Origin of the sequence: Actinomadura sp. NPDC000929 (assembly GCF_040492065.1) — a bacterium.
GTDB lineage: Bacteria > Actinomycetota > Actinomycetes > Streptosporangiales > Streptosporangiaceae > Spirillospora > Spirillospora verrucosospora.
On sequence record NZ_JBEUPA010000002.1, the window covers coordinates 1 to 57210 of the forward strand.

The following is a 57210-nucleotide window of genomic DNA, read 5'->3' on the forward strand; positions in this document are numbered from 1 at the left end:
CGCGCGCAGGCCGTCCGGGCGGCCGAGGGCGGCGGACTCGGGCAGCACGGCGACGCCGAGGCCGTGCGCGGCGATCTCCGCGAGCACCGGCGGCTCGCCCGCCTCGAACGCCACGCGGGGGCGCAGTCCGGCGTCCGCGAAGGCCGCGTCCAGGACGGACCGCAGCCCGGTGCCCTTCGGCAGGCAGATCAGGCTCTCCTCGGCGAGCGCCCGCAGGGTGATCGTGGACCTGCGCGCCAGCGGGTGGGTGCGGGCGACGGCGGCGACGAGGTCCTGCTCGATGACGACCCGCGTCGCGACGCCCTCGGGCGGGCCGGCGCCGAGGCTGAGGTACGCCAGGTCGATCCGTCCGGTGCGGAGCCCCTCGGTCAGCGCGGCGGAGTCCTCCTGGACGACGGTGATCTCGATGTCCGGGTGGTCGCGGTGGAATTCGGCCAGCATGCCCGGAAGGTCCAGCGACCGGATCCAGTCGATCGTGCCGATCGTGACGTGCCCGCGGAGCAGGCCCGTCAGCTCGTCCACGGCCAGCCGGGCGCCCTCGACCGCCGCGAGCGCGGCCCGCGCGTAGGGCAGGACGGCGGCGCCGACCTCGGTCAGGCGGACCGTGCGGCCGGAGCGGTCGAACAGCGGCTGCCCCAGCTCCCGCTCCAGCTGCCGGATCTGGGCGCTCACGCCCGGCTGGGCCACGTGCAGCCTTGCCGCGGCCTTGGTGAAGCCGGCCTCTTCCGTGACCGCCACAAAGTACTCAAGCTGGCGCAGCTCCATAACCGGACATGCTAGTCGCGGCGCTTCCCAGTGCCCGGGCTTCTGGGTGACCGGTCGGTCCGGCAACCATTTCTTTTGCCGGTCTTGGCCGCATCGCTGCTGTTCAGAGGACTGATCCGGGCGTGTGCGGTGATTACCTCACCTGCGGGAGGTCGGGTGTTCGAACGGCGCACATGGTCCATACGGGTGCGGATGACCGTTATTGCCGGGACGGTCACCGCCGTGATCTGCGCCATCGTGACGACGCTGATCCTCGTGGAGGCGCGGGGATCGGAGACCGACTCCGCCCGCGGCGAGGCGACCGCGGCCGCGCTCCGGCTGTCGTACGCGTTGCGGCGCGAGCCCGTGGAGGGGCGGATCGACGGGGTGCCGGGCGTCCTGCTGCAGGTCATGGACGAGAGGCGGACGGTGATCGCGGGGTCGCCGGGCCGGGCGCTGGCCCGCCGGCCGCTCGCCCGCTTCGTCCCGTCGCAGGAGCGCGTCTACACCTCGCGGAAGGTGTGCTCGCCGGTGCGGCGGCACCGGTGCCTGTGGGTGATCGGCTTCCGCGTCTTCAAGCCCGGCGGCGACTGGCTGATCTACGCCGCCGTCCCGATCGTCCCCTGGTACGTGAGCCCCGGCCTGATCATGTTCCTGGCCAGCGTCTCGCTGCTGGTGATCCTGCTGGGCTGCCTGCGCGCCTGGGCGACGGTGGACCAGACCCTCGCGCCGGTGGAGGCGATCCGGGCCGAGCTGGCGGAGATCACCGCGCACCGGTCGGGCCGCCGGGTGACGGTGCCGGAGGGCCGGGACGAGATCAGGCGGCTCGCGGAGGCCGCGAACGCGACCCTGGACCGGCTGGACAGCGCCCTCGAACGGCAGCGCAGCTTCACCTCCGACGCGTCCCACGACCTGCGCAGCCCCATCGCGGCCGCGCGCACCCAGATCGAGGAGGCGCTGCTGTTCCCCGACGACGTCGACTGGCCGCGGACGGCGCGCGGCGTCCTGCAGAGCCTGGAGCGGCTCCAGGCGATCGTGACGGACCTGCTGCAGCTCGCCCGGCTGGACGCCGCCGCCTGGCAGGAGGTCGAGACGATCGACCTCGGCGCGCTGGTCACCATCGAGGTGGCGAGGTCGGAGCGGACGAAGCGGATCGTCCCGCACCTCCAGGAGGGCGTGACGGTGCGCGGGGACCGGCTCCGGCTCGTCCGCCTGCTGACGAACCTGCTGGACAACGCCGAGCGGCACGCCGAGTCGCGCGTCGACATCACGGTGGCGCGGGAGGACGGCACGGCCGTGCTGGAGGTCGTCGACGACGGCGCGGGCGTCGCCGAGAAGGACCGGGACCTCGTGTTCCAGCGCTTCGCCCGCCTGGAGGACAGCAAGGCCCGCGACCCCGGGGGCACCGGTCTCGGCCTGCCGATCGCCCGGGAGATCGCGCAGTTGCACGGCGGCACCCTCACCATCGAGGACAGCGAGCGCGGCGCCCGGTTCGTCCTGCGGTTACCGCGCAACCACGACGGGAGGCCGGCCGGCTAGCGGGGGGGCGGGAAGCGGAGAACCCCGCGGCGCGGTGCGCGCGGGGTCGTGGCGGGCCGGGGCGGCCCGTGCGGGGGACGGGCCGGCGGGCGGCCGGTCAGGCCGCCGGATGGGCGGCCAGGCCGCGCAGGTGGATCCAGCCTTCGAGGTGCGACTCCTTCACCCGGCAGGTGATCCGCTCGTACTCGGCGGCGGTCACGTGGCCGGGGCTCGGGACGATCACGGAGTCGTAGACGAAGCGGGACGCGATGACGCCGAGGTCGGCGCCGGTGGCGGCGAGCCGGTCCTTGAGCGGGCCGGCGTCGAGGAGCCGGGCCGTCGTGATGATGGACGAGCCGGACACGCCGGGCGGGTCGGGCATCACGGGGCCGACGTTCACGGCGACCCTGAGCTGGACGCGGACGGCCCCGGTCGCGCGGTGGTTGTGGCGGCGCAGCCGCCGGCCGAGCGAGACCAGCATGGGGTCGATCACGGTGGCCGTCGGGACCTGCGGCGGGATGACGATGAGCGCGCCGTCGCCGCGGTCCTCGACGTGGCAGGCGTCCCAGGGGACGCCCGACTCCTCGAACGCCTCGCGGAGGGCCCGGTACATGGCGCGGCGCACGCCGATCCGGTCGGCGTCGTTGCGGTCGGGCGAGCTGAACCCGGCCACGTCGGTGTACACGATGGTGCAGTTCTGGCCGGCCCAGGACGGGGCGCCGACGTCCGGGAGGACCATGGGCTGCGTCGGCCGTTCCCAGGACGTCTCGACGGCGGCCTCCAGGACCGGCTGGACGGAGCGGGCGGGCGGCAGCGAGTTGGCGGGCGGCAGGGAGTTGGCGGGCAGGGAGTTGGCGGGCAGGGAGTTGGCGGGGACGGTGCGGCACGGGACGGTCGGGGCCGCCCCGGACGCGGCGCCCGCGCCGTTGATCGCGGCTGCGGGCTCCACGACGCAGGTCGCGCCGCCCGCCCGCGGGTCGGGCGCGGCGTAGGGGGCCGCCACCACGAACGGCCCGGCCATCGCGTACGGGTAGTTCGGGACCACCGGCATCTGCGCCACGGCGTACGGCTGCGGCGCCCCGTACTGCGCCGCGGGTCCGTACGGGTGGGCCGCGCCGCCGGGGTGGTGCGCGCGCCGCGGCGGCCGGCCCGGGCCCTGCTCGGTCATCCGGTCGTACATCTCGCGTTCGAGGACGGCGACCACGTGCGGGTGGTCGCTCAGGTAGGCGACGAACTCCTGCGTGGTCAGGCAAAGGACGTGGAGCGCGTCCATGGCGACGACGGTCGCCGAGCGGCGGCGCAGCAGGAGGGCGGCGCGCTCGCCGATGATGTCGCCGGGCCCGCGGAAGGCGACGAAGCGCTCGCGGCCGTCCCGCTCCACGGAGATCCGCACCGAGCCGGACTTGATCACGAGGGTGTGGTCGGCGTCCTGGCCCTCGGTCCACAGGACGGCGCCGACCGGGTGGACGACCTCCCGCGCCTGCGCCAGGAACGCGGCGCGCTCGGCGGTGGTGAGCCCGTGCCAGAACCCGGGCCGCCGGACGGTCTCGGCCCGCCGCTGGACGGTCCGCTGCCGCGGGACGAGCTCGTTGGGGACAAGCTCGTCGGGGACGTGCTTGTCCGGGTCGTGGTGGCGGGCGTGCTCGTTCATCGGCTCACCCGCCCGACGCCCGGCCGGGCGGGCGGCGACGAGCCCGCCGGACTCGTGGGGTGGACGGCGGAGGTGGGGGACGGTACGTGCTGTCTGGACATGTCAGGGACCCCATGCCTCGAATCGCGGCTCCGGAATCTGCGCGGGCGCCGGGTAGGTCCGGTATGGCCCGCGGGTGACCGGAGTCACATCACCTATGGTCCGCACCGCGTGGTCGCGGTTAGACTAGATGAGTCCGCAGAGACGTTTTGGCAGGTCAGCGCGGATCTTTCTGCGTCTTCGCAGAGGATGGGCGCGGTCGGCCGATCGTCTCGTGCGGCCCCGGGAGTCGCTCTCCGCTCTCCCTCCGATCGTCGTGGCTGCCAAACCGTTGATCGGCGGGAAGCGGCGGGCGACTCTGTTGCCTTCGCTGGCAGTGCCTTCTCGTGTTCCTCGCCCGGTGCCGCCCTCAGGCGTCGCCGGAGTCTCCTGTCCCCTTGCGGCCTCCCCGTGTGGCGCGTTCGGCCCTCTTCGTCGTACCCCGCTCGCGGCCGGCCCGTCTCCGCCTGCGGTCGGTCCCGGCCCGGCTGCGCCGTTCCCCGCCGGGACCTCACCCTGTGTTCAACCTCATCCGCGCTCGGATGCGGCATCCCGTCTTGTTGCATGACGTCGTCTGCTAATCTGCTATGTAGCACATTACAACAGAGTCCGACGGTATGCAGCACTCTGGAAGCTACCGACGCGAGTTTTGGGCGATATGGCGGGGTCTGGTGGGCGGAGCGAAGATCAGATGTCTGGGACATGTAGCGTCGTGTCGGGGAGTGGGATGCCAGGTCCCCGATTGCCATGTAGCATCCAGTTGGGTGGCATGCACTACTCAGAGTGAGCGAACCAATGGTCAGTGACCAGGGCCCCGTAGTCCAGAGTGCGCTGCTGCGCACCGAGCTCGTCCGCCTGCGCAAAGAGAAGAAGCTGACGCAGGAGCAGGTGGCGCGGCAGCTGGAGTGGTCTCCGTCCAAGCTCATCCGGGTGGAGGGCGGCAAGAACGCCATCACCCGCACCGATCTGCAGGCATTGCTCGCGGTTTACGACGTCACCTCGGAGGGGCGCCAGGAGCGGTTGCAGGCGCTCGCCCGCGGCGCGCGGGAACCCGCCTGGTGGAACGCCTACCGCGGAGATCTGGACCCGAGCTTCCTCTCCTATGTCGGGTACTCCGCCGGCGCCGCGTTCATCCGGCAGTTCCACGGGACCGTCATCCCGGGGCTGATCCAGACGGCCGAGTACGCCGAGGTGCTGTCCACCGGCAAGATCTCCGAGCAGGCGCGGGTGCTGGCGGCGAAGTTGCGCATCCAGCGCCAGCAGGAGTTCGCCAAGCGGCAGAACCCGCCGCGCCAGCACTACATCATCGACGAGGCCGTCATCCGCCGGCACGTCGGCATCAAGAGCGACCCGGCGATCATGCCCGCCCAGCTCAACCACATCGCGGACGCGTGCGAGCGCGACGACCTGCTCACCGTGCGGATCATCCCGTTCAAGGCGGGCGCGCACCTCGGGCTCGACGGGCCGTTCAGCCTCCTGGAGTTCGACGGCGACCTCGACGACGTCCTCTGGCTGGAGGCGCGGCCGGGCGCCAGCGTGATGATCACCGGCGAGGACGAACGGATCACCGAGTACCGCGACACCTTCGAACTCCTGCTGGAGCAGGCGCTGTCGGCGGACGAGTCGATCGCGCTGCTGCGGCAGGCCGCCGAAGACCTCATGGCCTGATTCCCCGACCGCAACCCGAACCACGCGACGGAGGTGACAGCCGCATCGGACACCGACAAGGCGAGTGGCCGTCATAACACGCAGGGTGATCTTGTGTTCCCTTGTAGGCGGGATAACTAGAACCGTTTACACTCGTGATCGGGAAATTTTCCACAAGGTCGTGGTTTGTCGTGCCCTGCTGGCGCTCGCCTGGCGGGTGTTCTTGTCCGATCGGTTGGCGAGACGGCACCCGCCGGCAATGGATGGAGGGTTGCTGGATGGTGTACCGGTCGGATCGGGGAGCGGCGGTGAGCTGGCGGAAGAGCAGCGCCAGCGGCGGCGGTCAGGAGTGCGTCGAGGTGGCGGCGGCCGGCCCCGCCGTGCTGGTCCGAGATTCGCGAGACACCTCCGCCGGCTTCCTCACGCTCCACCACGCCCAGTGGAAAGCCCTCCTGGCCGCCATCCGGAACGGAGAGCTCGAAGGGCGCTGAGTCACACGACTCGTTTTCTGCCTCTTGAATTGTCGATTAGTGCGGTTTCTGTTGGTATTTAAGGGCGATTTCTGACAACGAGCGGAGCGCTTGCGCCGGACCGGCCCGGACCCTGAGTGGACCCTGAAACCACCCTGAATCGCCCCTGATCACCCTGTTCCGGTGCGGGGGACCGCCCTAGCTTGTTCGTCAGCGGTCCCCGGTCACGGCCGGGCCGGGGACCGTCGCCCGCCTCCGAGGACGCGGGCCTCTGACGTCCCCCACCGGAAGGACCTTCATGCTGCGCGGAAACAGGCTCGCCCTCCTGGGCGCGGCCGCGGCAGGAGCCGTGGCGTTGACCGGCGTCGCGGCGCCCGCCACCGCTTCGCCCTCCTCGCCCGCGCCGGCCGCGCCGCGCTCGCCGTCGGCCGTCGACTGGCGCGCCTGCGGCGACGACGGCAAGGCCGAGTGCGCGACCCTGCGCCTGCCGATCGACTGGTCCCGGCCGGACGGCCCCGCGTTCGGCCTCGCCATCGCGCGCCGGAAGGCCCTCGACCCGGACGCGCGCGTCGGCACGCTCGTGTTCGGTCCCGGCGGTCCCGGCGACTCCGGCGTCCAGCGCGTCACCAGGCTCACGGGCGGGATCGACCGGTTCAGCGACGAACTGCGCCGGCGCTTCGACATCGTCAGCTTCGACCCGCGCGGCATCGGCGCCAGCCATCCGGTGACGTGCTCGGCCGACCTGCTCCGGGCCGCCCCCTCTCCGGTCATCGAAAACGCGGCGCAGTTCCGGGCGACCCTCGACCACAACGCGCGCCTGCGGGCCGACTGCCGCGCCCGCACCGGCCCGCTGTACGACCACGCCGACACGCTCAGCACCGTCCGGGACGTGGACGCGATCCGCGCCGCCCTGGGCGAGCCGAAGCTGACCTTCCACGGCAGCTCCTACGGCACGCTGCTGGGCGAGATGTACGCCGAGACGTTCCCGCGGCGCGTCCGGGCGATGGTGCTGGAGAGCGTGGACGACCACAGCGTCCCCGACGCCCGGCGCTTCCTGACGTCCGAACTGGCCGCCGCCCAAGACTCCTTCGACCAGTTCGCCGCCTGGTGCGAGGGCAGCCAGGACTGCGCCCTGCACGGCAAGGACGTCCGGGCCGTCTGGCGTGACCTGCGCGCCCGCGCCGCCCGCGGGGAACTGCCCGACCCCTCGTCCCCGGGCGCCGCGCTGCCGGAGTTCGGCCTCGTGCTGATGGCCTACAAGAGCTTCTACGGCCCCGACTGGGCGGAACTGGCGTCGAAGCTGGCCGCGCTGGACGCGGCCCCGCCTCTCAGGGCCGGTTCCCGTCCGGCGGCCGCGCCGAAGGCGGAGGAGACCGCCACCGACCCCTTCACCGCGCAGTTCTGCTCCGACTGGAGCCTGCCCGTCCGCGACTACGGCGAGTACGCGAGGCTCATGCGGCGCACGGAGAAGGTCGCCCCCGACATGACGTTCGCGCGTCCCGTCATGGCGATCTCCGCCTGCCTCGGCTGGCCGCAGCCCGTCCGCAACCCGCAGCACCGCCTGCGCGTCCGCGGCAGCGCGCCGATCCTGCTGGCCAACGCCGTCCACGACCCCGCCACGCCCTACTCCTGGGCCCAGAACGTCGCGCGGCAGCTCGGCCCCGCAGGACGCCTGCTCACCTACGCGGGCGCGGGCCACGGCAGCTACGGCCGCGGCCCCTGCATGCGGAGCACGATCGACGCCTACCTGACCACCCTCACCCTCCCCCCGCCCGGCACCACTTGCCCGGCGCAGTAGAGGCCGGGATCAGGCGAAGGCGGTGGCGTGCGCCTCGGCCCATCGGCGGAAGGGCCGGGGCGGGACGCTACAGGGTGATGTCCTCGGGGAGGAGGGTGGCGAGTTGTTCGGTGGTGAGTTCGATCCCGTTGTTGGCGAGTTGTTCGGTGCGGCGGGCGTGCGCGGTGATGGCCGACCGGACGAGTTTGTCGACTTCGCGGCCGTTGCCTTCGCGGAACCGGTCCCGGTGGGTGTTCAGGTAGACGGCGAGTGCTTGGCGGGTGGGTTCGGGGACGCGGTAGTCGGCGCCTTCGGCCTTTTTGACGAAGATGGAGGCCAGGCCGTCGACGGGGTAGGGCTGGAAGGTCAGCGTGCGCGCGAACCGGGACGCCAGGCCGGGGTTGGTGGCCAGGAACCCTTCCATTTCGTCGGTGTATCCGGCGGCGATCACGATGACCTCGTCGCGGTGGTCCTCCATCAGCTTGACCAGGGTGTCGATGGCCTCCTGCCCGAAGTCGTGACCCGACCCTCCCGGGCGGGACAGGGTGTAGGCCTCGTCGATGAACAGGACCCCGCCGCGGGCGCGCTGGAACACCTCGGTGGTCTTTTGGGCGGTGTGCCCGACGTACTGCCCGACCAGGTCGACGCGTGCCGCCTCCACCACCTGCCCTTGGGCAAGGACGCCCAGAGCGGTGAGGAGTTCGCCGTACAGGCGTGCGACGGTCGTCTTGCCCGTGCCCGGCGGACCGGCGAAGATCAGATGCCCGGTGAACGGCTCGGCCTCCAGTCCGGCGGCGCGGCGTCGCCGCGCCGAGGCGAGCAGGTCGAGCAGGTCCTTGATCTCCCGCTTGACCTCCTCCAGGCCGGTCATCGCCGCCAACCGGGCGAGGACATCGGTGACCTGACCGGCGTCGCGCGCTTCGCCGAACCGGGCGGCCAGACCTGTGTCGACGTCGAGATCTTCGGCGACGAGCAGGCTCAGTTCCTCGCCGGAGGGGAGTTCGGGCAGGTCGGCGAGGCGTTGCGCCTGGCGTTCGACTGCGGCCTCGAACACCTGCCGTGCCGCTCGCCCGTTCCCGAAGGTCGCGTCGCGGCGCTGCCCCGCGAAGTGCGCCAGGATTGCCGCGCGCGCGTCGTCGGCCAGCCGGTACCCGTCCCTGGTCGCGTGCGATTCGGCGATCTGGACGAGTTCGGCGGGGCTGTAGTTCTCGAACTCCACCGTGCGGGAGAACCGCGACTTCAGGCCCGGGTTGGCGGCCAGGAAGTCGCGCATCTCCGCCGAGTATCCGGCGGCGATCACCACGACCTCGTCGCGGTGGTCCTCCATCAGCTTCACCAGGGTGTCGATGGCCTCCTGCCCGAAATCGGTCCCCGTCGCCTTACGCGACAGCGTGTAGGCCTCATCGATGAACAACACCCCGCCCAGCGCCCGCTGGAACACCTCCGACGTCTGCAACGCCGTCCCGCCGACGTTCTCCGACACCAGATCGGCCCGGCTGACCTCCACCACCTGGCCCTTCTCCACCACACCCAGCGCCGCGAGAATCCCGCCGTAAAGCCGCGCAACCGTCGTCTTGCCCGTCCCCGGCGGACCCGCGAACACCATGTGCCGAACGATCGCCGGACCGGGCGGCAAGCCCGCAAGCCGCCGCTGCTCGGCCATCTTCTGCAGATTCGTCACCTTCCGGATCTCACGCTTCACCCCCGCGAGACCCACCATCGCCTCCAACCGGCCCAACAGCACGTCGGCGGACGGCCCGCCGGCTCCTTCTCCGGTCGTCGGCGCGGTCGCGGGTTCCTGCTTCGGCTGGGGCTCGTCGGCCACCGCCGGCTCGACGACCTGCGCGGTCGTCGTGCCGTTCGCGTTCGGGTCGAGCCTGTCCGGCTTCTGGTTGCGCTCGCTGGTGAGGCCGCTCACGTCCAGGTGCGCGCCCCGGTCGGCGACCACGCCCGCGCCGCGGGTGTCCACCACCGTGCAGTCGCGGAGGGTGAGCCGGCCGCCCGAGTCCACGCTCACACCGGCGAGCCCGCTGCCGCTGATCGTCATCCCGTCCAGTACGGCGCGCGCGCCGGAGCCGAGCCCCGCGCCGACCTTCCCCGCGCCGGTGATCCGGCCCCGGACGACCGTGACGTCCGCGTGCGCGACGAACGACAGGCCGTTGGTGCTCGCCCCCGTGACCTCGCAGTCCTCCAGCAGCGCGACGCCCTTCTCGACGACCACGCCGGTCCGCCGCGGCGACTCCATCTTGATCCGCCGCGCGGTGAGCGAGCCGCCGGTCGCCACCCACAGCCCGTCCAGGTGCGGGTCCTCGATCAGGCAGTCCTCCGCGACCGCCTTGCCCTTCTCCAGGACGATCAGGGACGACCCGCGCGAGCCGTGGAACGCGCAGTTGCGGACCGCCGCGTCCGCGTGGTCGTCCACCCGGATCCCGGCGCCCTCCGGCCCGCTGATCGTGCACTGCTCGATCAGCGGGCGCGACCCCTCGGTCACCCAGATGCCGTGCCCGCCCGCCTCGTTGACCTGGCACGACCGCAGGGTCACCGTGCTGCCGCTGCGGATCGCCACCGCGTTGCCCTCGGTCCCGCTGACGCTGGTGCTCTCCATGACCCCGGACGCGGCGGCGTACACGACCGCGCCGTCCAGCACCCGGCACCCCATCAGCGCCATCTGCGCGCCGCTGGCCGCGCGCACGGCCACGTCGGAACGGGTCATGAACTCGCAGTGCTCCGCCAGGACGCTGCCTTCCGCGGCGTCCAGCGCGAGGCCGTCGTCGCTCCAGTTGCGGACGGTCAGCCCCTGGAGGGTCACCCTTCCGGTGACCTCGACCGTCGCGTTCGTGGCGCCGTCCAGCGTGACCGAGCCCGGGCCGCCCACGGCCGTCATGACGAAATCGTCGGGACAGTGGAACCCGGTGTTGGGATAGGCCCCCGGCTCGATCAGGATGTGCCGTCCGGCGCCGTACGGCAGCGGCGCCTGCAACGCCTCCAGCACTGTCCGATACGCCCGGGGGGAGGAGTGTGACACGACCAGACGCTGCAACGGGCCTCCTCACGAATCACCGTTCATGGTGCCATGAGGCGATCCGTGCTCGCCTCGCTCAGCGGACCCCGCGCGGACGGAACTGGACGCTGATCCGGGGGCCCGTCACGCGGGCGCTCTTCGGGATCGCGTGCTCCCACGTCCGCTGGCAGCTCCCGCCCATGACGATGAGGTCGCCGTGGCCCAGGTCGCGGCGGATCGCCGGCCCGCCGCCGCGCGGACGGAGCAGCAGGCTCCTCGGGGTGCCGACCGACAGGATCGCCACCATCGTGTCGTGCGTGGCGCCGCGCCCGATGGTGTCGCCGTGCCAGGCCACGCTGTCGCGCCCGTCGCGGTAGAGGCAGAGACCGGCCGTCCGGAACGGCTCGCCGAGTTCCCCGGCGTAATGCTCGTCGAGCGCCGCCTTCGCCTCGTCCAGAACGGGATCGGGCAGTTCCGCGTTCTCGTCGTAGAACGCCAGGAGGCGCGGGACGTCCACCACCCTGTCGTACATGCGCCGCCGCTCGGCCCGCCACGGGACGGACGTGAGCAACCGCTCGAACAGCGCGTCGGCGTTGGGGATCCATCCGGGCAGGACGTCGACCCAGGCGCCGTGCTCCAGCGGCGTCCGCCGCACGGCGTCCAGAGACCGCGGACCGCTCTCGTCCGTGCTGTCCAGCAACGACCCTTGGAACATTCCTCCACTGTACCCGTCCTGGTCAAACACATGTTCGATCAGCGGCGGAAGATCACCGCCAGGACGCGCAGGGAGAGGACCGAGCAGATGACCAGGCCGCAGTAGCCGAAGAACTGGAAGAGGGTCACGTCGCGGGTCATCGCGGGGCCGTCGCGCAGGCCCAGCAGCATGACCGCCATCACGCCGGCGGTCGACGCCAGGATGGTGAGCAGCACCTGCTGGAGGAGGCCGGTGACCGTGCGGCGGTCGGACTCGTCGGAGAACAGGCGGACGTTCACGCTCAGGCGGCCCGCCTCCGCCGCGGCGGTGATGCGGTCCAGACGGCGGGGGAGGCGGCGCAGCATCGGCAGCAGGCTGAGCAGTTCGTCGTTCGCGGCCTCGCGCAGCGAGCCGGGCCGGAGCCGTTCCCGCAGGTAGGACTCGCCGAACGTGTAGGCCTCGGTGACGATCGCGAACCCGGGGGCGAGCTCGCTCAGACCGCCCTCCAGCGTCGCGAGCGCCCGGAAGACCGCCGCGATCTCGGCCGGGACCGCGAGGTCGAACCGTGCGACCAGCCGGAACAGGTCGGTGAACATGGCCATGTCCGGGCTGGTCCCCGGGCCGAGGTGGCGGGCCATGAAGGCGCCGAGCGCGCGGGCGAGGGCCTGCTCGTCCAGCTCGTCCGGACGGGCCACGACCTCCAGGAACGCGTCCGTCACCGCGACCGCGTCGCCCCGGTTCAGGGCGATGAGCATGCGCTGGAGGCAGCCGCGCAGCTCGGTGTCGAGCCGTCCGACCGAGCCGAAGTCGATCAGGCCGAGGCGGCCGTCGTCGAGCAGCAGGATGTTGCCGGGGTGCGGGTCGGCGTGGAAGACGCCGTCCAGGACGATCTGGCGCAGCACCGTGTCGAGGAGGGTACGCGCGAGGGCGGTCCGGTCGAGCCCGGCGGAGTCGACGCGCGGGCCGGCCTTGCTGAGCGCGACCCCGTCCAGGCGCTGCATGACGAGGACGCGGCCCGTGCAGAAATCGTCGTGGGGACGGGGGACGACGACGTCGCCGCTGCGGGCGGTCGCCGCGACCGAGGCCATGTTGCGGGCCTCGACGCGGAAGTCGAGTTCCTCGCGCAGCGCGGTCGCGAAGCCGTCCGCGAGGTCGACGACGCCGAACGACCTGGCCCATCCGGCGCGCTCGTGGAGCGTCCGGGCGAGGCGTCCGACGATGTCGAGGTCGCGTTCGACCACCGCGCGGACGCCCGGCCGCTGGATCTTGACGACGACCTCCTCGCCGGACCGGAGCGTGGCCCGGTGCACCTGCGCGATGGACGCGGCGGCGAGCGGGGTCCGGTCGAAGGAGGCGAAGACGTCGCGCGTGTCGCCGAGCTCCTCGTGGAGGACGCGTTCGATCTGCGGCCACGGGACCGGTGTGGCGCAGTCCTGCAGCCGCCCCAGTTCCCGGACGAACTCCGGCGGCAGCACGTCCCGCCGGGTAGACAGGACCTGGCCGAGCTTGACGAACACGACGCCGCCCTGTTCGAGGGCGTGCGTGAACGAGCGCGCGGTGCGGGCGCTCGGGCGCGCGCGTCCGCGCAGGTACGGACCGAGGCCGTGGCGCAGGAAGATGAACGAGATGCGCCGGTACCGGCGGGTCCGCGCGATCCGCGACCGGACGGCGCCGAACCAGTGGAGCGGCGACGGCACCGTCCCGGTCGGGACGAACGCCTCCCACAGGACCAGGATCGTCATCGAGACGAGGAGCGCGCACGCGAAGCCGAGGCAGGCGAGCCAGGTCAGGGCCGCGGGCTCCCGGTCCGCGCGCAGGTCGCCGATCAGCGCGCTGATGATCGGGCTGGCGACCGCCTGCCCGACCGCGCCCGCCACGAGCGTCCGGAACAGGGGGAACCGGGTCTCGAGCAGGCTCCTCGCCCCGTACGCCATGACCCAGGTGTTGATCGCCGTTCCGATGAGGAACGCGATGATCGTCGCTGAACTGTCCATTCCCGCCGCCCGCCGGATCGTCTTCCACGTCACGGGGGACGCTAGTGAGCGCGGGGGCGGCGCCCCTCCCGCCGGAGGGGGAGCCGCTCGTCCCGACGGGGGATCAGAGCTCGTCGAGCAGGTCCCTGAGGAAGGTCGTGGTGCGGGCGGGGCGGGCGGCGCGGATGCCCAGCAGATCGATGATCTTCTGGTAGCGGACGGCCTCCTGGCCCTCCGGGTAGCGGGCGCCGGTCAGCTGCTCCAGGTAGACCACGTCGTCCAGGTCGTACTCGGCGAACCGCACGATGGTGATCGGGCCGCCCAGCGCCAGGTGCCCGCCCGCCGCGAACGGCAGGACCTGCACCTTCACGTTGGGCATGCCCTCCGACACCGCGATCAGGTGCTCGATCTGGCCGCGCATCGTCCGCGGCCCGCCGATCGGCCTCCGCAGCGCCGCCTCGTCGATCACCGCCCAGAGCGTGGTCGCGCCGGTCGGGCGGTGCAGGATCTCCTGCCGCCGCATCCGGAGGGACAGGCGCCGTTCGAGGCCCCCGTAGGCCGCGTCATGGTGCTCCAGGCCGATGACGGCCCGCGCGTAGTCGCGCGTTTGGAGAAGGCCAGGAACGTATTGCACCTCGTAAGTGCGAATCGTCGCCGCCGACTGTTCCAGGCCGAGATACTGCTCGAACCAGCTCGGCACGATATCGCCGTAGCCCTGCCACCAGCCGGGCTTCCTGGCCTCCCGGACGAGTTGCACGAAGCCATTCCGCTCGTCCTCGTCCTCGACGCCGTAGAGGGTGAGCAGGTCGAGCACGTCGCGGATCTTGAAGCCGTGCCGTCCGAGCTCCAGCCTGCTCATCTTGGACGCCGAGCCGCGGATCGCCTCGCCCGCCTCCACCCGGCTGAGACCGCGCTCCTCGCGCATCCGCCGTAACCGCGCCCCGAGCTGCATGCGCAGCGCGGTGGGACTCGCCAGCCGATTGTCAAGCACCAGGTCTCCAGCGTTCCGTACGTTGGTCCGGCAACACTCTCGGAGGGTCTCACAGGCAATCGTGAACGCGCAGGAGACCTCTCGACAGAGATACGTATCCGGCGCAGCCGCTTTACCAATCACGCCATTGTGTTGAGCGCGGGCCGGAGCGTTCCAGAAGGGGTCACCGGCGCGGGACGAGCAGGTCCAGATCGGCGCGGGTGACCCGGGCGTCCCCGGCGATCCGGTCACGATCCGTGCCGGCGCCCTCCACGACCTCCAGCGCGCGGGTCAGCATCGTCGGCTGCTCCAGCGGGCGGGCCGGGCCGGGCTCCTGGCGCCGCCAGCCGCGCGAGCTCAGCGTGCTCATCGCGTCGCGGTACACCGGCTCCTTCATGATCCCGAGCGTGCGGGCCCGGTAGAGCAGCGCCGCCATGCTGACGCCCCAGGACGCCTTCAGCCGCGCGAGCCGGTCCCAGTCGGGGCCCGCGGGCAGGTCGCCGGCGATGTCGGCCTCCGGCATGAGGAACTCCGCCGCGAACCGGTGCGCCTGGTCCTCGACGATCTTCTCGCCGGGCTCGGCGTCGGCGTGCATCACCAGGTGGCCCAGCTCGTGGGCCGCGTCGAACCGGTTGCGCCAGTAGTCGCCCTTGGCCGGGTTGAAGAACACCATCGGCCTCGGGTGGACGCCGACGCTGAACGCGTCCACGCGCTCGGCCGCCCGCGGCAGCACGAGGACGATCACGCCGTGGGACTCCAGCAGCCGGACGACGTGCGGCACCGGCCCGGCCCGCTCGACCAGCGCCTTCCTGGTCAGCCTGGCGGCCTCGGCGGGCCCCGGGCCGGCGATCTCCTCCGGCGAGACCGGGTACTCGGGAAGGTCGACCTCGGGAAGGTCGACGAGCCTTTCGAGGACGGCGACGACGTCGGTGGCGATCCGCCCGTAGGCGAGCGCCTGGTCGCGCTCGATCTGCGTCGTCGACCGGAGCGACCGGAAGTGGGCCCCGTCCATGGAGACCGGGCTGCGGCCGCTCTGGAAGAACTCGACGGGCACGCCCAGCGCGATCGCCAGCCGCCGCACCGTCGTCTCCTCGGGCCTCTGCACGCCCGCCTCGTACTGCCCGATCGCCTTCGGCGTCGTCCCCACGGCCTGCGCGAGCTGGTTCTTGCGCAGGCCCCTGAGCCGCCGGGCGAGCGTCAGCCGCTCGCAGTCGAACAGCACCCCGCGCCACCTTCTGCTAGGCCGTCTTCGTCTCCCCGCGGAGCCGCATCGGGACGTCCTCTTCCCGGTCGTCCCACAGCGGCATCGTCCGCTCGACGAGCTTACGACGTGGATCGGCCCCGATGGTGTCGTCCAGGGGCCTGACCCAGTGCCAGGCGGTGCCGCCGTCGGCGTTCCACCGGGGGCGGCCCAGGAAGAGCTCCATCTCCAGCGGCGCCTCGGTGGCGCTGTGCGCGAGCACCAGCGTCACGACCCCGGGCGTGTCGCGCGGCCCGACGCCCAGCGGGAGGGCGAGCTGCGGGTCCTCGACGTAGGTCTGCCGCGCCACGGCCTGCTTGGTGGGGCTGGCGCGGTCCCACCGGATGCCCCTGACGTTCCCGAACTCGTGCCGCTTGAGCAGCACGCGGTACGGCCCGTACCGCCAGCCGGGCGAGCCGTTCAGATCGTCGCGGACGACCTGCGGCTCGGCCTCGAAGACCCGGTCGATCTGCGACGCCAGCGCGTCGAAGGCGCCGACCCCGTACGTCCGCTCCGTGAACCCGGCCGCCCGGCTCAGCCCGCCGAAGACGGCCAGCGTCGCCTCGCGGTGGGCCTCCCGCAGGGCGTGCAGGAAGCCCGCTGCCAAGAGCTCGTCCCAAGCGTCCCTGTCCTCAGCCACGTCTCGACCATAGCCAGGGGCGCCGACATTACGAGCAGCCCTCGAACTCGGGGACCTCGCGGACGAGCGTGAGCCCGCTCCTGCCGAACCACTTGTCCAGCAGGCGGCCCGCCGTCCCGTCCTGGTACATCGTCGTGATGGCCCGGTTCACCGCCTCGCAGCCGTCCGCGTCGTCCTTGCGCATCCCGACCCCGTACCGCTCGTCGGTGAAAGGGGCGTTGACGATCCTCAGGTCGGGGGCCGCGAACCCGGCGAGCACCAGGTCGCCGGTGGAGATGGCGTCCACGGCCCCGGACCGCAGCTTCGCCACGCAGTCGCTGTAGGACGAGCCCGGGACGAGCCGGGCGGGGATGCTCAGACCGACCACCACCCGCTCGGTCGAGACCGAGCCGCTGGCCTGGCACATCCTCCGCCCGGCCAGATCGCGCACGCTGCGGACGCGGGTCTCGCCCCGCCGGACCATGACGTCCTGGTGGGCGACGTAGTAGGGGCCGCCGAAGGCGACGAGCCTGGCCCGGTCCGGCGTGATCGAGTAGGACGCGAGCACCAGGTCGACGGCGCGCCGGTTCAGCAGCCGCTCCCGGTCGTCGGACCTGACCTCGCGGAACGTCACCCGGGACGCCCCGAGGCGGCGGGCGATGTCGGCGCCCACGTCGACCTCGAACCCCTGGAACACCCCGTTTTTCCTCAGCCCGAGCCCGGGCTGGTCCGCCTTGACCCCGATCACGATGACGTCCTGGCGGTGGATCGAGGCCCTGGCGGTCGCGCATCCCACGAGCGCGAGTGCGAGAGTCAGAAGCACGAGAATGGCGCGCACGGACCATGACTAGCGACAGGAAAAGGCCGCCGGATGAACGCGGGACGACCGTGCAATGCCGGCGGATGAACCTGTGGCGGCCAGACCCGGGCGCCGATTGCGAAGAAGTGGCCGGCAGCGCGCAGAAGTCGCCGACAGCCCGATGGCCGCCGAGGCGGTGTGCCTTCGGCGGCCATCGGGCCTGCTCGCGGAATTCAGCCGCGAACTCTGTGCGTCCCCGGCGCCAGGCGCCCGGCGGCGCCTCGCTCACTGCGGAGGGCGACGACGCCCATCATCAGCAGCCAGTAGCTGAGGATGGCGCCCAGCGAAGCGGTGGTGCCCCAGCCGTTGGCGGCGTAGAAGAACGCCGGCTTGTTGCCGAAGAAGAGCGAGGGGATGAAGGCGATGTTGATCGCGGCCAGCACGTAGGCGGACATGCCGGTCCAGGCCGGCAGCGCGCCGGTCTTCCGCACCGCGTATCCCAGCGCGACCAGGAAGAACGCCAGCAGCATGCGCCCGATGGACCCGTACAGGATGTACGTCCCGCTGACGGAGATGGTCGGGTCGATCGGACGGTCCGCGGCGATGACGGCTCCGCCCTCCAGCCCGCTGGAGACGAGGGTGACGACGACGTAGGCGATCCCGGCGGCGAAGGCGAAGTTCCCCGCCCATTCGTAACGCGGGTCGACGCTCTTCACCAGTTCCCGGAAACCCGTCACGAAGAGGAGCAGGAATCCGAGGGCCAGGATCTGCAGGAGGAGGCGGGACAGGACGTTGGAGTCCGGCGGCGAGCCCGAGTAGACGAAGTACAGCGGGACCCCGACGATGAGGGCGGCGGCGGAGGCGAGGCCGGTCCATCCGGTGAAGCGCCGGGCGAGAACTGTGTCCACGAGACTGCCTTTCTCAGGGGCGAGGAGGAATCTGCATCTGCGGAACACTTTGCCGGGCGCGCCACGGCCTGTCCGTGGGCGTGCCTCCCGCTTCGCGGTAGAGCTATGCCTACCTTCCGGGCGCCCGTTTCACTTCGCCTCGCGGCGCGCCCGTTTCATTTGGCCGGGCGACGCCGCCGCTCCCGGCTGCTCTTCACGGGCGCGGCCTTTCCGTCGGCGACGAGGCGCTCGTGCTGCTGCCATCCCTGGAGCCACTTCCACCCGGATCCGAGCGCCGCGGTCGACGCGGCCACCATGAACGTGGTCACCTGCGTCTCGTCGAGGTGGGCTCCGGGCACGAGCTGCGCCACGGCACCGGCGAGCCACCCCGCCGCCACGGCGAACACGGGCGTGAACAACGCGACGCCGCGTCCGAGCCAGGACGCCTCCCCTTCCGGCGTCTCGGCGATCTCAGCCGTTTCGGACGGGACGTTCTCAAGCGAGCCGTCGACCACAGGACCACTCTCCAGGACAGGCGCTTCCATCTCGACGGCCTCAGAGTGCCGCGCCCGAAGTGCTCCCGTCCCCGGAATTCGCCAACCGTCCCCGAAAACCGTCGATAACCGTCATAGCGGCTCAGAGGGACAGGTACTCGTGGATCGAGCGGACGGCCGTGGCGCCCTCGCCCACCGCCGAGGCGACCCGCTTGATCGAGCCCTTGCGCACGTCTCCCGCGGCGAAGACCCCGGGCATGCTCGTCTCCAGCGGCATCGGGTCCCGGTCGAGGGCCCGGCGCGGCGGGGCCCCGTCGTCGATCTCGCGGCCCGTGAGCAGGTAGCCCTGCTCGTCGCAGGCGATGCAGTCCGGGAGCCACCGCGTGTGCGGCTCGCCGCCGATCATGATGAAGAGCGCGGCGGCCGGGACGTGCTCGGTGGCGCCCGCCGCCCGGTCGGCGAGCGTGAGGGACCGCAGACGGTCGCCTCCGCCGCATCCGGTCACCTCGGTCCGCCGGCGGACGACGATGTTCGGCGTCGACTCGATGGCGCGCAGCAGGTAGGTCGACGCCGACTTCGCCAGGCCGTCGCCCCGGACGACGAGCGTGACCGTGCGGGCGTGCTTGGCCAGGTGCAGCGCGCCCTGGCACGCCGAGTTCCCGGCGCCGACGATGAAGACGTCCTGGCCCCGCATCGCGCGGCTCTCGCCCACGGCCATGCCGTAGAACACGCCGGAGCCGACGAGGGCCTCCAGGCCGGGGACGCCGAGCCGCCGCCAGTCGACGCCCGTGGCGATCAGCACCGCGCGTGCGCTGACCTCGGAGCCGTCCGCCATGCGGACCACCCGCCGGTCGCCGCGGCTCTCCAGGCCGACGACCTGCTGGGCGAAGACGATGTGCGCGCCCATCAGCCACGCCTGCTCGCAGGTGCGCTCCATCAGGTAGCCCCCGGCGATGCCGTGCGGGAACCCGGGGTAGTTCCTGATCATCGGGCTGGTCCCGGCCTGGCCGCCCGAGAAGGCCCGTTCCAGCAGCACGGTGTCGAGCCCCTCGGACGCCGCGTACACGGCCGCCGTGAGCCCGGCCGACCCGGCGCCGACGATGGCGACGTCGCAGACCTCCAGGTCGTTCTCGACGCTGACGCCCATCGCGCACGCGAGGTCGGAGACCTGCGGGTCCACGTACGCCCGGCCGTCGTAGCGGACCACCACCGGCAGCCGCGACGCGTCGGCGCCGGCCTCCTCCAGCAGCCGCCGCCCGGTCTCCCCGCCGGGCGGGTGGACGACGAAGGGCAGGTTGAAGCGCGCCATCACGTCGCGCAGCCGCAGCATCCGGGGGTCGTCCATCTCGGCGACGACGCGGAACAGCTCGAACGCCGGTTCCTGCTCCTCCGTCCACGAGGACAGGAACTCGCTCACCGCCCGGTGCATCGTCTCGTCGTTCGTCCACGGCCGGACGAGGTGGTAGTCGGCGGACCCGAGCGCGATCGCCTGGACGGCCGGACTGGTCGAGGTGTAGTCGCGGTCCACCATCAGCACGCGCCTGGCGTTCGGATACAGCTCGTGCGCCGGCGGAAGGACGTCGGCGCAGGCGTCGTCCACCATCAGCAGCGCGACGGATTCCCCGGCCCGCGCCATCTCCCGCAGCGCGTCGCACCCCTCGCCGGGCGAACTCGCGCCCTTCACGGTGAACGCCTCGCCCAGCCGTCGCGTGAGGTCGGCGAGGAGGACCCGCCGCGAGCCCGCGTCGTGATCTACCACGAGTATGACCGGTGCCATCACCTCTACCAGCGTAATCCCGGCCGGCGGGCCGGAACGGCGACCGCGGACGGCCGATCTTCTCAAGAGCGCGGAGGCGTTTCCACGGCCGCCATCGCGCGCTTCCCTTGCCGGGCACCGGAATCCGGGCGCGGCGGAGTTGGTGGATCTCGCAAGTCCCCTTGGCCTCGGCGCGGCGGGCGCCGATCAGCCGATGCCGACCTTTTGCCGGATCTTTGGTCCGGCCGGAGCGGCGCACCTCCTTCCGCGGGCCCGGCCCGATGGGTAGAACGTGTTCTTGTGTTTTGCCGGAGGAGCTAGGAGGCTGGGGCGCATGGATCTGGTTGCGCTGGAAGAGATTCGGCGGCTCAAGTACCGGTACCTGCGGTGCGTCGACCTCAAGCTGTGGGACGAGTTCGCCGGGGTGTTCACCGAGGACGCGGTGGCGGAGTACGACACGCCGGTGCTGGGCGAGACGCTCAGGCTGGAGGGGCGGGACGCGATCGTCGAGTACATGCGGTCCAATCTCGGGCCGGACAAGATCAGCACCCACACGGCCGGCTGCCCGGAGATCGACCTCGACGGGGACCGGGCGACCGGGATCTGGTCGCTGGACGACACGATCATCCTCCCGGCGGACCGGCTGCTCATCCGGGGCGCCGCCTTCTACCACGACGTCTACCGGCGGGACGGCGGCGCATGGCGGGTCGAGAAGACCGGGCACCGGCGGACCTACGAGTACATGGTGTCGCTGGACGACGCGCCGAGCCTGAAGTTCACGACCTCCCATTGAGCGGGACCCGGCCTTTGCCCGCTGCTTAGAACGCGTTCTAGTCTCCCTCCCGCCAGAGCACGGCCTCGCGCCCGCGACCCGAGGAGAGCCCGGTGGCCACCGATCCAGCCGAAGGCAGCACCGACCGCCCGGACGCCGCGACGCGCTCGTTCGCCGACGCGGTCGTGGAGGCGGAGCGGATCATCCGCGCCGCGCCGCACGTCAAGACCGACCAGGACCTGGCCGAGGGCCTCGACTACCTGGCCGGCAGCATCAAGGCGTCACTGCACATGGTGGGCGCCTACCAGCGGGACTATCCGTTCTTCGCGTCGTCGACCGGGCCGTACACCAAGCTCGGGCTCGACAATCCCGACACGCTGTACTTCCACGCCTACATCCGGGACGACGCCGAATACGTCGTGACCGGGCGCCGGGGGACGACCGCCGACCTCAGTTTCCAGGTCATGAACGGCGACTACTCGCCGGCCAAGTCGCCCGACAGCCTCACCGCCTTCGACGACCGCGAGCTGGACATCGCCGAGGACGGGACGTTCCGGCTGCGATTCGGCCCTCCGAGGGAGGACGCCGGGCCCGGCTACGTCGCGCTCGCCCCCGGCTCCGCGATGCTCATCGTGCGGGAGGTCTTCAGCGACTGGGAGAACGAGAGGCCGGGCGAGATCCGCATCCACCGGGCCGACACGCTCGGGACCTCCCCGCTGCCGGTCCCGTCCGACCGGATGGCCCGCCGGTACGAGATCGCGGGCAAGATGCTGGTGTCGCGGATCCGTACCTTCCTGGCCTTCCCGGAATGGCACTACCTGCAGTTGCCGGTCAACACGCTGACCGAGCCGCGGCCCACGCCCGGCGGTCTGGCGACGCAGTTCTCGTCCGTCGGCCACTACGACCTGGACGACGACGAGGTGATGGTCGTCACCTGCCCTGCCGCCGATCGTGAGGTGGCGCCCTACCAGGGCTTCCAGCTCGGCAGCATGTGGTACGTCTCGCTCGACTACATCAACCACCAGACGAGCCTCACCGCGGACCAGGCCCGCGTGGACGAGGACGGCATGATCAGGTACGTCGTCAGCGAGCGCGATCCGGGGCTCGCCAACTGGATCGAGCGGACCGGGCACCGCCGCGGCTACCTGCAGTTCCGCTGGCAGAGGCTCGCCCGCGACCTCACACCCGAGGACGGGCCGCGCGTCGAGGTCGTCCCGTTCGCGGACCTCCCGCGCGCCCTGCCCTTCCACGAGAGCCAGCGCGTCGGGAGGCGGGAGTGGGCGGAGCGGATCGCCGCCCGCCAGACCGCCGTGGCGAAGAGGATGCTGGGCTGATGGGCGCCGGACTGCTGGAGGGCAAGGTCGTCGTCGTCTCCGGCGTGGGCCCGGGGCTCGGCCGGGGGCTCGCGCTCCAGTGCGCGAAGGCCGGGGCCGACGTCGTGCTCGCCGCGCGCAACGAGGAGCGGCTCGCCGAGGTCGCCAAGGAGGTCGAGGACCTCGGGCGGCGGACCGCGACCGTCCCGACCGACATCCGGGACGCGGCGGCCTGCGAGCGGCTGGCCGCGGCCGCGCGGGAGGCGTTCGGCCGGGTGGACGGCCTGGTCAACAACGCCTTCGCCACCCCGCCGCTGACCGACCTGACGAAGGTCGACCTCGACGCGGTGCGGGCGGGCTTCGAGACCAACGTCCTCGCCGCGCTCCACCTGACCCGGCTGTTCGTCCCGGCGCTGGAGGACTCCCGCGGCTCCGTCGTCATGATCAACTCGGCGGTGCTGCGGCACTCCCGCCGGACGTTCGGCGCCTACAAGATGGCCAAGGCGGCGCTGCTGGCGATGGCGCAGAACCTGGCCACCGAGCTCGGGCCGCGCGGGATCCGCGTCAACACGATCGCGCCCGGCTACATCTGGGCGCCCAACCTCAAGTGGTACTTCCACCACCTCGCGGAGAAGCGCGGCGTGACGGCGCAGCAGGTCTACGACGAGAACGCCGCGACGACCGACCTGCGCAAGCTGCCCGAGCCCGACGAGGTCGCCGACGCCGCCGTGTTCATGCTGTCGCCGCTGGCCCGCGCCGTCACCGGCCAGTGCCTGGACGTCAACTCCGGCGAGTGGCACCACTAGGAAGGGACGGACCGATGACGAACGGTCGCGACAGCGTGGGGACCGTCGAGGACCTGCACGCCTCGGCCGCCAGGATCACCGGCTCGGACGACTTCGGCGGCGACGAGTACCTCGACGGGCTGAAGGTGCTGCTGGAGTCGCTGGCCGGGGAGGCCGGGCTCACCCCGCTCGGCAACAGGGCGCAGCGCGCGATGCTGCGCGGCGCCCTGGTCGCCCGGCAGTACTCCGAGGCGGCCTGGCGGCGGCACCCCGGCCACGCGGACGTCCCCGTCGAACGGCCGATCTTCGTGACCGGCCTGCCCCGCACCGGGACCACGGCCCTGCACCGGCTGCTCACCGCCGACCCCGCGCACCAGGGCCTCGACCTGTGGCTGGCCGAGGTGCCGCAGCCGCGCCCGCCGCGCGAGACCTGGGCCGGCGACCCGGTCTTCCAGGCGATCGACGCCGGGTACCGGCGGCACCACGTGGAGAACCCTGAGTTCATGGGCGTCCACTACATCTCGGCGGACTCCGTCGAGGAGTGCTGGCAGCTGCTCCGCCAGAGCATGCTGTCGATCTCGTTCGAGTGCCTGGCGCACCTGCCGGGCTACTCGTCCTGGCTCGCCGGGCAGGACTGGACGGACGCCTACCGCAGGCACCGGCGCAACCTCCAGCTCATCGGCCTGAACGATCCCGGACGGCGCTGGGTGCTGAAGAACCCCAGCCACCTGTTCGCGCTGGACGCGCTGCTGGAGGTCTATCCCGACGCGCTGATCGTCCAGACGCACCGCACGCCGCGCACCGCGATGGCGTCGATGTGCAGCCTGGCCGCGCACGCCACCGCCGGATGGTCGGACGTGTTCACCGGCCCCGTGATCGGCCGCGACCAGCTCGACCTGTGGGGCCGGGGCCTCGACCTGTTCCGCGCCGAACGGGCGCGCCACGACCCCGCGCGGTTCGCGGACGTCCACTACGACGACTTCGTCCGCGACCCGATCGGCACGGTCGAGTCCGTCTACGCGCGGTTCGGGCTGCCGTTCACCGGCGACGCCCGCGCCGCCATGACGAGGCTCCACGGCGAGAGCTCCACCGGCGCCGCGAAACCCGCCCACCGGTACTCGCTCGCGGACTTCGGCCTCACCCCGGAGCAGGTCGACGAGCGCTTCGCCGACTACGCCGCCGGACTCCGGTGATCCGCCGACCCGCCGACGGCACGGCTTCTCCACGCTTCAGCGGGTCGGCTCGGGCGCGCGTCGCGGAACCGGCGGCGCCGGGAGGGGCCGGGCCGTCCGGTCGGGTCCGGGCAGGAACAGGGCGGCGACCGCACCTGCCAGCGACAGCGCGCCCGTGAGGGTGAGGGCGGGCCCGAAGCCGTCGGAGAAGGTCCCCGCGGTCCCGTAGCCGCCCTCGGCGGTGAACACCGCGGCGGCGACCGCCACGCCCAGCACCGCGGCGAGCTGCCGCAGGGCGTTGAACACGCCGGACGCCTTGCCGATCTCCCGCGCGGCGACGGAGTTGATGACCGCGGTCTGCGCGGCGGGCATCGCCATGCTGATCCCGGCCCCCGCGACGACCATGGGCGCGATCAGCTCCGGATAGGCGGTCGAGGGCCCGGCGGTGAGGCCGATCCACCCCATCCCGATCGCCTGCAGGGTCAGTCCGGCCGCGGTGAGGGGACGGGCCCCGACCCGGTTCACCAGCGCCCCCGCGGCAGGCGCGATCACGGTCACGGTCGCCGTCCACGGGACGAGCTGGAGCCCGGCGGCCATCGGCCCGGCCCCGAGGACGGTCTGGAGGAACTGGGCCATGAAGAACAGCGAGCCGTACAGCGCCGCGTACATGAGGAGCCCGGCGGCGTTCCCCGCGGAGAAGCCGCGCGAGCGCAGCAGCCGCATCGGCACCATCGGCTCGCGGGTGCGCAGCTCCCAGGCGACGAAGGCGGCGAGCAGCAGGACCCCGGCCGCCAGCGCGCCGTCCACCTCGGCGGCGTCCCAGCCCGAGCCGTCCGCGCGGACCAGGCCCCAGACCAGGCCGAGCGCGCCGCCCGTCACCAGCAGGACGCCGCCGAGGTCGAAGGAGGCCCCGCCGCCGCGGCTCTCAGGGACGTACCGGAGCACCAGCGGGATGACCGCCAGCCCGATCGGCACGTTGAGCCAGAAGATCCATTGCCAGGCCAGCCCCTCGGTGACGATCCCGCCCACCACGGGCCCGGCCACCACCGCCAGGCCGGTGACCCCGGCGAAGGCGCCGAGGGCCCGGGCGCGCCGCTCGGGCGGGACGCCATGGCTCAGCAGCGCCATCGCCAGCGGCATCACCAGCGCGGACCCGCACCCCTGGACGGCGCGGGCGGCGATCAGCCAGCCGATGCCGGGGGCCGCCGCGCAGGCCGCCGAGGCCGCCGTGAACAGGCCGAGCCCGCTCACGAACATCCGCCTGCGCCCGAACCGGTCGCCCAGCGCGGCGCCGGTCATCAGCAGGACGGCGAAACTGAGCCCGTAGGCGTTCACGGTCCATTCGAGCTGTTCCATGGTGGCGGACAGGTCGAGCCGGATCCTGGCCAGCGCGGTCGTCACCACCGTCGCGTCCAGCGCCACCATCAGCGACGCCGTCGCGGTCAGGCCGAGCAGCCCGCCGCTTGTCCTCTGCGCCATGCGCGTTCCCTCCAGGTGATCGGGCGAGCCGGCCGGTGGCTCGCCGTCGCCTGTACAAACCGCCCGCGCGGGCGGTACTCAGCGGGTGGAGGCCGACGAATCCGGCCCCGCTCTCCGGTCAGTACAGGGGGAGGTGCGTCCTATGAAGACCGATGAGAGAGATGCCGGTCCCGAGGAGTTCGGACGGTTGACGGATCCGTTCAGGCGGGAGCTGCTGGCCTACTGCTACCGGATGCTGGGTTCCGTCCACGACGCCGAGGACCTGGTCCAGGAGGTGTACCTGCGAGCGTGGCGAGCGTATGCCTCCTTTGACGGACGGGCGTCGCTGCGCACGTGGCTGTACCGGATCGCCACGAACGCCTGCCTGAACGCTCTGGAGCACAGCAGCCGGCGCGTGCTGCCTTCGGGCCTGGCCTCGCCGTCCGGCGACGTGCCGCCGCCCGGGTCGCGCGCCCCGGAGGTGCCCTGGCTGGAGCCCCTGCCCGACCGGCTCGTCGGCGGTGCGCCGGAGGACCCTGCTGCGGTCGTCGCCGAGCGGGCGAGCCTGCGGCTGGCGTTGATCGCCGCCTTGCAGTACCTGCCCGCCCGGCAGCGGGCCGTGCTGGTCCTGCGGGACGTGCTGGGCTGGTCCGCCGCGGAGGTCGCCGGAATGCTCGGGATGACCGGCGCGGGGGTCAACAGCACGCTGCTGCGCGCCCGGTCCCGCCTGGAGCGGCTGGTCCCCGCCGGCGACGAGATCGCCGAGCCGGACGAGCCGGCGCGCCGCGAGCTGCTCGACCGGTTCGCCAAGGCCTTCGAGACGGTCGACATCGCCGGGCTCACCCGGCTGCTCACCGAGCAGGCGGCCTGGGAGATGCCGCCCGTTCCGCACTGGTTCAGAGGCCGGGAGGCCATCGGCCGGCTGCTCGCCGCGCGGCTGCCCTCAGGCCGCGATCCCCACCTGCTCGTGCCCGTCCGCGCGAACGGCCAGCCGGCCTTCGGCGCGTACCTGCGCGGCGAGGACGGGATCCTGCACGCGCATTCCCTGATGGTGGTCACTCCCACCCGCTCCGGAATCGCCCGCATTTCGAGTTTTATGGCCCCTTCCCTTTTCGACGACTTCGGCTTTCCCCGGGTGCACGAATGATCACTTCCGCCGCGCCGCCGCTTTTACGGGGCGCGGCGGAAGGGTAGGTCACGAGGCGAACCGCAGGTGCTCCTTGGGGGACGAGCCCGATGACGAAAGCGCTGCCGCCCACCAGCCGGAATCGCGCGAGCCTGGCGTACCGGCTGCGCTACGCCGCCCAGAATCCAGACAAGATCGGTACATATCTGTCACGCATGGCGCGCGACCTGAAATTCCGGGTCTCCAGCCGCGACCACGTCGCCTACTACCGGGCCGTCATGAGGGCCGACGCGGCCCGGAGCCCGGAGGCCGCCGTCGGCAGCCCCACCCGCGAACGCTGGCTCGCCCTCGGCCAGATGCAGTTCGACTACCTGCTCAGGCACGGCCTCAAGCCGGACGACCGGCTCCTGGAGATCGGCTGCGGCAACCTGCGCGCCGGCTGGCGGTTCATCGACTACCTCGACGCCGGCAACTACTACGGCATCGACATCTCGCCCGACATTCTGCTCGCCGCGCAGCACACCCTCGTCCGCAACGACCTCCGCGAGAAGCTGCCGCACCTGACGCTGGTCGGCGACCTGAAACTGCGGTTCCTGCCCTCGGAGCACTTCACGGTCGTCCACGCGCACAGCGTCTTCAGCCACTCGCCGCTGGAGGTCATCGACGAATGCCTCGCGAACGTGGGGCGCGTCCTCGCCCCCGGCGGCTTCTTCGACTTCACCTTCGACCGCACCGAGGGAACCGAGCACCACGTCCTGCGCGAGGACTTCTACTACCGCACCGAGACCCTGACCTCCCTGGCCGAGCGCCACGGCTTCACCGCACGCTTCATGGACGACTGGGAGGACCTCCCGCACGGCCAGTCCAAGATCCGCGTCACCCGGTGAGGCGGTCCGGGGGCCGCGGCTCCCGTCCCGTGGCACCGTGACCCGTCCTACACCCGCCACCTGCATCATCCGGGCGGGGGAGGGAAAGCAGAAGCGGTGTGGGATCCCCCCAGGCCTCCGTCGCCGAGCAACGCCCCCGGAGGCTCCGCACGGCCGATCTGAGGACCATGATTCTCTTCACCAACGCCAAGGCCGGCACGCATGACGCCCAGACCTTGGACCGGGTGGCCGCGCTGCTCAGGGACGCCGGGCGGGACGTCACCGTCTGCCCGTGCGTCGCGCCCGACGACCTCGACGAGGCGCTGGACAGGGACCGCAAGGCGGTCGTCGTGGCCGCCGGCGGCGACGGCTCCATCAACCGTCTGGTCAGCACCCTGCACCGGCGCGGCGAGCTCGACCGGACGGTCGGGCTGCTGCCGATGGGCACCGGGAACGACCTCGCCCGCAACCTCGGCATCCCGCTCGACCCCGACGAGGCCGTCCGCCTCCTGCTGGACGGCGGGCACCGCGAGCTGGACATGGTCGTCGACGAGGACGGCCGCGTCACCCTCAACGCCGTGCACGTGGGCATCGGCGCCTCGGCCGCCGAGAGCGCCACGCGGTTCAAGCGCACGCTCAAGGTCGCGGCGTTCCCGCTCGGCGCGGTCATCGCGGGCCTGCGCCACTCCGGGTGGCGGCTGCGGGCCGAGGCGGACGGCGAACTCGTCGCCGAGGGCAAGTTCCTGATGGCCGCGCTCAGCAACGCGCCCGGCATCGCCGGCGGCTCCGCCCAGCTGGCCCTGGACGCGCATCCGGGTGACGGGAAGATGGAGCTGGTCGTCTCCGCCGCCACCGGGCCCTTCGCGCGGATCGCCTACGCCCTGCGCCTGCGCGACGGCAGCCACCGCCACCGGGACGACGTCCTGCACGTCACGGCCCGCAAGGTCACGATCAGCGGCGAGGAGTTCCGGAGCAACAGCGACGGCGAGGTGTCCGGTCCCTACACCAGCCGCACCTGGACCCTGCACCCCGGCGCCTGGCGGCTGATCGCCCCGCCCCGGCCCGCCTGAGGACGGGCCGCCGCCGGAACGTCAGGCGGTGCTCTCCTCGGGCTTCCGGACGGGGACGAGAGGATGCAGCTCGTGGGTGCCGGGCCGCACGACCGCGTACGAGCTCTCCGGCACCTCCGTCCACGCGCCCTCGAGATGGTGGATCGGCTCGGACACGACGAACCGCGCGTCCGTCCCGAGCCGCTGGAGGACGTCCAGCCCGGGGTAGAGCGAGCGCAGCTCGGCGATGTCGGTGGAGTAGAAGAGCGACCTCGTGCGTCCCTGACTGGAGTAGCGGAACACCCAGATCGACTCGCCCTCGCTGGTGGCCACCGTCATCTGCAGCGGATCGGGCACTCCGTGGCGACGCCCGAGGTCCTCGACGAGGCCGATGGTGCGGGCGACGGCGCCCGGCGGGTCCTCCCGCAGGCCGAAGGTGAGGGCCAGGTAGAACAGGGCCTCGGAGTCGGTCGTGCCCTCGATCTCGGGGTAGAGCGAGGGATCGACCGCGAGCATGACGTCCCGCTTCAGCCGGGGGTAGTCGGCGATGGCCCCGTTGTGCATCCACAGCCACCGCCGGTACCGGAACGGGTGGCAGTTGCTGCGCTGCACCGCGGCGCCGGTCGAGGCCCTGACGTGGGCGAACAGCAGCGGGGTGCGGATCTCCCGGCTGATCTCGCGCAGGTTCGGGTCGTTCCAGGCGGGAAGGACGCTCTTGTACACACCCGGGATCGGCCGGTCCCCGAACCAGCCGACGCCGAAGCCGTCCCCGTTCGTGGTCTCCGCCCCCAGCCGGGCGTGCAGGCTCTGGTTGATCAGGGAATGGGCCGGCCGGAAGAGCAGGGCCTCCGCCAGGGCCGGGTCCCCGGAGTAGGCCATCCACCTGCACATCGCCACCACCTCGCATCGACTCGCCGCCGCGGCGACCGGGAGCCCGTCCCGGGATTCGGCCAGGTACGAACCCCCTTTACTTCCTCCCTACCCGATGAGACCCGCGCGCACCAGCGCGAACGGGGCCGGACGCGCGGCACCGCGGGCACGTGTCGGCGACGTGCCCGCGGTGCGACGCGGTCGGAGAAGGAGCGGACGGTCAGAAGACGAAGCAGTCCGCGTACCGGGTCTCCCGGCTGAGCACGGCGGGCACGAGACCGCCAGCGTTGCGGGTGACCTGGGCCGCCTCGGTCGAGTGCGGGGTGGTGCTCTGGCAGGACGTCGGCGAGCTGTGGCCGGACATCAGGTAGTCGCAGCGCCCGTTGCGGTTGTCGGGCAGGCCGAGGGCGTGACCGAGCTCGTGCGCGGCGATCCTCGGCGGGTAGAAGCCGTCGTTGACCGCCTCGCGCCCCATGTAGATGGTGGCGCGGCCGAAGCCGTTCATGTAGGTGCGGGGCCAGCCGTTGTCGGCGTACACCTTCACGGTGGCCTGCGCACCGGTCGCGGCCCTGAGCTGGATCGCCGGCACGGCCGCGTTCCACGCCGCGGCGCCCTGGTCGACGGCCGCCCTGAACTCCTGCGCGGCACTGGCGTCGTAGTAGATGGTGCGGACCGCGACCGGGGCCGCGGCCGACGCCGGCTCGACGGCGAGGGCGGGCACCAGGAAGGACAGTCCGAGCGTGACGGCCAGCGCCGCCATGATCCTGCGAAGTGACATGGGAGCTCCTCGGGGGTGGGGGCGGGGGGTCAGCGGCCGATCTGCTGGTTGATCCAGGACAGGTACGGCGCGATGCCGGTGTAGAGCGTGGTGGTGGCGCACTCGCCCAGGTTGTCGCCGGGGCCGTGGGTCTCGCCGACGAGCGTCCAGTCGCCGCGGGTGCCGACGACCGCCGGGCCGCCGGAGTCGCCGTGGCAGGCCGAGTGCGTCCGGTCGCCGGAGACGCACACGTCGTTGGCGGTGCCGCCGCCGGCCGCGCACCGGCTGCTGGGCAGGATCGTCAGGTCGATCTCCTGGAGGACGGTGGCGGTCCTGCAACTCGGCCAGCTCATGCAGCCGAAGCCGAGCAGCCGCACGGGGGTGCCCGCGGCGGGGTTGGACTGCGCCATCTTCACCGGGGCGGACTGGGCGGGGGTGGAGAGGTGCATCAGCGTGAGGTCGGTGCCCGACCGGGTGGTGCGCCGGTCGATCTGGCGGACCTCGCCGCCGGAGTTCTTGTAGGTCGAGCCGATCCGGGCCTGCGACGCCGAGCCGCAGTGGTTCGCCGTGACGATCCACTGGGCCGCGACCAGGCTGCCGCCGCAGCCGTTGCTCAGCGACACCATCCAGGAATAGGTCTCGGTGGCGTTGTGGCCGCCGATGATCGGCACACCGCCCTCACCGGGGGGCTCGGCGGCGTTCGCGGACGTCACACCGCACATCGCGAGCACGAAGGCGCACGCGACCAGCGTCGCCTTCAGCAGTTTGCGCATGACGGTTCTCCAATCGGGGGGTCGTGCCGCCGGGGCCGTCCTGCTCGCGCGCGGAGCGGGGGGCGCGGCCCGGAACGGCGGGTTCGCTGCTCGTCCTCGGCTCCGTCGCGGAGCACCGCCCGCCATTCTCGGCGGGCTTGCGGGAAAACGCGTTCGCGATAAAGATGACGGCGGCCGGCACGGGCCGGACCGGCATGCTCCTGCGCATGCGACGGCGAATTCGTCTTCTCGCGGGGACCACAGCTACGGGAGAGTAGCCGAGGAAAACGAGCCCCCTCCAGAAGGTGAAAAGCACTAGATGTTCAATGTGTATTTCGAGGGGCATAGAAACCCGCCGGTTCCAGTGCGTTCACCCGGCGTTCGCAGAGCGCGTCCGCCGCCCGCCGGAGGCCGTGCCCGGCCGGGCCGGGGCGGTCAAGCGCAGCTCCCGCAACGGTCGCGACGAATAAAAGAACAATTCCCAACATCACCCGCCAAAGCGGACCGTTTTCTTTGCCTTTTTGCCGCCTCCCTCCCCTTCCTTGACCCGCGTTTTGCTTTGCGCATGGGTAACTATTCACGACACGGAATACCGACTGCGGTGTGGTCGCCACAAGCCGTGGCGTTCCGTATTGGTCGGACAAGTCGCCCGCGCCCCATGCAACGAAAGGAGAAAAGGTGAACTACGGAGAAGAACTCCGACGCGAGATCAGGTCGGAAGGCACCACCCCGCTGATCGGGGTTTTCGACATGTTCTCCGCCTCCGTCGCCGCGCAGCACTACAACGGACTCTTCGTGTCCGGCTTCGGCTTCGCGGCGTCGCACTACGGCCTTCCCGACATCGGCTTCATCGCCTGGCCCGACATCGTCGCGTTCGTGCAGCGGCTGCGGCTCGCCTTCCCCGGGCGGCACCTGCTCGTGGACATCGACGACGGCTACGTGGACCCCGAGGTCGCCTGCCACGTGGTCGAGCAGCTGGAGCTGATCGGCGCGTCCGGCGTGATCCTCGAGGACCAGCAGCGGCCGCGGCGCTGCGGGCACGTGGACGGCAAGCGGATCCTGCCGCTGCAGGAGTACCTCGACAAGCTCGACATGGTGCTGCGGACCCGGCGCGACCTCGTGGTGGTCGCCCGCACCGACGCCGGCGAGGAGGACGAGGTGCTGGCCCGCGCCGAGGCGCTGGCGCGGACCGACGCGGACGTCGTGCTGGTCGACGGCGTCCGGAGCGTCGAGCAGATCCGCCGGGTCCGGACGGTGATCGGCGACAAGCCGCTGCTGTTCAACCAGATCGCGGGCGGGAGGTCGCCCCGCATCTCGCTGCCGGAGCTGACCGAGCTCGGCGTGGAGGTCGCGATCTACAGCACCCCGTGCCTGTTCGCCGCCCAGAGCGCCATGGAGGAGGCGATCGTCCGGCTCAAGCGCGACGACGGCCGCCTGCCCGAACACACCGCGGGGAGCGTCGGCGTCCGGGAGTCGCTGGCCCTCCTCGAACGCAACATCAGCCGCAACCACCCCAGGCCGGAACTCGCCGCGATGTTCCCGGGCGGCGGCGCCTTCTCCCGGCCCGCCGCGGCCGGTCACAGCAGGAAGACGAGCATGGCGGCGACCACCACGTCGATCACGCCGCAGGCTTCGGCGTAGGAGCGGGAGACGACCCTGTCGAGCTTGAGGTGGACGGCGTCCCACACCCCGTGCAGGAACCAGCCGGCCGCGACGAGGTAGCGGCCGAGGTCGGGGTCGACCGCGAGGCTCGCGAACGCGAGGGCGCCGAACCCGACCATCCCGGCCGCCTGCGCTCCGAAGACGGCCCGCCCGTCCGGCGCCTCGGCGAACGCTTCCCAGACGAGCAGGACCAGCGCGGCGGCCGTGATGACGGCGGACAGCGGGACCACGTCCAGCATGCCGATCGCGGCCATGGCCACGACCATGGACCCGACGACGGGCCAGGACGCCCCGCGCCGGCCGATCCGGGCGAGGATCAGGTACTCCAGGGCCAGCAGGAGCAGCAGCTCGCCGAACCCGGAGACCGCCTCGTCCGGGTCGCCGAGGCCGCCGCCCCAGATGAGCGCCGCTGCGGCGAGGGCCGCCGCCGTGGGCCAGCGACGCATCAGCGCGTGACCCCGGCCGTGGCGCGTGGCTTCCTGTGCTCGCACGGTGCTCCTCCTCGGGTGGGCGACGCATCCACCCTCGGGCGGCGCGACGGTCCCGGGTAGTGGCGGACCACCACGTGCGCGGATGACATCTGTCATGCGAATACCGGACAAATGACACCCGCCCCGGACGCCTTCCGCTGGAACAATGGCGGCGTGCGCACAGGGGCCGACGAGGCAGGGCTGGCGGGGTTCCGCCGCTACACCTGGTGGGCGGTGCCGGGCACCAACGTGGCCGTCCTCATCCTCCTCACCGGCGAATGGATCCTGGACGGCGACGTGCCGGTCCAGCCGCGCGCCCTCAGCGCCGCCGCGCTGGCGGTCGAGGTCGCGGCGGTGGTGGCCCTGCTGAACGCGCGGCTGTCGGCCGGTGCGCGGCCCCGCCCGCCCGCGGGCTGGCCGGCCGCCGGAGCGCTGGCCGCGCTCGTGCTCGCCGTCTGCCCCCTGGCCGTGCGCGACTACGGGCTGTGGCCGATCGCGCCCGCGATCATGACGGCGGTCGCCGCGACCTACCTGGACCGCGGCCGCCGGCTCCGGCTGATCGCCGCCGCGGTCCTCGCCGCGGCGCTGCCCGGCGGCGCCGTCAGCCTCCTGAGCGGGGACGGCGAACTGCCGTACGCCGCGCTGTTCCCGCCCGGGGTCACCGCCTTCGTCGCCTGGGCCACGCTCGGCCCCCTGTGGGCCTGGGACATCGCGGGGCGGCTGGACGAGGCGCGCCGCCTGTCGGCCGAACTCGCCGTGAAGGACGAGCGCCTCCGGTTCGCCGCCGACCTGCACGACATCCAGGGCCACCACCTGCAGGTCATCGCCCTGAAGAGCGAGCTGGCCGCCCGGCTCGCCGAGACCGACCCGCCGCGCGCCGCCGCCGAGATGCGCGAGGTCCGGCGGCTGGCCGCCGACGCGCTCGGCGACACCCGCGCCGTGGTGCTCGGCTACCGCCGCACCAGCCTGGACGACGAGATCGCCAACGCCACCCGGATCCTCGCCTCCGCGGGCATCGACGCCCGCACCACCGCGGAGCCCGCCGCCATCGGCGACACCGCCCGCCATCTCCTCGGCCTGGTGATGCGGGAGGCGACCACCAACCTCCTCCGCCACAGCCGGGCGCGCCACGCGTCCGTCGACTACCGCGTCACCGGCGGCGTCGCCCGCCTCCGGGTGGGCAACGACGGCGCGTCCGGCCCCGGCGCCGACCCTGGCACCGGCCTGACCGCCCTCGCCGGCCGGCTGCGGACCGCGGGCGGCGACCTGACCTGGACCCGCGACGCCGACCGGTTCGAACTCACCGCGTCGCTGCCCGCCGCGAACGGCGACGACCGATGATCCGACTCCTGATCGCCGACGACGAGGACCTCCTCCGCAGCGCCCTGGCCTCCCTGCTCGCGCTGGAGGACGATCTGGAGGTGGTCGCCGAGGCGGCCACCTCCACCGACGCGGTCCGGCTGGCCCGCGAGCATCGCCCGGACGTCGCGGTCCTGGACCTGGAGATGCCGCCCGCCGACGGCCTGCGCGCCGCCGAGGAGATCACGGCCGAGCTGCCGACCCGGATCGTCCTGGTCACCCGGCACGCCCGGCCCGCCGTCCTGCGCCGCGCCCTGGCCGCCGGCGTCCGCGGCTTCGTCCCGAAGACGACCTCCGCGTCCCGGCTCGCCGAGATCATCCGCGACGTCGCCGCCGGCCGCCGCTACGTCGACGCCGACATCGCCGCGGCCGCCCTCACCGAGGACGAGTGCCCCCTCACCGACCGCGAGCTGGAGGTCCTGCGCGCCGCCCGCACCGGAGCCTCGGTCAACGAGATCGCCGCCCAGGTCCACCTGGCCCCCGGCACCGTCCGCAACTACCTCTCCACCGCCATGACCAAGCTCCGGGCCCCCACCCGCCACGCCGCCGCCCACCGAGCCTGGCAGCAGGGCTGGATCTGACCCCGCGCCTACATCCGTGGGCGGGCGCGGGGCCGCCGCTCCGTCCGGAGTCGCAGGTCCAAGACGGGACGCCGGGCTGAGGCCACGGGGCGCCGGGTTCCCTAGCGTCGAACCGGCGGGTCATCCCGTCCTTGCTCTCGAACGAGTGCCGCCGGACGGCGGACGTGATCAGACGGGCGGTCGTCATCGTGGCGGGTCTCAGCAGCGTGTCCCCTGGAGTCAGAAGCGTGTCCACCGCGCTCGCGGCGGTCTCGGTCGCCGGGGCGCTGATGGCGTGCCGTTCGCCGCATGAGCCCGCGCGAGCGCCGCTGACCGTGCGCGTGGATTCCGGAAGCGTGCGGGGCATCGCGAAGGGGAGATCCCGGCAGTTCCTCGGCATCCCCTACGCCGCGCCGCCCACCGGAGCCCGGCGTTGGACGCTGCCGCGCGAGCCGGCTCCGTGGCGCGGCGTAAGGGACGCCGGACGGCCGGGGAAGGACTGCGCGCAGGGCTCGCCGGGGCCCGAGAACCCGTCCGGCGAGGACTGCCTTTACGTCAACGTCACCACTCCGCGCGGACGCCACGGTGCGTTGCCCGTGATGGTGTGGTGGCACGGCGGCGGCTTCACCCAGGGGAGCGGGAAGGACTACGACGCCGTCCGGCTGGCGACCGAGGGCAAGGCCGTCGTCATCACGGTGAACTACCGGCTCGGCATATTCGGCTACCTGGGGCTGCCCGGGCTGAAAGGGTCGGGCGACTTCGGCTTCGCCGACCAGATCGCGGCGCTGCGGTGGGCGCGGCGCAACGCCTCGGCGTTCGGCGGCGACCCGCGCAACATCACCGTCTTCGGCCAGTCGGCGGGGGCGATGTCGGCCTGCGCGCTGCTCACCTCGCCCGCGGCCCGGGGACACTTCGACAAGGCGATCATCTCGTCGGGTGCGTGCGGGCTGCGCTGGCCCGCCGGCGGCCTGTTCCCCGGAGCGCCTGCCGACCGGCCCTACGTCCCCGTCGCCCAGGGCCGGGAGGACGGCTTGGCCGCGGCCCGGGAACTGGAGTGCGCGGGCACGGACGCGCTGGCGTGCCCGCGGGGCAAGACCACCGCCGAACTCCTCCCGCACTCGCCGTCCTTCGCCGACCACCTCGCCTACGGCACCGGACTGCTGCCGCGGGACCCGGCGGCGGCGCTGCGCGCGGGCGCGTTCACCCGCGTACCGGTGATCATCGGCGGCACGCGCGACGAGGCCCGGTCGTTCGTCGCGGGCGCGATCCGGTACGACCCGAAACTGATCACGGCGGAGACCTATCCCCGGCTGCTGGAGGAGGCGTTCGGGCCCGCCGCGGGCAGGGTCGCCGCCCGGTACCCGCTGTCGCGGTACCCGTCCGCCGGGCTGGCCTGGGCGACGGTCCTGACCGACGCGTCCTGGGCGTGCTCGGCACTGGCCGGCGCCCGGGACCTCGCCGCGCGCACGACCGTCTACTCCTACGAGTTCGCCGACGAGAACGCGCCCAACGTCAACGGCCTGCACGTCCCCGACGTCCCGCAGGGCGCCGCCCACGCCACCGACCTGCCCTACCTCTTCGACCTGGGCGGCAGAGACCTGCTGGTGAACCGCGAGCGCAAGGGGCTGGCCCGGACCATGGTCGGCTACTGGAGCGCCTTCGCCCGCTCGGGCGACCCGAACCACCGGGGCGCGCCGCGCTGGCGGCCCGGCACCGCGCCGCTGAGCCTCGCGCCCGGCGCGATCCGCACCGTCGACGCCAGGGCGGAGCACGGCTGCGGGTTCTGGGAGACGGTCGCCCGGTGACCGCGGCGGGGCTCCCGGCAACGGGACGCCGCCGGCGCGGCGCGCTGCGATGATGGGCGGGCCGCCGGCGGCGGGACCCGACCCGGCCGGGGGTCCGGGGCCGCGCCCGGCCGCCCCGAGGGAGCCGCCATGACGATCAAGGTGCTCGTCGCCGACGACCAGGACCTGGTCCGGGCCGGATTCTGCATGATCATCGACGCCCGGGAGGACCTGGAGGTCGTCGGCGAGGCGGGCGACGGCGACCAGGCCGTCCGGGAGGCCGCCCGGCTGCGCCCCGACGTCGTCCTGATGGACGTGCGGATGCCCGGCGCCGACGGCATCGACGCCACCCGGCGGATCACCGCCGCCGCCGACCCTCCCAAGGTCATCATCCTGACCACGTTCGACCTGGACGAGCCGCTCTACGCCGCGCTGCGGGCGGGGGCGAGCGGCTTCCTGCTCAAGGACGTGCGCCCGCCGGAACTGGCCGACGCCGTCCGGGTCGTCGCCAGGGGCGAGGCGCTGCTGGCCCCGACCGTGACGCGCCGGCTCCTCGACCGGTTCGTGGCCGTCCAGCCGGCCGAACCCGTCCGGCCCGCACGGCTGGCCGAGCTGACGGACCGCGAGGTGGAGGTGCTCACGCTGGTCGCCCGGGCCGCCTCCAACGCGGAGATCGCCGGGTATCTGTCCCTCGCCGAGGCGACCGTGAAGACCCACGTCTCGTCGGTCCTGCGCAAGCTCGGCGCCCGCGACCGCGTGCACGCCGTCGTGATGGCCTACGACCTCGGTATCGTCCGGCCCCGCCCCTCAGCCTGAAGTCGCATCCGCAGGACCCCTCGCGCGGCCGAGGCCCCGCGTCCGCGGCGGGCCTAACCTGATCACAGGAAGTAAGAGGACCATCACCAAGGGCGGTGCGCGGATGTTCAGGTCACGACGGGTGCATGAGGACGAAGAGTGGGAAGGCGTCGTCGACGGCAAGTCCCGGAACATGCCGGACGGGTCGAACCTCTACCACTACCTCAAGGTCACCTTCACCGGCGGCGGCAGCAAGAAGATCCGCGTCGACGGCTCCCTCTGGAACTCGGTGAGCGAGGGCGACCGGATCGTCAAGCGCGCCGGATCCGACCCGGCCAAGCAGTAACGGCACCGTCCCCCGCGCCGCCGGGTCTCATTTCAGGGACGCGGAGTGGTCGGGGACGTAGGTCTGCATGTCGCGCGGCGGCCGCTCGTATCCCCTGGGGGGCGGCCGTTCGGGGAGCGCGAGCCGCGGCGGCTCCACCGTGCGGTAGGGGATCGTCGACAGCAGGTGGGCGATCATGTTGATCCGCGCGCGGCGCTTGTCGTCGCTCTCCACGACGTACCAGGGCGACTCGGGGATGTCGGTGTGCACGAACATCTCGTCCTTGGCGCGGGAGTAGTCCTCCCAGCGGGTGATGGACTCCAGGTCCATCGGCGACAGCTTCCACCGCCGCGTCGGGTCGGCCAGGCGGCTGCGGAAACGGCGCTCCTGCTCGGCGTCGCTCACGGAGAACCAGTACTTGCGCAGCAAGAGCCCGTCCTCGACCAGCAGCCGCTCGAAGATGGGGCACTGGTGGAGGAAGCGCGTGTACTCCTGCTTGGAGCAGAAGCCCATGACGCGCTCGACGCCCGCCCGGTTGTACCAGGAGCGGTCGAACAGGACGATCTCCCCGGCGGCCGGCAGATGCTCGACGTAGCGCTGGAAGTACCACTGGGTGCGCTCGCGGTCGGTCGGGACGGGCAGCGCGGCGATCCGTGCGACGCGGGGATTGAGGTACTCGGTGACCCGCTTGATCGTGCTGCCCTTGCCGGCCGCGTCCCGTCCCTCGAACACCACCACGACGCGGGCGCCCTCGCTGCGCACCCACTCCTGGAGGTTCACCAGTTCCGACTGGAGGCGGGCGAGCTCCGGCTCGTACACGCGCCGGGACAGCCGCTTGTCCTTGCTCATGCAGAGATCTCTACCCAGGAGGACGTCCTGCCCGCCGCGCCGCGCGTCCCGTCTACGGTGCCGCGGCGTCCAGGTAGGGGGCGAGGAGTTCGTGGGCGAGGCGGCGGGCCGCGCGTTCGGCGAGGCCGTCCTCGATCATCCGCGTCAGGGCGTAGACGATCGACTGGACGAGTTCGGCCGTGCGGTCGGGGTCGGCGGCGCCGTGGTCGGCCAGGGCCGCGCGGAGCGGCGTCTGGAGCTCGTCGTGGAGCAGCCGGCTGGAGTTGGCCAGCGTGTCGGTGCGCCCGGTGGCCGCGAGGGCGCGGGCCAGCGCGTGGTCTCCGCGGGCGACGAGGCGGAGGTTGGCGTAGACGTAGGCCAGGATCCGGTCGCCGGGCGTCCTCGCCTTCGCCATCCGCGCCTCGACGTAGGCCGACCAGCGCGGGAAGGTGTCGACGATGAGGGCGTCGAGCAGGTCGTCGCGGGACCTGAAGTAGGCGTACACGCTGGAGCGGGCGAGCCCGGCCCGGCGGGCGACGTCCGCGAGGCCGGGGGCCCGCTCGGGGTCCTCGGACAGCAGGGTGCGGGCGGCGTCGAGCAGGGCCGCCCGCTGCGCGGCCCGGTGCTCCGCCACGGTCGGCGCCTGGATCTTCGGCACGGGCCCCTCCGGTCCGGTCGTCCTCGGCGGGCGGCCCGGCCGGGGCGTCAGGCGAGCGCGGCCAGGCGTCCGTCGATCATCTCGTACACGGTGTCACAGTGTTCGAGGACATCGTGGTCGTGGGTCACCATGATGGCCGCCACGCCGCACTGCCGCGCCTCGCGGGCGAGCAGGCGGACGATCTCGTGGCTGCGCGCCCGGTCCAGGGCGGCGGTGGGCTCGTCCACGAGCAGCACGCTCGGCCCGGTCACCAGCGCCCGGGCGATGCCGACCCGCTGCCGCTCCCCACCGGAGAGCTGGTGGGGGTGCCGGTCGGCCCGGTCCGCCATTCCCACGTCCTCCAGCAGCGCGAGAGGATCGCGGCCGGAGCGGGCGCGGCGCGGACGGAACCGCAGCGGCAGCCGGAGCTGGTCGACGGCGGTGAGCGCCGGGACCAGGTTGCCCGACTGGAAGACGAACCCGACGTGCTCGCGCCGCAGTCTCGCCCTGGCCCTCGCGCCGGCGGCCGTGATGTCGAGCCCCGCGACCGTGACGGTGCCCCGGTCCGGGCGGGCGAGACCGCCCGCGACCGCGAGCAGGCTCGACTTGCCGGCGCCGGACGGGCCGACGATGGCGGCCAGCTCGCCGGGGCGCACCGCGAGGTCGACGTCGTCGAGCGCCTGGACGGTCTCGGAGCCGTCGCCGTGCCTGAGGCTGACGCCCTCCATGACGAGCCCCGGGCGGTCGTCCGCGCCGGGTTCGCGGGGCCCGGCGGCCTGTGTGGTCTTCCCTGTCATCGGTTGCCTCCAAGCGCGGTGGCGGGGTCGATGGACGCGATCCGGGCGACGGCGGCGCCGGCTCCGGCGAGCCCGAGGAGGACGAGCCCCGCGGCGGCGGCCGTGACGCTCGGGGCGCTGAGCGCGAACGGCATCCCGCCGCCGGTGATGAGCGAGCCGAGGCCGACGCCGATCCCGGCGCCGATCGCGACGGCGGCGACGAGCAGGAGGAACGCCTGGGTGAGCGCGTCGCGCAGCAGCCAGCCTCTCGACGCCCCCATGGCGCGCAGCACGGCGACCTCGTGCTTGCGCTGGATCGCCCAGACGGCGAAGAACGCTCCGACGACCAGGGCGGAGATGGCGTACAGGAACACCTGGATGAGCTGGAGGGTGGAGGTCTCGGCGGAGTAGCCGGGCGAGGCGCCGTAGGAGTCCTCCAGCGTGAGGCTCTCGGTCCCGGCGGCGGCGTCCCCGGCGGCGAGGTCGACCGACGCTCCGGGCTTCGCGCGCACCGCCACGGCGGTGATCTCCCGCGTGGCGTGCGCGGGCACCGGGTCGCCCGGGGCCGCGCCCGCCTTGATCAGCTGCCAGGTCCGCAGCGGCACGTAGCCGACGTCGACATGCCCGAAGGTGTCCTGCCGCGGGGTGGCGCCGACGACGCGGAGCCTCGTCCCGAGCCGGGCGACCGTGATCGTGTCGCCGATGCGAAGGCCGGCGTCCAGGGCCGTGGCGCTGACGACGACGCCGTCCGCGTCCCTCAGGCGCGAGCCCTCGCCGACCTCGGGCGACAGGAACGAGTCCGGCGCCACTCCGAACAGCGCGAGGTCGACGTCCACGCCCCGGTCGCTCTTGGTGTTGACGAGCGTGTTCCCGTAGGGGGCCGCCTGCTGCACGCCCGGACGGCTCCGCCAGGCGTCCACGGCGGACATGTCCACCACGCTCCGGGAGAAGGCCGAGTCGTGCTGGACGTCGCGCTCGAACGCGAAGGAGGTGACCGGCAGGTTCTGCAGACCCGACACCCCGTCCCTGACCAGCCCCACCGACAGCCCGGACAGCATGACCATGAGAACCGCGATCAGGCCCACGACGGCGCCCATCAGCCCGAACCGGACCTTGGCGAACCGCAGCTCACGAAGCGCGAGGAACATCAGCCCCACCCCCGCGCACTTATCGACATCATGTCGACAAGATAGCAACACAATGTCGCGAACCAGCTCCGGGGTCCCGCTACCGGCGGGACCTGCCGCGGCCGGGTGGGGGGAGGGGGGTGGCCGGGGTCGGAGCGGCGGGGCCGGGGGCCCGGCCGGGGAGCATCAGGGCCGCCACCAGCAGGGGGGCGAGGGCGGACACCGCGCCGCCGAGCGTCATCGCCAGGCGCGGGCCGACCAGCTCGGACAGCCGGCCGATGAGGGGCGCGCCGAGGGGGTTGGTGCCGAGGAAGACCAGCGTGTACAGCGCCATCACCCGGCCGCGCATGGCCGGGGCGACGTCGAGCTGCATGGTGGAGTTGGCGGTGGTGGTGAACGTCAGCACCGCGGCGCCGGTGGGGACGAGCAGCGCCAGGAACAGCCAGTACCACGGCATCAGCGACACCGCCATCTCCAGCACCCCGAACAGCGCCGCCGCGCCGAGCAGCAGCCGGCGGGTCGGGCGCACCCGCCGGGCCGCCACCAGGGCCCCGGCCAGGGAGCCGGCGGCCAGCATCGTGGAGGCCAGACCGAAGGAGGACGCCCCGGTGTGGAAGACCTCCTTGGCGATCAGCGGGATGGTGACCGCGAAGTTCATCCCGAACGTGGCCACGAGCCCCAGCAGCAGCAGGACCGTGACCAGGTCCCGCCGGGCCCGCACGTACGCCAGGCCCTCCCGCAGCTGCCCCTTGCCCCGGGGCACCGGTTCGGCCGAGCTCAGCTCGCCGGCCCGCATCGCCGCCAGGGAGGCCAGCACGGCGACGTAGGACGCCGCGTTGACCAGGAAGACCGGGCCGGTGCCGATCGCCGCGATCAGCAGGCCTGCCACCGCCGGGCCGAGGACGCGGGCGATGTTGAAGCAGGCGCCGCCCAGCGCGATGGCGTTGGGCAGGTCGGTCCTGCCGACGATCTCGACCACGAAGGTCTGCCGGGCGGGGTTCTCCACGACGGTGGCGACCCCCAGGCCGAGTGCCAGCAGGTACACGTGCCACAGCCGGGCGCTTCCGGTGACGGCCAGCACTCCGAGGACCAGCGCGAGCAGGCCCATCGCCACCTGGGCGAGCACCAGGACCCGGCGCTTGGAGTAGCGGTCGGCGATCACGCCGCCCCACAGCCCGAACAGCAGCATCGGCAGGAACTGCAGGCCGGTGGTGATGCCCAGCGCGGTCCCGTCGCCGTGGCTCAGTTCGAGGATCAGCCAGTCCTGGGCCACCCGCTGCATCCAGGTGCCGGTGTTGGACACCAGCGAACCGGCCGTGAACAGGCGGAAGTTGCGGTTGCGCAGCGAGCGGAACATCGGCGCCGCCAGTATCGGCGCCAGCCGCGACCGGCCTCCGTCCCGGTCGCCGTCCTCCTCGCCGTTCTCGTCTGCAGGGTTCATCGCCTCTAGGTTCACTCATGAAGCGGAGCGCCGCCCGAGGCCGCGCCGCGACACGCGGTACTCCCCTCGGGGACAGCTCTGGAACGATGTATCCAGGCGCTACGATCAACGGCGAGCGAAGAAGAACGGCGGGGGGCGGGCACCCCCCGCCGTTCGACTGAGCGGTCACGGTGTTAGGGCACCGTGCCCGTTACTGCATGCCCGGCGGCTTGCGCCGTCAGGCGGTGTCAGGCTCACCCAGGGCCCGCGCCTTCTTGGCGCGGGCCTTCCTGATCTGCTCCCTCGTCTTCTCCTCGACGAAGATGAGGCCGACCGCCAGTGCTCCCAGGCAGACCAGGAGGTACCCGGCGATCGTGTCCTGCGTGAACTTCGGGGGCTTCTGGCCTGCGACCAGAGTCCCCCAGAAGAGGCCCAGCAGCGGCTTGGCCGGCTGCAGCTGAGCGTGTGCGGAGATGGTCAAGCCCCGCTTCCAGGCGGCGCTCGAACACAGCGCGCTGATGGTGGCCAGCGTGCCGACGCCCAGGGCGCCGATCGTGGCCCACGCGCTGTGCTGGCTCACGACCGTCGGGCCGTGCGCGCTCAGGAAGAGCACGAACAGCACCGGAACCGAGACCAGCCCCTTCAGGGCACTGGCCGTCAGCACGGCCTCCTTGCGGGTGCCGGCCTTCAGCTCGGCCTCCTTGACGGCGATGGCCGCCAGCTCGGCCTCCCGGGGAGTGGTCGCCGCCAGCGCGGCCTGCTTGGCGGCGTTGACCGCCTGCTCGGCCTCGTTGGCGAACTCCTCCTCCAGGCGGCCCAGACCGGTGAAGATCCGCGCCATGGCCCAGTACATCATCCCGTTGAGGACGACGCTCAGGATCCCGATGGGCGAGAGCTGCCAGGCCGCCATGCCGTACAGGAGCGTGGCGCCGGTGCCCGAGACGAGCACCCACCCGACTATCTGCCAGTTCTTGCGCCCCGACACCAGGGCCGCGACCATCGGCCCCACCATGAGGGCCAGCACCGCGACCATCGCGTAGGGCATGTGGTGCAGCGCTTCCTGCCCGCTCCAGATGCTGACCGGTGAGGTGCATCCGAAGATGAGCGCCGAGCGCTTCACCCGCCGGTCGACCTGCCGCCACTTGGGGCGGACGACGAGCCAGAGGGCGGTGCACGCCGCGACGTCGGTCAGGAAGGCGGTCACGAAGGCGGGCATGCCCGTCGCTCCCGACTTCAGGAGCAGGACGTTGTTGCCCGTTCCGACGACCATCGCCACCACGGCGACCGTCCACGCGATGGCCGGGCGCCGCCTCTTGGCGGGTCCGGTCACCTCGTTGGTCAGCCACTCGCGGGCGAGCCTCACCCGCCGCGGCACGAAGCCGCAGATGGTGAGGACGAGCGCGAGCGCGCGACCGCGTTCGCGGTTTTCGAGGTTCCTCAAGGGGACCCCCTCCTTTGTGAGGGGTGCTCACGAGGAGGTCCGGGGTCTTCAATCCCGGTCCTCCTCGCTGCACCCGATTGACGGGCGCAACTCGAAGACCGGGATCGGTCCTATTTTGTTGAGTTGCGTAAGGCCGAACGTAACACAGGAGGCCGACCGTGTCGGCTGGTATTCTGGTCGGCGTGCAAGCCCCTCGATTCACGCGGCGGCCTCTTCACCCGTCGGCAGGGGCGCATGGGAGGCGGCGACCCGGCTCTGTGGTTGAGAAACCCTTTGTGAGGCAGGGCCGGGCCGTCGTTTTCCCAGTTCAACTGATGAGTAGGAAAATATCCTTCGAGTTGCGCGGGAATGGGCGCGTCCGGGGAAAGCGCAGATGCGCAACCCGGCCCCCGTGACCGGATTCGGTCGCGGGGCCTCTGCCGGATGAATGACGTGGGGGAGTGATGCGGGCACGGCGAGCCGCGCCCGCATCGGGTAATGGAGCGTCAGGGGTTCACTGCGGCCAGTGACGAATGGCTCGCGAACCAGGCGATCGTGTCGGTCAGGCCGGTTCTCAGGCTCACTCGCGGTTCCCAGTCGAGTGCCCGGCGGGCCAGGGCGATGTCGGGACGTCGCCTGGTGGGGTCCTCCTCGCGGGCGCCGACATGGTGGATCGGCGACGGCGAGTCGCACAGCTCCCGGATGAGCTCGGCGATGGCGACGACCGTCAGCTCGTCGGGATTCCCGATGTTCATCGGCCCCGGATGCCCGGTCAGAGCGGCTTTGACCAGCGCCTGCGCGGTGTCGTCCACATGGCACAGGGAGCGCGTCTGCCGCCCGGTGCCGTGCACGGTGAGGGGCCGGCCGGCCAGCGCCTGACGGATGAAGGTGGGCACGAGCCGGCCGTCCTCCGCCCGCATGCGGCGGCCGTAGGTGTTGAAGATGCGCAGGACCGTGGTGTCGACGTCATAAACGGTCCGGTACGCCTCGCAGGCGGCCTCTCCGAACCGTTTTCCCTCGTCATAGCAGGAGCGCGGCCCCATGGGGTTCACATTGCCGTGGTAGGACTCGGTCTGCGGATGCACGGACGGGTCTCCGTAGACCTCGCTGCTCGACGCGTACACATATCGGGCGCCTTTCGCTCGGGCGAAGTCCAGAGTGTTGAGAGTTCCAAGAGAACCGACACGGAGGGTCTCCACCGGGCGCGCCAGATAGTCGACCGGGCTGGGCAGCGAGGCGAGATGCACCACGGTCCCGATCGCGCCCGTCAGGTCGAGGGGCTCGTTGATGTCGTGTTCGATGAGTGCGAACCCGGGCCGGTCCGCGAGATGTGCCACGTTGTGGGGCCCACTCGTGGCGAAGTTGTCCACGCAGTACACCCGGCACTCCATGTCCAACAGCAGTTCACACAGATGTGAGCCGATGAAGCCGCTTCCTCCGATTACTGCGACGGACGATAATGAGTTCACCTATGCCACCCTCTACTGAGTGCCGGATCCACGCTGTGCACGGATGAAGTCGATGATCACGTCGATGTCCGGGTCGTAGCCCCTCGCGGTGGCGACGCGGAGCGAGGGGACCGCGAGCGACACCTCCTCGAATCCGCTCGCGGCCCCGCCGCCCGTCCTCCCTCGCCGGGCCAGCGCCGCACGCCGCGCCCCGGGGCCGTCGGGCTGCTCGCGGAGCCGCGCGGCCACGCGCCGGCGCGCCAGCCCGGGATCGATGACGCAGTGCACGAGCCTGATGTCCGCTTCGGTCTTGAGCGAGTCCAGCCCCAGGCGCCATCTCCGGTGCTGGAACGCCGCCTCGGCCACGACCGACACCTTCGCGGACAGCAGCAGATCGACCGTCTGGAAGAAGGCGTCGAAGGCCATGCGCGCGACGGAGTCCTTGGCGGCGACGCCGAGGTCGTGACCGAAGGTGTGGAAGATGCCCTCGTTGATGGCGTCGCGCGACACGAGGGGGCACGGCAGCGCCCGGGCGAGCAGGCCCGCCATGGTCGTCTTGCCCGAGCCGGGAGGCCCGCTCACGATGACGAGGGTCGGACGGTGCGCGCCGCCGGCCGGCGCGGCGGACGTCCCGGCCGGGGCTCCTGCCGGATCCCCGTCCGTGGCGGCGCGGCGGTCACCGTGTCCCACTTCGTCGGCCATTCCTTCGGTCCTCAGCCGAGCGCGCCCGGCGGCGGGCCGGCCTCGTCCGCCCAGGCGACGGGCAGCCCGCGCCGCGGCACGGCGAGGGGCGGCGGCCCTCCCGAGGGCGCGAAGCCCACGCCCAGCCACGTTCCCGCCGTGATCGCGGCGTCGCCGGGGCCGCCCCCGGCCGAGGCCGCGGCGGTCCCGTCGTGCAGGAACCGCAGGTCGGCGCTGACGCCGGCCGCGTTGCGCACCGCGCGCAGGAGCGCGGGAGCACGCGCCGCGAGGCACCCGTAGATCCCCTGCCCGTCGTCGGCGGGCAGCCCGTCCCGCACGAACGAGGCGACGCTGACGACGACGCGGACCCGCTTCGACGCCGGGCCCGCGGCGTCCCGGACCGCCGCGGCCAGCGCGGCGGCGACCGCCGCCTCGACGGCGTCGGCGCCGGGCCGCCGGGGCACGGGCCCGGCGCGCAGGTGGCGCAGGCGCCGCAGGGTGCCGTCGTGCCGCTCGGCGACCGCGGTCCTGATGCGGGTGTGCCCGAGGTCGGCCACCACCGCGGCCTCGGCGCCGGAGCCCGCGGGCACGTGCCGGGCCGCGCCGATGAGCGGGGCGAGCTCCGGCCGGGGCGACACGGCCACGGGGCACGGGTGCGGTGCGAGACCGGCCGTCGCCCGCGCCCCCTCCAGGACGAGCGGCCCGCACCCGCCCGCCAGCAGACCGCCCCCGAACCACACGCGCTCGACGGCCGTCCACCGGGCGAGGAAGGCCCGGCGGTGCGGCGTGCTCCCCTGGCGTTCGGCGGTGGCGGGATCGCGCAGTGTCGCGACCAGCGCACCGAGGCGCATCCCGAAGGCGTGCAGGACGGCGGCGGCCGAGCGCGCCGCCTCCGCGTCGGACGACGCCGCGGCGCGGGCGAGATCGTCGGCCAGGCGGTCCCTCCGCAGGCCGGGCAGGCCGAGGTCGGCGGCCAGGGCGTGCAGAGCGTCCCGGGAGCACGCGTCCTGCGCGAGCCGTCCTTCGACGCCGATCGACCCGGCGGGCCCGAGGACCACGTGGTTCAGGGACGCGTCGCCGGTGAGCTCCCGGGGGCGGTCGAACGTCTCGGTCACGATGCTCTCCGGGGGTCGCCTGCGCTCGTCGCGCGCCGGGCCGTCACGCGCGCCGCGGCCGGGGCTATCGTCGCGGCGTGACGCCTTCGCCCCCGCCTCCGGTCCGCCCGGTCGCGCGTCCGAGACTGATCGCGACCGACCTCGACGGCACGCTGCTGGGGGAGGGCGGCGCCGTCAGCGCCCGCAACGCCGCCGCACTGCGCCGGGCGGCCGGCGCCGGCGCCCGGGTGGTGCTGGTGACCGGGCGGTCGCAGCACCGGCTCGCGGAGGTCTACTCCCAGCTCGGCGCGCGGTACCTGGCGGTCTGCGCCAACGGCGGCGTGGTGTACGACCCGGCGGCGGAGCGGGTGCTCGCCTGCCGGCCGATGGCTCCCGCGCACGTCCGGCGGGTGTGCGCGCTGCTCCGCCAGCGGGTGCCCGAGGTGGTCTTCGCCGCGCACGTGGAGTGCGGCGGCCGGGTTCTGCACGAGCCCGGCTGGCCCCGGAGACGCGGGGCCGCGGCCGCCCCCGCGCCGGCCGTGCCGCCCGACCTGGCCGGCGGGCCGGTGGTGAAGCTGCAGGCGCGCGCTCCCGGGCGCGAGCCGGAGTCGTTCGTGGCGCTGGTGGCCGCGACCGTGGGTGATCTGGTCGAGGTGACCCGGCAGGGATACCTCGGCCTGGTCGAGATGAGCCGGCGGGGGGTGACGAAGGGCAGCGCCCTCGCCGCCGTCGCCGGTGAGCTGGCGGTTCCGGCGGAAGACGTCCTGGTGTTCGGCGACATGCCCAACGACGTTCCGATGATGCGGTGGGCCGGGCGGTCGGTCGCCGTGGCCAACGCGCACGCGGAGGTCCTGGCCGCGGCCACGGACGTGACGCTCGCCAACGTCCAGGACGGGGTCGGCGTCTACCTGGAACGCCTGCTGGACGGGCACGCCTGACCGGCGCGGGGGCGCCGGAGGCCGTTCCCGGCGGTCGCGGCCGCCGTGGCCGCGCCCGGGGCGGCCACGTCGCGACCGCCTACTGCTCAAGGCCGAACGCCGCGGAGACTCGCCGGACGAGGTCGTCCTCGGTGACCTCGGGGTCGACCCTGAGGCCCGTCAGGTCCAGGTCCCGGGTCTGCTCGGCGAGCCGGTCGGTGAACATGGCGTCGCGCTGGAGCAGGTTCCGCAGGGCGTGCCGCGGATCGCCCGTCTTGGCGACGAACCCCCACGCCGGGCCGCCGCGGCCGTCGAACACCGCCTCGCGGAACGCGGGGGTGGGAAGCAGCCACACGGCGTGGCTCATCTCGGTGAGCAGGGGCCGGACGAGGTCGGGCAGCAGCCGGAAGCCCTCGGCCAGCACCGGGCGGTCGGCGGGAAGGGCGAGAAGGTCGTCGACGATCAGGCCGAACCCCTCGCCCCGGTACCAGTGGAAGGTGTCGAGCATCTCGCGCGGGCTCCTGGCCACCCACCGCTGGTCCATGTCCATGGCCGCGAACTCGCGCAGGTAGGGGGCCTCCTCCGCGGGCATGCGCCGGGCGTGGTCGGGCATCACCGCGTCGGTGTCGTACAGGTGCATCCCGTACCGGTCCGCGATGCGCCGGGCGATGGTGGACTTGCCCGCCCCGCTGCCGCCGCCGATCCAGTAGACGTGCCGCAACCGCTCCCGCGCGACGTCGGGGTGCGTCCCTTCGTTCAGGGCAGAGTGCATTCGTCGGCTCCTCGCGAGTGCCTATCGGCTTGAGGTCTCACCGCTGCTGCGGCGGTCGGCGGTCTGGTAGAGGTCAGCGTACTGACGGGCTATCCGGCTCCAGGCGTACTCGCCGACGCGCGCGTCGGCGGCCGGGCGCAGCTCACCGTGCAGGGCCGCGGCCATGTGCTCCTGGAAGCCCGCGACGTCGTACGGGGACACGGAGGGGACGTCGGGGAAGTCGTTCAGGATCTCCGGCACCTGGTCGGTGACGACCAGAGGGCAGCCGCAGGCGATGGCCTCCAGGGCGACCATGCAGAACGTCTCCAGCAGGTTCGACGGCACGACGGTGACGTCGGCGGCCTGGTAGTACGCGGGCAGCTGCTGGTGGGGGACGAAGGAGCGGAACGACACCGACGCGTCGATGCCGAGCTCCGTGGCGGCGCGTTGCAGGTCCTGCCGGAAGGGGCCGTCGCCGACGACGAGCAGCCTGCCGTTCTCGACCTTCCCGCTGATGCCCGCGAACGCCGACAGCACGGTCTCGACGTTCTTGTCGGCGGCGAGGCGGCCCACATAGAGCACGATCTTGGCGTCGGCGGGCAGGCCCAGCTCGGCGCGTGCGCGGTCGCGGTCGCCCTTGGCGAAGTGCTCCAGATCGATGCCCGGCGGGATGACGGCGGAAGGCGGCAGGCCCGCGTCCGTCAGCGCCCGGGCCTGCGCCTGGCCGATGGCCACGATCCTGGCTCCGGCGCGGATCCGGCTGATGCGCCGGGCCAGCAGCTCGTCCGCGCGCGCGTCGGTTCCGGTGGGCAGCCACCGGCCGACCCGCCCCCAGTGGGTGACGACGATCGGGCCGTCGGCCCGGTCGAGCAGCGCCTCGGCGTCTTCGAGGCCCTGGACGTGGATCACGTCCGCGCCGGCGAACTCCGGGAGCGCCGTGACCGCGGCCAGCCACCGGCGCCGCCGCAGGCGGCGGCCGATCGCGCGCACCCCTCCCGGAGCGGCCGCGATGGCGGTGTCGAGCCAGGTCGGCCAGCGCAGGTAGTGCGGATCGAGGTCGTCGAGGCCCGCGAAGTAGGCCATCCGCGGCCCGCCGACGAACAGGCTCACCTCGGTTCCGAGGGACGGCAGCGCCCGGGCGATCTGGATCATGCCGATCTGACCGCCGGGCACGCCGGACCGGCCGGGGACCCCGCTCTGGCTCCTCATGATCATCAAGGTCTTCACGAAGTCCCCCGCTCACCCGTCCCGGCCGCCGCCGGCGCGCGTCCGGCCGCGTCGCGGGAGAGGACGCCGGCGGGCACGGCCGACATCCGGTAGATGGACACCCGGCCGCGCTCGGCCCCGTACACCTCGACGGGCAGGGACATCTCCCAGCCGACCCGTCCGTCGTCCGTCACCTCGAAGGCGGCGCCGGCGGTGGAGTTCGTGACCAGGACGCCGCCGCCCGGCAGCGGCTCGGCGCCGCCGGCGAGCGGGCAGAAGAACGACTCCGGCGGGGAGGCCGTCCAGCTCCACCCGATGCCGCCGGTGGCCGGGTCCACCGCGACCAGGCGCGAGCGCCGCCTCTCCACGCCGTTGTCGAAGACGAGGATCCGGCCGTCCGGGAGCAGGGTGGGCTGGTGCGGCCTCGACAGTTCGCCGGGCCCCCACCACCAGACCACCCGCTCGTCGGCGAGGCTGATCACCGCTATGGCGTCGAGTTCCCGCATGCAGACCAGCAGGTCGCCCTGCGACCAGAGGCCGGCCGGATGGGGTGGCAGCACTTCGAGGGTGTTGGTGTGCAGGACGTCGCACGGGGACCCGGGCAGGGCGCGCAGGAGCCGCAGGGCGCGGCGCCGCTCTCCCGCGTGGCCTCCCGTCCGCAGGATCGCGCGGGTCTCGGCGGCCACCGCGTCCGGGACGCCGTCGTCGGGGACGGGCCACCCGCGCCTCCGGAACGCGGCGGCGCGCCGCCGGATCTCCGTGTCGATCAGCCGCCGCAGGCCGGGGTCCGTCCGCAGGAGGTCGTACAGCGACGCCTCCCTCGTGACGGCGCCGTCGGCGGAGATCGTCGTGATCAGGTTGTCGAGCACGACGTGGCCGGTCCGGCCGTCGTCCACCCGGCGGGGCGCCTCCCCGAGCACGAGGACGGTGCCGTCGGCGTTGATCGCGAGATCGTGGTGCGCGGCCACGTCGCACGCCCATTCCAGCCGCGAGTCGCGGGTGAGCTTCAGCAGCGCGTGCAGCGGCACGATCGCGAAGAGGCGGCCCGCCTCGTCCATCTCGACGTGGTTCCAGCCGCGCAGGTAGCTGGGCGGGTCGTCCTCCGGGCGGGGCTGGCCGTGGGTGTGGCTCCAGGTGTGCAGGATCGTCCCGTCGCGGTCGACGACGTACGCCGTCGGGACGGGATAGCTCGACGCCGGCGAGAACAGCAGGCCGCGCGGCTCGTCGGACCGCGGGCTCACGCGATCGCCTCCGGCCCCACCGGCGCGGCCGCGGTGAAGAACCGGGCGATGTGGGCGTCGTCGGGCGGCAGCCCCCGGGTGATCCGCTCGTGCAGGTAGCCGAGGATCTCGTCGAACAGCAGGTTCGGCATGCGCCTGCGCCGCGCGATGAGGTCGTCGCGGTACCGCTCCAGCGCCACCAGCCAGGCGCGGTACCCCTCCACGACCGGGTCCGCCACCGGCCACTTGGCGTTGATGTAGTCGCGGGCCAGGGCGAACTTCGACGGCGAGATCAGCTGGGCTCCGGACACCACCCCGCTGGTGTCGGGGATCTGGTGGTACACGGAGGTGATCTCGTCGACGAACGCGACGCGGTAGTCCAGCTCCGCGGTCAGCGCGATCCACAGGTCCCAGTCCTCGCAGACGTCCAGCCGCGGATCGAACCGGACGTCGGTGCGCCGGAAGTTGCGCACGATGACCGAGCCGGTGTGCAGGTAGTTCGCCACCATCAGGAACCGGGGGTCGTAGGGGTAGGCCTTGAGCCGGTACCCGCCGAGGTCGTCCGGGAGGGCGTCCAGCCGCCGCTCGGACACCACGGCGCCCGAGTAGACGAAGTCCGCCTCGCCGCGCCGCAGCGGTTCGCAGCCGGCGGCCAGGTGCGAGGGCAGGAAGACGTCGTCGTCGTCGAGGAACGCGATGTACTCGCCCTGGGCGGCGTCGATGGCGACGTTGCGCGGCACGGACGCCCCGCCCGAGCACCGGTCGAGCTCGATCAGCGTGACGCGCAGCCGCGGCTTCCAGGCGTCGACGAGGTCGCCGACGGACCGGCCGCCGTCGTTGACGACGATCGCCTCGACCGCGTCCCGGTCGTCGGAGAGCCTCCGGGCGGCCGTCATGACGCTGTCCAGCGCCGCGTCCAGCGCGGCGGCCCGGTTCAGGGTGGGGATGATGACGCTGACCAGCGGCTGGGAGCGGGGTGTGCGCGGGTCAGCCGGCATGTCCGCCTCCCGTGGCCGTCCGCGTGTACCAGCGGTCGCCGACGACCATGTCGTCGATGCCGCGGTCCTCGCAGTAGGCGGCGAGGTCCGACATCCGGTTGATGAAACCTCGCCGCAGGTGGTTGAGCGAGGTGTTGCACAGCACGCCCAGCCCGGTGCGGTCGGCGAACGCGCTCAGCAGGCCGTGCAGCGGCGGGTTGCCCGCCGCGGTGACGCTCTGGGCGCGGGCCGAGCCGTCGACGTGGGTCACCGCCGCCAGCCGCGGCGACCGGACGCGCCGGAAGTACAGCATGTACGGGTCGGGGAAGTCCTCGACGAAGGCGTCCGCGAGGTCCTCCTCACGGCAGCACGGCGCGATCGGCCGGTACGGCTCCCGCTGCTTGATCTGGTTGAGCCGGTCCCGGGTCGCCGCCGAGTAGGGCTCGGCCAGCAGCGACCGGTTGCCCAGCGCGCGCGGACCGACCTCCCAGCGTCCCTGCACCCAGGCGACGATCCGGCCCGACGCGAGCGCCGCCGCGAGGGCGCGGTCGTCGAGGGGCCCCTCGTGCCACCGTCCCGGATCGGGGCGGGTGTCGTCGACGAAGTCGAGCCCGGCGTACACCGACCAGTCGATCGGCGTGGTGCGGCCGCGGTGGGCCAGCGCGTCGATCGCGGTCCCGATCGCCGACCCGGAGTCGCTGGTGCACGGCGGAACGAACACCGAGCTGAAATGCCCGAGGTCGCGCCACGCCGCGTTCCAGTCGCAGTTGAGCCCGCAGCCGCCCGAGATCCGCAGCGGCGTGCCGGCCGGCAGCTCGCGGACCGCGACCTCGGCGAACATGTCGAAGATCCGCTTGGTCAGCAGGGCCGCGGCCGTCTTGGCGGCCTTCGACTGGACGCCGGCGTTGTAGAGCACGGTGTCGGCGAAGTCGGCCTTCGGCGCCGGGTTGACGGCCGGCGCGGCCAGGATGCGGTCGACGGCGGACTCGATGTCGGCGTCGGCGTCCTTCGCGTCGGCGTACGCCGCCAGCGCCATCAGCTTGCCGCTGCCGTCCGTGCGGGGCGTCTGCCCGTGGTCGGGGAACGTCGGGTCGGCCAGCGAGAAGAGGAACGCGTAGCGGTCGCCCGGGTGGGGCAGCACCGGCACGGTGCGCACGACCTGCCAGTCCCGGTCGACCAGGTAGAACGAACCGATGACGCCTTCCCACACCAGGACGGTGCTCAGCTCCTCGTCCCCCGGCGGCGCCATGCCGACGGCGGTCATGAGGTGCGAGCGCTCATGGGACGAGGTGAAGTACTCGACCTCGGAGCCGAAGAAGCGGATCCGGCTGCGCCGCACCGCCGAGACGCCCGAGTAGCCGGCGCCGATCACTCCGCCCGTGCGCGGTTTGGCCCAGCCGCCGAGCGCCACCACGTCCGGCATGCGGTCCAGCCGCTGCGCGGCCTCCAGCAGCGTCGTGGGGGTCAGCGGCGCGTACCGGGGGAACGTGTCCTTCTCCGACTCCAGGCACCACAGCAGCCGGCCGTCCTCGACTACGGCGATGGATCCGTCATGGCCCGGTTTGATCGCCATGATCAGCATTACGGGTGGACCTCCTGCGGGGATTCGCCGAGCTCGCGGGTGACCGCGGCGACAAGGTTGGTGACGATCTCGGTCATCAGCCGTGCGCCGATGGCGGGGCTCGCCGCCGCCGCCCGGTAGACCACGCCGGTCTTGGTCCGCAGATCCTGCGGCACGGGGAGGACGAAGTAGCGCGCCCGGCGCGGGATCTCGTCGTCGGCCAGCAGCTCCTCGCGGACCAGGTGCGGCGCCGCGTGCATCACCAGGCTCGTCTCCACCATGGCCGCGTGGTGGTCGTCGTGGCGGGCGACGCCGGTCTCGGCCGCGATCGCGTTGCGGCTCTCCTCGGTCACCACGTCCCACCAGGTGACGGCCATGATCCGGGCCTGTGGCGCGGTGTCGGCGAACAGCTCGGCCGCCTCCCTGAGCGCGCCCAGGTTGACCTTGTGCGAGTCGAGCAGCACGAACCTGCGGGCGCCGTGCCGGTAGGAGGCGCGCAGGATGTCCAGCACCAGCGCGGTGAAGGTCGCGGCCCGCACGTTGGTCACGCCGGGGAACCGGCCGCCGCTGGCAGCGGGATCGGTGGCCAGGCCGTAGGTCACGGGCGGCAGGACCAGGACGCCGAGCCGCTCCTCCAGCTGCCGGGCGAGGTGGTCGGAGATGATCGTGTCGGCGGAGAGCGGCAGGTGGGGGCCGTGGCCGTCGATCGAACCGATCGGCAGGACGACGATCCGCCGTCCGATCTGGTCGTCGTACTCCTGCCAGGTCATGTCCGCTATGCGCATCAGTGCGTCTCCTCTGTGGAGGGCCCGGCCGGCGCCGCGTGCGTGAGCGCGCCGGGCGCGCCGCCGCGGCGGGTCCGGCCGGCGGCCGCGGGCGCGTCGCGGTCGACCCAGCCGAGGCTGGGGGGCGGCGGTCCGGCCGCGGGGCGGCGGCGCCGCAGGTGAAGGAAGTCCTCCTTGTTGCCGCAGCCGAATCCGGCTCCGCAGGCGGCCCAGGGCTCGCGGGCCGGCCGGAGCTCGAACCCCTCGTCGAGGACGTTGCCGATGCGGTCCTTGTCCAGGGCCTGGTAGCGCGAGCACCGGTACACGTCGCCGCGGATGCCGATGTAGAAGTAGTCGTGGCCCGCGCTGCACGTCTCCCCGCGCAGGTCCCGCATCGCGGCCATGTTGAGGTCGAGCAGCTCGGGATGCGCGCCGAGGCGGATCGCGCGGTCGATCCCGTCCTCCGCCCGCTCGCGCAGCACGGGCACCATGGCGCCGAGCTCGGTGTGCACGCCGTGCGGCGTGAGGGGGTCGTAGCCGAGGTCGAGGTTGAACCGCAGGCCCGCGTCCTCGGCGGCGCGCCCGAGATCGACGACCTCCTGCTCGTTGTCGGGGAACAGCAGGCCGTTGACGACGACGAAGCAGCCGTAGCGCTCCTGAGCGAAGCGGGCGTTCGCGATGAACCGCGCCAGCGGGATCTCCGTCGGGTGGTAGGTCACCCACAGTGAGATCTTGCCGATGTCCCCCTCGCGGTCGAGCTGCTCAAGGCGGCGCTTCAGCAGCGACCCATTGGTCAGCAGTTCGACGAAGTCGATGTTCGGACGCGTGCTCAGCCCGGCCGCCTTGGACAGGAACGGCCGCGAGGCGAACGGTTCTCCCAATGTCGCCAGCCGGACCCCGATCTGGAACGGCCGGTCGGCGATCCAGTCCACTATCTTCTCGAAGCGGGACCGGTCCTCGTCGGACCAGTCGCCGGAATTGCTCTTGGCGTAGTCGTTGACGGAAACGCAGTACGCGCACCGGAAATTGCAGAGACGCTGTCCGGAGACGTACCAGATGCGAACGCTGCGGGGAGCGGTCTCCTCAGGCACCGCCCACCCCCCGGTGGCAGCCTTTCACCGGGAAGCTGGCGAGCGGGCGGAACTGCCGGCGGGGAAAGTCGGGCAGCTGGTCATGGCACGTTCGGCAGAGATAGTCGTCGGGCGCGTCGGCGACACCGAAGACCCTGCGGCGCAGCCGGACCGCCGCCTCGCTCGTCATCAGCTCGTGCACGGAGCCGGAGCGGATATTGCCGAACTTCTCGCGCTGGTAGTAGTCGTTGCAGCAGATGAACATGTCGCCGCCGACCGAGAAATGCGCGTGGTTCACCGGCCAGCCGCAGCCCCGCAGCCTGCCCTCGACGCGGACGTCCTGGTGGTAGTCCTCCGCCAGCGATCCCGCCCGGTCCGACAGCAGCGTCGAGCGGACCGCGACGCCGCGCGGCTCGAACCGCGCCCGCAGCTCGCCGAGCCGTCGCCGCGCGTCGTCCCCGCCGCCGTTGACCACCATCTCCATCGGCAGCCCGGCGTCGAGCGCGGCCTCGACGCCGGCCAGCGTCCGCGCGAGTCCCCTGGTGCCCGTCAGGTCGCGGAACGAGTCCTCGTCGAGCGCCGGCAGGTTCACCACGAGCTGGAACAGCGTGTCCCCCTGGCGGAGCAGGGCGACCTTCTCCTCGGTGAGCCTGCTGGCGTTGGTGAACAGGCGCAGCTTCAGCCGGTGCTCGCGCAGGACCGCCAGGCGCTCGGCGAAGAAGCGGTCCAGCGTGGGCTCGTTGTAGAAGTGGAACGTGACGTACCGGATCGTGTCGTACGGAGCGATCTTCTCGATGATCTCCTCGAACAGCGGCATCGGCATCGTCGCCGCCGGCTTGCGGTCGAGTGAGACGGGGCAGAACTCGCAGCCCCAGTTGCAGTGCGCCGTGACCTCGATCTGCGCGGTGGTCAGCAGGTAGTCGGCGCACAGGTCCGCGGGGGGCTGCAGCCAGCCGCGGCCGGCCAGGTCGTCGACGACCGCGGGGCCGTGCGCCGCCGCGAGCACCGGCCGCTCGACGGGCGATGCCGCGGCGTCGTTCAGGGCGTCGAGCGCGGCGGCGTCCCCGTGCCAGACCACGGAACGGTCCAGGCCGATCGCCCCGAACGCGGCCCATTCCGG

Annotated in this window: 52 protein-coding genes (1 of these 52 only partly in view); 18 read left to right on the plus strand and 34 right to left on the minus strand. The window is 72.7% G+C overall.

Annotation, left to right across the window (positions count from 1 at the left end; translation table 11 throughout):
• A partial coding sequence (locus ABWI04_RS00820; RefSeq protein WP_353831016.1) for a LysR family transcriptional regulator occupies nt 1–765 on the minus strand: 765 nt, incomplete at its 3' end.
• Nucleotides 766–957: 192 nt separating this feature from the next.
• Between ABWI04_RS00820 and ABWI04_RS00825 the strand changes: the two genes are divergently transcribed.
• A complete protein-coding gene (locus tag ABWI04_RS00825; RefSeq protein ID WP_345178083.1) occupies nt 958–2283 on the plus strand; it encodes a sensor histidine kinase in 1326 nt (441 codons plus the stop codon).
• A 97-nt stretch (nt 2284–2380) separates the two neighbouring features.
• On the opposite strand, the gene ABWI04_RS00830 is transcribed toward ABWI04_RS00825, so the two are convergent.
• Nucleotides 2381–3913, minus strand: coding sequence for a Crp/Fnr family transcriptional regulator (locus tag ABWI04_RS00830; protein WP_353831017.1), 1533 nt, complete (start codon nt 3911–3913; stop codon nt 2381–2383).
• 873 nt (nt 3914–4786) lie between these two features.
• On the opposite strand from ABWI04_RS00830, the gene ABWI04_RS00835 reads away from it, so the two are divergent.
• From ABWI04_RS00835 to ABWI04_RS00845, 3 genes are all read left to right on the plus strand, one after another.
• The gene (locus tag ABWI04_RS00835) at nt 4787–5659 is read left to right on the plus strand and encodes a helix-turn-helix domain-containing protein (protein ID WP_345178086.1); all 873 of its coding nucleotides are present in this window, start codon (nt 4787–4789) and stop codon (nt 5657–5659) included.
• 287 nt (nt 5660–5946) lie between these two features.
• The gene (locus ABWI04_RS00840; RefSeq protein WP_353831018.1) at nt 5947–6129 is read left to right on the plus strand and encodes a DUF397 domain-containing protein; all 183 of its coding nucleotides are present in this window, start codon (nt 5947–5949) and stop codon (nt 6127–6129) included.
• Between the two features lie 277 nt (nt 6130–6406).
• Nucleotides 6407–7906 carry an alpha/beta hydrolase gene (locus ABWI04_RS00845; RefSeq protein WP_353831019.1) on the plus strand — a complete coding sequence of 500 codons (1500 nt, stop codon included), beginning with the start codon at nt 6407–6409 and terminating at the stop codon, nt 7904–7906.
• A 67-nt stretch (nt 7907–7973) separates the two neighbouring features.
• Here ABWI04_RS00845 and ABWI04_RS00850 read toward each other — a convergent pair whose 3' ends face one another.
• The 10 genes from ABWI04_RS00850 to ABWI04_RS00895 all read right to left on the minus strand — a co-directional run bounded on the left by ABWI04_RS00850 (nt 7974) and on the right by ABWI04_RS00895 (nt 20339).
• Nucleotides 7974–10910, minus strand: coding sequence for an AAA family ATPase (locus tag ABWI04_RS00850; RefSeq protein ID WP_353831020.1), 2937 nt, complete (start codon nt 10908–10910; stop codon nt 7974–7976).
• Between the two features lie 73 nt (nt 10911–10983).
• Nucleotides 10984–11601, minus strand: coding sequence for an alpha-ketoglutarate-dependent dioxygenase AlkB (locus tag ABWI04_RS00855; protein WP_345178092.1), 618 nt, complete (start codon nt 11599–11601; stop codon nt 10984–10986).
• Between the two features lie 38 nt (nt 11602–11639).
• Entirely contained in the window at nt 11640–13574 is a 1935-nt protein-coding gene (locus tag ABWI04_RS00860; protein ID WP_353831021.1) for an ABC1 kinase family protein, read from the minus strand.
• 103 nt (nt 13575–13677) lie between these two features.
• On the minus strand, nt 13678–14544 hold the full coding sequence (locus tag ABWI04_RS00865; protein ID WP_345178096.1) for a Sco1979 family transcriptional regulator: 867 nt from the start codon (nt 14542–14544) through the stop codon (nt 13678–13680).
• Nucleotides 14545–14707: 163 nt separating this feature from the next.
• On the minus strand, nt 14708–15745 hold the full coding sequence (locus ABWI04_RS00870) for an XRE family transcriptional regulator (protein ID WP_345178097.1): 1038 nt from the start codon (nt 15743–15745) through the stop codon (nt 14708–14710).
• Nucleotides 15746–15761: 16 nt separating this feature from the next.
• Nucleotides 15762–16403, minus strand: coding sequence for a hypothetical protein (locus tag ABWI04_RS00875; RefSeq protein ID WP_353831022.1), 642 nt, complete (start codon nt 16401–16403; stop codon nt 15762–15764).
• Between the two features lie 28 nt (nt 16404–16431).
• On the minus strand, nt 16432–17220 hold the full coding sequence (locus ABWI04_RS00880; protein ID WP_345178099.1) for a glutamate ABC transporter substrate-binding protein: 789 nt from the start codon (nt 17218–17220) through the stop codon (nt 16432–16434).
• Nucleotides 17221–17414: 194 nt separating this feature from the next.
• The gene (locus tag ABWI04_RS00885) at nt 17415–18089 is read right to left on the minus strand and encodes a hypothetical protein (RefSeq protein WP_353831023.1); all 675 of its coding nucleotides are present in this window, start codon (nt 18087–18089) and stop codon (nt 17415–17417) included.
• A gap of 155 nt (nt 18090–18244) precedes the next feature.
• Nucleotides 18245–18583, minus strand: coding sequence for a hypothetical protein (locus tag ABWI04_RS00890; RefSeq protein WP_345178103.1), 339 nt, complete (start codon nt 18581–18583; stop codon nt 18245–18247).
• A 121-nt stretch (nt 18584–18704) separates the two neighbouring features.
• Nucleotides 18705–20339: an NAD(P)/FAD-dependent oxidoreductase gene (locus ABWI04_RS00895; protein ID WP_353831024.1), complete on the minus strand. Its 1635-nt coding sequence runs from the start codon at nt 20337–20339 to the stop codon at nt 18705–18707.
• A gap of 313 nt (nt 20340–20652) precedes the next feature.
• On the opposite strand from ABWI04_RS00895, the gene ABWI04_RS00900 reads away from it, so the two are divergent.
• The 4 genes from ABWI04_RS00900 to ABWI04_RS00915 all read left to right on the plus strand — a co-directional run bounded on the left by ABWI04_RS00900 (nt 20653) and on the right by ABWI04_RS00915 (nt 24381).
• Complete coding sequence (locus ABWI04_RS00900) at nt 20653–21111, plus strand: nuclear transport factor 2 family protein (RefSeq protein ID WP_353831025.1); 459 nt, start codon at nt 20653–20655, stop codon at nt 21109–21111.
• A 92-nt stretch (nt 21112–21203) separates the two neighbouring features.
• Complete coding sequence (locus ABWI04_RS00905; protein ID WP_353831026.1) at nt 21204–22424, plus strand: hypothetical protein; 1221 nt, start codon at nt 21204–21206, stop codon at nt 22422–22424.
• Nucleotides 22424–23209: an SDR family oxidoreductase gene (locus tag ABWI04_RS00910; RefSeq protein WP_353831027.1), complete on the plus strand. Its 786-nt coding sequence runs from the start codon at nt 22424–22426 to the stop codon at nt 23207–23209. The genes ABWI04_RS00905 and ABWI04_RS00910 overlap by 1 nt, the downstream gene beginning before the upstream one ends.
• A 14-nt stretch (nt 23210–23223) precedes the next feature.
• The gene (locus ABWI04_RS00915) at nt 23224–24381 is read left to right on the plus strand and encodes a sulfotransferase family protein (protein ID WP_345178115.1); all 1158 of its coding nucleotides are present in this window, start codon (nt 23224–23226) and stop codon (nt 24379–24381) included.
• Between the two features lie 36 nt (nt 24382–24417).
• Here the strand turns inward: ABWI04_RS00915 and ABWI04_RS00920 are convergent, their stop codons facing one another.
• On the minus strand, nt 24418–25839 hold the full coding sequence (locus tag ABWI04_RS00920; protein WP_345178118.1) for a DHA2 family efflux MFS transporter permease subunit: 1422 nt from the start codon (nt 25837–25839) through the stop codon (nt 24418–24420).
• 142 nt (nt 25840–25981) lie between these two features.
• On the opposite strand from ABWI04_RS00920, the gene ABWI04_RS00925 reads away from it, so the two are divergent.
• The 3 genes from ABWI04_RS00925 (at nt 25982) to ABWI04_RS00935 (ending at nt 28880) form a co-directional block, all read left to right on the plus strand.
• Nucleotides 25982–26965, plus strand: a complete 984-nt coding sequence (locus tag ABWI04_RS00925) for a sigma-70 family RNA polymerase sigma factor (protein WP_353831028.1) — start codon at nt 25982–25984, stop codon at nt 26963–26965.
• Nucleotides 26966–27054: 89 nt separating this feature from the next.
• Nucleotides 27055–27831, plus strand: coding sequence for a class I SAM-dependent methyltransferase (locus ABWI04_RS00930; protein WP_345178122.1), 777 nt, complete (start codon nt 27055–27057; stop codon nt 27829–27831).
• Nucleotides 27832–27998: 167 nt separating this feature from the next.
• The gene (locus ABWI04_RS00935) at nt 27999–28880 is read left to right on the plus strand and encodes a diacylglycerol/lipid kinase family protein (RefSeq protein ID WP_345178124.1); all 882 of its coding nucleotides are present in this window, start codon (nt 27999–28001) and stop codon (nt 28878–28880) included.
• A 21-nt stretch (nt 28881–28901) separates the two neighbouring features.
• On the opposite strand, the gene ABWI04_RS00940 is transcribed toward ABWI04_RS00935, so the two are convergent.
• The 3 genes from ABWI04_RS00940 to ABWI04_RS00950 form a co-directional block, all read right to left on the minus strand.
• A complete protein-coding gene (locus tag ABWI04_RS00940) occupies nt 28902–29750 on the minus strand; it encodes a class II glutamine amidotransferase (protein WP_353831029.1) in 849 nt (282 codons plus the stop codon).
• Between the two features lie 199 nt (nt 29751–29949).
• Nucleotides 29950–30507 (minus strand): snapalysin family zinc-dependent metalloprotease, encoded by a 558-nt coding sequence (locus tag ABWI04_RS00945; protein ID WP_353831030.1) that lies wholly within the window; start codon nt 30505–30507, stop codon nt 29950–29952.
• A 29-nt stretch (nt 30508–30536) separates the two neighbouring features.
• Nucleotides 30537–31259 carry a S1 family peptidase gene (locus ABWI04_RS00950; RefSeq protein ID WP_353831031.1) on the minus strand — a complete coding sequence of 241 codons (723 nt, stop codon included), beginning with the start codon at nt 31257–31259 and terminating at the stop codon, nt 30537–30539.
• A 657-nt stretch (nt 31260–31916) separates the two neighbouring features.
• Here ABWI04_RS00950 and ABWI04_RS00955 point away from each other — a divergent pair.
• Nucleotides 31917–32879: an isocitrate lyase/PEP mutase family protein gene (locus ABWI04_RS00955; protein WP_353831032.1), complete on the plus strand. Its 963-nt coding sequence runs from the start codon at nt 31917–31919 to the stop codon at nt 32877–32879.
• On the opposite strand, the gene ABWI04_RS00960 is transcribed toward ABWI04_RS00955, so the two are convergent.
• Nucleotides 32816–33391 (minus strand): hypothetical protein, encoded by a 576-nt coding sequence (locus tag ABWI04_RS00960; protein WP_353831033.1) that lies wholly within the window; start codon nt 33389–33391, stop codon nt 32816–32818. The genes ABWI04_RS00955 and ABWI04_RS00960 overlap by 64 nt on opposite strands.
• A gap of 153 nt (nt 33392–33544) precedes the next feature.
• Between ABWI04_RS00960 and ABWI04_RS00965 the strand changes: the two genes are divergently transcribed.
• The 5 genes from ABWI04_RS00965 to ABWI04_RS00985 all read left to right on the plus strand — a co-directional run bounded on the left by ABWI04_RS00965 (nt 33545) and on the right by ABWI04_RS00985 (nt 38214).
• Complete coding sequence (locus tag ABWI04_RS00965; protein WP_353831034.1) at nt 33545–34711, plus strand: sensor histidine kinase; 1167 nt, start codon at nt 33545–33547, stop codon at nt 34709–34711.
• Nucleotides 34708–35310, plus strand: coding sequence for a response regulator transcription factor (locus ABWI04_RS00970; protein WP_345178140.1), 603 nt, complete (start codon nt 34708–34710; stop codon nt 35308–35310). The genes ABWI04_RS00965 and ABWI04_RS00970 overlap by 4 nt, the downstream gene beginning before the upstream one ends.
• 227 nt (nt 35311–35537) lie before the next feature.
• Nucleotides 35538–37094 (plus strand): carboxylesterase/lipase family protein, encoded by a 1557-nt coding sequence (locus ABWI04_RS00975; protein WP_353831035.1) that lies wholly within the window; start codon nt 35538–35540, stop codon nt 37092–37094.
• A 129-nt stretch (nt 37095–37223) separates the two neighbouring features.
• Nucleotides 37224–37889, plus strand: a complete 666-nt coding sequence (locus ABWI04_RS00980) for a response regulator (protein ID WP_345178144.1) — start codon at nt 37224–37226, stop codon at nt 37887–37889.
• 121 nt (nt 37890–38010) lie between these two features.
• Nucleotides 38011–38214: a DUF7489 domain-containing protein gene (locus ABWI04_RS00985; RefSeq protein ID WP_345178146.1), complete on the plus strand. Its 204-nt coding sequence runs from the start codon at nt 38011–38013 to the stop codon at nt 38212–38214.
• 27 nt (nt 38215–38241) lie between these two features.
• Here the strand turns inward: ABWI04_RS00985 and ppk2 are convergent, their stop codons facing one another.
• From ppk2 to ABWI04_RS01030, 9 genes are all read right to left on the minus strand, one after another.
• Nucleotides 38242–39042, minus strand: a complete 801-nt coding sequence (gene ppk2 / locus ABWI04_RS00990) for a polyphosphate kinase 2 (RefSeq protein WP_353831036.1) — start codon at nt 39040–39042, stop codon at nt 38242–38244.
• A 52-nt stretch (nt 39043–39094) separates the two neighbouring features.
• Nucleotides 39095–39679 carry a TetR/AcrR family transcriptional regulator gene (locus tag ABWI04_RS00995; protein ID WP_353831037.1) on the minus strand — a complete coding sequence of 195 codons (585 nt, stop codon included), beginning with the start codon at nt 39677–39679 and terminating at the stop codon, nt 39095–39097.
• 47 nt (nt 39680–39726) lie between these two features.
• Entirely contained in the window at nt 39727–40455 is a 729-nt protein-coding gene (locus tag ABWI04_RS01000) for an ABC transporter ATP-binding protein (protein ID WP_353831038.1), read from the minus strand.
• Nucleotides 40452–41582 (minus strand): ABC transporter permease, encoded by a 1131-nt coding sequence (locus tag ABWI04_RS01005; protein WP_345178154.1) that lies wholly within the window; start codon nt 41580–41582, stop codon nt 40452–40454. The genes ABWI04_RS01000 and ABWI04_RS01005 overlap by 4 nt, the downstream gene beginning before the upstream one ends.
• A 79-nt stretch (nt 41583–41661) precedes the next feature.
• A complete protein-coding gene (locus ABWI04_RS01010; protein WP_353831039.1) occupies nt 41662–43002 on the minus strand; it encodes an MFS transporter in 1341 nt (446 codons plus the stop codon).
• A 217-nt stretch (nt 43003–43219) separates the two neighbouring features.
• Nucleotides 43220–44422, minus strand: a complete 1203-nt coding sequence (locus ABWI04_RS01015; RefSeq protein WP_345178159.1) for a DMT family transporter — start codon at nt 44420–44422, stop codon at nt 43220–43222.
• A gap of 485 nt (nt 44423–44907) precedes the next feature.
• The gene (locus ABWI04_RS01020) at nt 44908–45870 is read right to left on the minus strand and encodes an NAD-dependent epimerase/dehydratase family protein (protein ID WP_353831040.1); all 963 of its coding nucleotides are present in this window, start codon (nt 45868–45870) and stop codon (nt 44908–44910) included.
• 12 nt (nt 45871–45882) lie between these two features.
• Nucleotides 45883–46551 carry an AAA family ATPase gene (locus tag ABWI04_RS01025; protein WP_345178162.1) on the minus strand — a complete coding sequence of 223 codons (669 nt, stop codon included), beginning with the start codon at nt 46549–46551 and terminating at the stop codon, nt 45883–45885.
• An 11-nt stretch (nt 46552–46562) separates the two neighbouring features.
• On the minus strand, nt 46563–47645 hold the full coding sequence (locus ABWI04_RS01030; protein WP_353831041.1) for a hypothetical protein: 1083 nt from the start codon (nt 47643–47645) through the stop codon (nt 46563–46565).
• Nucleotides 47646–47722: 77 nt separating this feature from the next.
• Between ABWI04_RS01030 and ABWI04_RS01035 the strand changes: the two genes are divergently transcribed.
• Nucleotides 47723–48562: an HAD family hydrolase gene (locus tag ABWI04_RS01035; protein ID WP_353831042.1), complete on the plus strand. Its 840-nt coding sequence runs from the start codon at nt 47723–47725 to the stop codon at nt 48560–48562.
• Between the two features lie 79 nt (nt 48563–48641).
• Here ABWI04_RS01035 and ABWI04_RS01040 read toward each other — a convergent pair whose 3' ends face one another.
• The 8 genes in view from ABWI04_RS01040 to ABWI04_RS01075 are tightly spaced (at most 21 nt apart) and all read right to left on the minus strand, a layout consistent with a single transcriptional unit that may run on beyond the window.
• The gene (locus ABWI04_RS01040; RefSeq protein WP_345178167.1) at nt 48642–49313 is read right to left on the minus strand and encodes a shikimate kinase; all 672 of its coding nucleotides are present in this window, start codon (nt 49311–49313) and stop codon (nt 48642–48644) included.
• Nucleotides 49314–49334: 21 nt separating this feature from the next.
• Nucleotides 49335–50501, minus strand: coding sequence for a glycosyltransferase family 4 protein (locus tag ABWI04_RS01045; protein WP_353831043.1), 1167 nt, complete (start codon nt 50499–50501; stop codon nt 49335–49337).
• 14 nt (nt 50502–50515) lie between these two features.
• The gene (locus tag ABWI04_RS01050; protein WP_353831044.1) at nt 50516–51739 is read right to left on the minus strand and encodes an arylsulfotransferase family protein; all 1224 of its coding nucleotides are present in this window, start codon (nt 51737–51739) and stop codon (nt 50516–50518) included.
• Nucleotides 51736–52716, minus strand: a complete 981-nt coding sequence (locus tag ABWI04_RS01055) for a glycosyltransferase family 2 protein (protein ID WP_345178171.1) — start codon at nt 52714–52716, stop codon at nt 51736–51738. The genes ABWI04_RS01050 and ABWI04_RS01055 overlap by 4 nt, the downstream gene beginning before the upstream one ends.
• Complete coding sequence (locus ABWI04_RS01060) at nt 52706–54268, minus strand: carbamoyltransferase C-terminal domain-containing protein (protein ID WP_345178173.1); 1563 nt, start codon at nt 54266–54268, stop codon at nt 52706–52708. The genes ABWI04_RS01055 and ABWI04_RS01060 overlap by 11 nt, the downstream gene beginning before the upstream one ends.
• An 8-nt stretch (nt 54269–54276) precedes the next feature.
• A complete protein-coding gene (locus ABWI04_RS01065) occupies nt 54277–55041 on the minus strand; it encodes a creatininase family protein (protein WP_345178174.1) in 765 nt (254 codons plus the stop codon).
• Entirely contained in the window at nt 55041–56111 is a 1071-nt protein-coding gene (locus ABWI04_RS01070) for a radical SAM protein (protein ID WP_353831045.1), read from the minus strand. The genes ABWI04_RS01065 and ABWI04_RS01070 overlap by 1 nt, the downstream gene beginning before the upstream one ends.
• Nucleotides 56104–57210, minus strand: the 3' portion of a protein-coding gene (locus ABWI04_RS01075; protein WP_353831046.1) for a radical SAM/SPASM domain-containing protein. The gene runs 9 nt beyond the window's last position; only the last 1107 of its 1116 coding nucleotides appear in the window; its start codon lies beyond the right edge, outside the window; it ends in the stop codon at nt 56104–56106. The genes ABWI04_RS01070 and ABWI04_RS01075 overlap by 8 nt, the downstream gene beginning before the upstream one ends.

What these genes read in the sequence shown, in the direction of transcription:
- ABWI04_RS00980 (WP_345178144.1), top strand. Translation starts at nt 37,224, where the DNA reads ATGACGATCAAGGTGCTCGTCGCCGACGACCAGGACCTGGTCCGGGCC.
- ABWI04_RS01045 (WP_353831043.1), bottom strand. Translation starts at nt 50,501, where the DNA reads ATGAGGAGCCAGAGCGGGGTCCCCGGCCGGTCCGGCGTGCCCGGCGGT.
- ABWI04_RS00925 (WP_353831028.1), top strand. Translation starts at nt 25,982, where the DNA reads ATGAAGACCGATGAGAGAGATGCCGGTCCCGAGGAGTTCGGACGGTTG.
- ABWI04_RS00825 (WP_345178083.1), top strand. Translation starts at nt 958, where the DNA reads ATGACCGTTATTGCCGGGACGGTCACCGCCGTGATCTGCGCCATCGTG.
- ABWI04_RS01060 (WP_345178173.1), bottom strand. Translation starts at nt 54,268, where the DNA reads ATGGCGATCAAACCGGGCCATGACGGATCCATCGCCGTAGTCGAGGAC.
- ABWI04_RS00855 (WP_345178092.1), bottom strand. Translation starts at nt 11,601, where the DNA reads ATGTTCCAAGGGTCGTTGCTGGACAGCACGGACGAGAGCGGTCCGCGG.
- ABWI04_RS01040 (WP_345178167.1), bottom strand. Translation starts at nt 49,313, where the DNA reads ATGCACTCTGCCCTGAACGAAGGGACGCACCCCGACGTCGCGCGGGAG.
- ABWI04_RS01025 (WP_345178162.1), bottom strand. Translation starts at nt 46,551, where the DNA reads ATGGCCGACGAAGTGGGACACGGTGACCGCCGCGCCGCCACGGACGGG.
- ABWI04_RS01000 (WP_353831038.1), bottom strand. Translation starts at nt 40,455, where the DNA reads ATGACAGGGAAGACCACACAGGCCGCCGGGCCCCGCGAACCCGGCGCG.
- ABWI04_RS00970 (WP_345178140.1), top strand. Translation starts at nt 34,708, where the DNA reads ATGATCCGACTCCTGATCGCCGACGACGAGGACCTCCTCCGCAGCGCC.
- ABWI04_RS00945 (WP_353831030.1), bottom strand. Translation starts at nt 30,507, where the DNA reads ATGTCACTTCGCAGGATCATGGCGGCGCTGGCCGTCACGCTCGGACTG.
- ABWI04_RS00910 (WP_353831027.1), top strand. Translation starts at nt 22,424, where the DNA reads ATGGGCGCCGGACTGCTGGAGGGCAAGGTCGTCGTCGTCTCCGGCGTG.
- ABWI04_RS01055 (WP_345178171.1), bottom strand. Translation starts at nt 52,716, where the DNA reads ATGCCGGCTGACCCGCGCACACCCCGCTCCCAGCCGCTGGTCAGCGTC.
- ABWI04_RS00895 (WP_353831024.1), bottom strand. Translation starts at nt 20,339, where the DNA reads ATGGCACCGGTCATACTCGTGGTAGATCACGACGCGGGCTCGCGGCGG.
- ABWI04_RS00835 (WP_345178086.1), top strand. Translation starts at nt 4,787, where the DNA reads ATGGTCAGTGACCAGGGCCCCGTAGTCCAGAGTGCGCTGCTGCGCACC.
- ABWI04_RS00950 (WP_353831031.1), bottom strand. Translation starts at nt 31,259, where the DNA reads ATGCGCAAACTGCTGAAGGCGACGCTGGTCGCGTGCGCCTTCGTGCTC.
- ppk2 (WP_353831036.1), bottom strand. Translation starts at nt 39,042, where the DNA reads ATGAGCAAGGACAAGCGGCTGTCCCGGCGCGTGTACGAGCCGGAGCTC.
- ABWI04_RS00930 (WP_345178122.1), top strand. Translation starts at nt 27,055, where the DNA reads ATGACGAAAGCGCTGCCGCCCACCAGCCGGAATCGCGCGAGCCTGGCG.
- ABWI04_RS00830 (WP_353831017.1), bottom strand. Translation starts at nt 3,913, where the DNA reads ATGAACGAGCACGCCCGCCACCACGACCCGGACAAGCACGTCCCCGAC.
- ABWI04_RS01010 (WP_353831039.1), bottom strand. Translation starts at nt 43,002, where the DNA reads ATGAACCCTGCAGACGAGAACGGCGAGGAGGACGGCGACCGGGACGGA.
- ABWI04_RS00900 (WP_353831025.1), top strand. Translation starts at nt 20,653, where the DNA reads ATGGATCTGGTTGCGCTGGAAGAGATTCGGCGGCTCAAGTACCGGTAC.
- ABWI04_RS00920 (WP_345178118.1), bottom strand. Translation starts at nt 25,839, where the DNA reads ATGGCGCAGAGGACAAGCGGCGGGCTGCTCGGCCTGACCGCGACGGCG.
- ABWI04_RS00935 (WP_345178124.1), top strand. Translation starts at nt 27,999, where the DNA reads ATGATTCTCTTCACCAACGCCAAGGCCGGCACGCATGACGCCCAGACC.
- ABWI04_RS01005 (WP_345178154.1), bottom strand. Translation starts at nt 41,582, where the DNA reads ATGTTCCTCGCGCTTCGTGAGCTGCGGTTCGCCAAGGTCCGGTTCGGG.
- ABWI04_RS00860 (WP_353831021.1), bottom strand. Translation starts at nt 13,574, where the DNA reads ATGGACAGTTCAGCGACGATCATCGCGTTCCTCATCGGAACGGCGATC.
- ABWI04_RS00845 (WP_353831019.1), top strand. Translation starts at nt 6,407, where the DNA reads ATGCTGCGCGGAAACAGGCTCGCCCTCCTGGGCGCGGCCGCGGCAGGA.
- ABWI04_RS00915 (WP_345178115.1), top strand. Translation starts at nt 23,224, where the DNA reads ATGACGAACGGTCGCGACAGCGTGGGGACCGTCGAGGACCTGCACGCC.
- ABWI04_RS01065 (WP_345178174.1), bottom strand. Translation starts at nt 55,041, where the DNA reads ATGCGCATAGCGGACATGACCTGGCAGGAGTACGACGACCAGATCGGA.
- ABWI04_RS00940 (WP_353831029.1), bottom strand. Translation starts at nt 29,750, where the DNA reads ATGTGCAGGTGGATGGCCTACTCCGGGGACCCGGCCCTGGCGGAGGCC.